The sequence below is a fragment of the Nonomuraea sp. NPDC050643 genome (genome assembly GCF_040654715.1).
GTDB lineage: Bacteria > Actinomycetota > Actinomycetes > Streptosporangiales > Streptosporangiaceae > Nonomuraea.
Genome location: NZ_JBFAIM010000036.1, coordinates 1 through 56,187, shown reverse-complemented (window position 1 = coordinate 56,187; position 56,187 = coordinate 1). Strand labels below are relative to the sequence as shown.

Annotated in this window: 52 protein-coding genes (1 of these 52 only partly in view); 21 read left to right on the top strand and 31 right to left on the bottom strand. The window is 71.8% G+C overall.

Translation table 11 applies throughout. The features are described 5' to 3' along the window. Window positions 1-659, top strand: partial view of a response regulator transcription factor gene (locus AB0I15_RS37700; RefSeq protein WP_358106633.1) — the 3' portion only. The gene continues 34 nt to the left of window position 1, outside the view; 659 of the gene's 693 nt are visible here — the last part of the coding sequence; its start codon lies off the left edge, out of view; it ends in the stop codon at window positions 657-659. 50 nt (window positions 660-709) lie between these two features. Here the strand turns inward: AB0I15_RS37700 and AB0I15_RS37695 are convergent, their stop codons facing one another. From AB0I15_RS37695 to AB0I15_RS37685, 3 genes are all read right to left on the bottom strand, one after another. Next, on the bottom strand, window positions 710-1,642 hold the full coding sequence (locus tag AB0I15_RS37695; RefSeq protein WP_358106630.1) for a phosphotransferase: 933 nt from the start codon (window positions 1,640-1,642) through the stop codon (window positions 710-712). 573 nt (window positions 1,643-2,215) lie between these two features. Continuing rightward, on the bottom strand, window positions 2,216-3,094 hold the full coding sequence (map, locus tag AB0I15_RS37690; RefSeq protein ID WP_358106627.1) for a type I methionyl aminopeptidase: 879 nt from the start codon (window positions 3,092-3,094) through the stop codon (window positions 2,216-2,218). A gap of 120 nt (window positions 3,095-3,214) precedes the next feature. After that, complete coding sequence (locus tag AB0I15_RS37685; RefSeq protein ID WP_358106624.1) at window positions 3,215-3,832, bottom strand: TetR/AcrR family transcriptional regulator; 618 nt, start codon at window positions 3,830-3,832, stop codon at window positions 3,215-3,217. 121 nt (window positions 3,833-3,953) lie between these two features. Here AB0I15_RS37685 and AB0I15_RS37680 point away from each other — a divergent pair, with 121 nt between their 5' ends. Continuing rightward, window positions 3,954-4,889 carry an SDR family oxidoreductase gene (locus tag AB0I15_RS37680; protein WP_358106621.1) on the top strand — a complete coding sequence of 312 codons (936 nt, stop codon included), beginning with the start codon at window positions 3,954-3,956 and terminating at the stop codon, window positions 4,887-4,889. A 7-nt stretch (window positions 4,890-4,896) separates the two neighbouring features. Here the strand turns inward: AB0I15_RS37680 and AB0I15_RS37675 are convergent, their stop codons facing one another. The 3 genes from AB0I15_RS37675 to AB0I15_RS37665 all read right to left on the bottom strand — a co-directional run bounded on the left by AB0I15_RS37675 (window position 4,897) and on the right by AB0I15_RS37665 (window position 8,895). Beyond that, window positions 4,897-7,368, bottom strand: coding sequence for an excinuclease ABC subunit UvrA (locus AB0I15_RS37675; protein ID WP_358106618.1), 2,472 nt, complete (start codon window positions 7,366-7,368; stop codon window positions 4,897-4,899). Window positions 7,369-7,527: 159 nt separating this feature from the next. Beyond that, entirely contained in the window at window positions 7,528-8,058 is a 531-nt protein-coding gene (locus tag AB0I15_RS37670; protein WP_358106615.1) for a pyridoxamine 5'-phosphate oxidase family protein, read from the bottom strand. A gap of 159 nt (window positions 8,059-8,217) precedes the next feature. Beyond that, window positions 8,218-8,895, bottom strand: coding sequence for a TetR/AcrR family transcriptional regulator (locus AB0I15_RS37665; protein ID WP_358106612.1), 678 nt, complete (start codon window positions 8,893-8,895; stop codon window positions 8,218-8,220). A gap of 168 nt (window positions 8,896-9,063) precedes the next feature. Between AB0I15_RS37665 and AB0I15_RS37660 the strand changes: the two genes are divergently transcribed. From AB0I15_RS37660 to AB0I15_RS37650, 3 genes are all read left to right on the top strand, one after another. Further along, complete coding sequence (locus tag AB0I15_RS37660) at window positions 9,064-9,804, top strand: hypothetical protein (protein ID WP_358106609.1); 741 nt, start codon at window positions 9,064-9,066, stop codon at window positions 9,802-9,804. A gap of 138 nt (window positions 9,805-9,942) precedes the next feature. Continuing rightward, window positions 9,943-10,782, top strand: a complete 840-nt coding sequence (locus tag AB0I15_RS37655; protein WP_358106606.1) for a peptidoglycan-binding protein — start codon at window positions 9,943-9,945, stop codon at window positions 10,780-10,782. 44 nt (window positions 10,783-10,826) lie between these two features. After that, entirely contained in the window at window positions 10,827-11,717 is an 891-nt protein-coding gene (locus AB0I15_RS37650) for a peptidase inhibitor family I36 protein (RefSeq protein WP_358106603.1), read from the top strand. Window positions 11,718-11,778: 61 nt separating this feature from the next. Here the strand turns inward: AB0I15_RS37650 and AB0I15_RS37645 are convergent, their stop codons facing one another. The 3 genes from AB0I15_RS37645 to AB0I15_RS37635 form a co-directional block, all read right to left on the bottom strand. Next, window positions 11,779-12,480 carry a thermonuclease family protein gene (locus AB0I15_RS37645; RefSeq protein WP_358106600.1) on the bottom strand — a complete coding sequence of 234 codons (702 nt, stop codon included), beginning with the start codon at window positions 12,478-12,480 and terminating at the stop codon, window positions 11,779-11,781. A gap of 202 nt (window positions 12,481-12,682) precedes the next feature. Continuing rightward, window positions 12,683-13,165, bottom strand: coding sequence for a hypothetical protein (locus AB0I15_RS37640; RefSeq protein WP_358106598.1), 483 nt, complete (start codon window positions 13,163-13,165; stop codon window positions 12,683-12,685). Next, window positions 13,162-13,653, bottom strand: a complete 492-nt coding sequence (locus AB0I15_RS37635; RefSeq protein ID WP_358106595.1) for an RNA polymerase sigma factor — start codon at window positions 13,651-13,653, stop codon at window positions 13,162-13,164. The genes AB0I15_RS37640 and AB0I15_RS37635 overlap by 4 nt, the downstream gene beginning before the upstream one ends. 81 nt (window positions 13,654-13,734) lie before the next feature. Between AB0I15_RS37635 and AB0I15_RS37630 the strand changes: the two genes are divergently transcribed. Beyond that, entirely contained in the window at window positions 13,735-14,865 is a 1,131-nt protein-coding gene (locus tag AB0I15_RS37630; protein WP_358106592.1) for an FAD-dependent oxidoreductase, read from the top strand. A 92-nt stretch (window positions 14,866-14,957) separates the two neighbouring features. Further along, window positions 14,958-16,211 (top strand): cytochrome P450, encoded by a 1,254-nt coding sequence (locus AB0I15_RS37625; protein ID WP_358106590.1) that lies wholly within the window; start codon window positions 14,958-14,960, stop codon window positions 16,209-16,211. A 114-nt stretch (window positions 16,212-16,325) separates the two neighbouring features. Here AB0I15_RS37625 and AB0I15_RS37620 read toward each other — a convergent pair whose 3' ends face one another. Together AB0I15_RS37620 and AB0I15_RS37615 are read right to left on the bottom strand one after the other, a co-directional pair. Further along, the gene (locus tag AB0I15_RS37620) at window positions 16,326-17,009 is read right to left on the bottom strand and encodes a VOC family protein (RefSeq protein WP_358106815.1); all 684 of its coding nucleotides are present in this window, start codon (window positions 17,007-17,009) and stop codon (window positions 16,326-16,328) included. Between the two features lie 60 nt (window positions 17,010-17,069). Further along, window positions 17,070-19,052 carry a hypothetical protein gene (locus AB0I15_RS37615; protein WP_358106587.1) on the bottom strand — a complete coding sequence of 661 codons (1,983 nt, stop codon included), beginning with the start codon at window positions 19,050-19,052 and terminating at the stop codon, window positions 17,070-17,072. A gap of 640 nt (window positions 19,053-19,692) precedes the next feature. Between AB0I15_RS37615 and AB0I15_RS37610 the strand changes: the two genes are divergently transcribed. Continuing rightward, a complete protein-coding gene (locus tag AB0I15_RS37610) occupies window positions 19,693-20,589 on the top strand; it encodes a hypothetical protein (protein WP_358106584.1) in 897 nt (298 codons plus the stop codon). A 178-nt stretch (window positions 20,590-20,767) separates the two neighbouring features. On the opposite strand, the gene AB0I15_RS37605 is transcribed toward AB0I15_RS37610, so the two are convergent. Beyond that, window positions 20,768-21,391 carry a TetR/AcrR family transcriptional regulator gene (locus tag AB0I15_RS37605; protein WP_358106581.1) on the bottom strand — a complete coding sequence of 208 codons (624 nt, stop codon included), beginning with the start codon at window positions 21,389-21,391 and terminating at the stop codon, window positions 20,768-20,770. Between the two features lie 70 nt (window positions 21,392-21,461). Between AB0I15_RS37605 and AB0I15_RS37600 the strand changes: the two genes are divergently transcribed. Beyond that, window positions 21,462-22,019, top strand: a complete 558-nt coding sequence (locus AB0I15_RS37600) for a hypothetical protein (RefSeq protein ID WP_358106578.1) — start codon at window positions 21,462-21,464, stop codon at window positions 22,017-22,019. Between the two features lie 120 nt (window positions 22,020-22,139). On the opposite strand, the gene AB0I15_RS37595 is transcribed toward AB0I15_RS37600, so the two are convergent. Further along, window positions 22,140-22,457 carry a hypothetical protein gene (locus AB0I15_RS37595; RefSeq protein ID WP_358106575.1) on the bottom strand — a complete coding sequence of 106 codons (318 nt, stop codon included), beginning with the start codon at window positions 22,455-22,457 and terminating at the stop codon, window positions 22,140-22,142. Window positions 22,458-22,696: 239 nt separating this feature from the next. After that, window positions 22,697-23,197: a hypothetical protein gene (locus tag AB0I15_RS37590; RefSeq protein ID WP_358106572.1), complete on the bottom strand. Its 501-nt coding sequence runs from the start codon at window positions 23,195-23,197 to the stop codon at window positions 22,697-22,699. A gap of 83 nt (window positions 23,198-23,280) precedes the next feature. Between AB0I15_RS37590 and AB0I15_RS37585 the strand changes: the two genes are divergently transcribed. After that, window positions 23,281-23,583 carry a hypothetical protein gene (locus AB0I15_RS37585; RefSeq protein ID WP_358106569.1) on the top strand — a complete coding sequence of 101 codons (303 nt, stop codon included), beginning with the start codon at window positions 23,281-23,283 and terminating at the stop codon, window positions 23,581-23,583. A 43-nt stretch (window positions 23,584-23,626) separates the two neighbouring features. On the opposite strand, the gene AB0I15_RS37580 is transcribed toward AB0I15_RS37585, so the two are convergent. Beyond that, window positions 23,627-24,727 (bottom strand): hypothetical protein, encoded by a 1,101-nt coding sequence (locus AB0I15_RS37580; protein ID WP_358106565.1) that lies wholly within the window; start codon window positions 24,725-24,727, stop codon window positions 23,627-23,629. Window positions 24,728-24,982: 255 nt separating this feature from the next. Between AB0I15_RS37580 and AB0I15_RS37575 the strand changes: the two genes are divergently transcribed. The 3 genes from AB0I15_RS37575 (at window position 24,983) to AB0I15_RS37565 (ending at window position 27,258) form a co-directional block, all read left to right on the top strand. Further along, window positions 24,983-25,576 (top strand): TetR/AcrR family transcriptional regulator, encoded by a 594-nt coding sequence (locus AB0I15_RS37575; RefSeq protein WP_358106562.1) that lies wholly within the window; start codon window positions 24,983-24,985, stop codon window positions 25,574-25,576. Between the two features lie 23 nt (window positions 25,577-25,599). After that, window positions 25,600-26,214 carry an NUDIX domain-containing protein gene (locus AB0I15_RS37570; RefSeq protein ID WP_358106559.1) on the top strand — a complete coding sequence of 205 codons (615 nt, stop codon included), beginning with the start codon at window positions 25,600-25,602 and terminating at the stop codon, window positions 26,212-26,214. Window positions 26,215-26,283: 69 nt separating this feature from the next. Further along, entirely contained in the window at window positions 26,284-27,258 is a 975-nt protein-coding gene (locus AB0I15_RS37565; protein WP_358106556.1) for a pyridoxal-phosphate dependent enzyme, read from the top strand. On the opposite strand, the gene AB0I15_RS37560 is transcribed toward AB0I15_RS37565, so the two are convergent. Further along, window positions 27,203-28,231 (bottom strand): helix-turn-helix domain-containing protein, encoded by a 1,029-nt coding sequence (locus tag AB0I15_RS37560; RefSeq protein WP_358106553.1) that lies wholly within the window; start codon window positions 28,229-28,231, stop codon window positions 27,203-27,205. The genes AB0I15_RS37565 and AB0I15_RS37560 overlap by 56 nt on opposite strands. A 28-nt stretch (window positions 28,232-28,259) precedes the next feature. After that, on the bottom strand, window positions 28,260-29,714 hold the full coding sequence (locus AB0I15_RS37555; protein ID WP_358106551.1) for an MFS transporter: 1,455 nt from the start codon (window positions 29,712-29,714) through the stop codon (window positions 28,260-28,262). A gap of 223 nt (window positions 29,715-29,937) precedes the next feature. On the opposite strand from AB0I15_RS37555, the gene AB0I15_RS37550 reads away from it, so the two are divergent. After that, window positions 29,938-31,191: an alpha/beta hydrolase fold domain-containing protein gene (locus tag AB0I15_RS37550; RefSeq protein ID WP_358106549.1), complete on the top strand. Its 1,254-nt coding sequence runs from the start codon at window positions 29,938-29,940 to the stop codon at window positions 31,189-31,191. 6 nt (window positions 31,192-31,197) lie between these two features. Here the strand turns inward: AB0I15_RS37550 and AB0I15_RS37545 are convergent, their stop codons facing one another. Continuing rightward, the gene (locus AB0I15_RS37545) at window positions 31,198-32,394 is read right to left on the bottom strand and encodes an SGNH/GDSL hydrolase family protein (protein WP_358106547.1); all 1,197 of its coding nucleotides are present in this window, start codon (window positions 32,392-32,394) and stop codon (window positions 31,198-31,200) included. A gap of 207 nt (window positions 32,395-32,601) precedes the next feature. Between AB0I15_RS37545 and AB0I15_RS37540 the strand changes: the two genes are divergently transcribed. Beyond that, a complete protein-coding gene (locus AB0I15_RS37540; RefSeq protein WP_358106545.1) occupies window positions 32,602-35,895 on the top strand; it encodes a BTAD domain-containing putative transcriptional regulator in 3,294 nt (1,097 codons plus the stop codon). A 118-nt stretch (window positions 35,896-36,013) separates the two neighbouring features. Here AB0I15_RS37540 and AB0I15_RS37535 read toward each other — a convergent pair whose 3' ends face one another. The 6 genes from AB0I15_RS37535 to AB0I15_RS37510 form a co-directional block, all read right to left on the bottom strand. Beyond that, window positions 36,014-36,433, bottom strand: a complete 420-nt coding sequence (locus AB0I15_RS37535; protein ID WP_358106542.1) for a hypothetical protein — start codon at window positions 36,431-36,433, stop codon at window positions 36,014-36,016. Window positions 36,434-36,574: 141 nt separating this feature from the next. Then, window positions 36,575-36,901: a hypothetical protein gene (locus AB0I15_RS37530; RefSeq protein WP_358106539.1), complete on the bottom strand. Its 327-nt coding sequence runs from the start codon at window positions 36,899-36,901 to the stop codon at window positions 36,575-36,577. Window positions 36,902-37,025: 124 nt separating this feature from the next. Next, a complete protein-coding gene (locus tag AB0I15_RS37525; RefSeq protein ID WP_358106536.1) occupies window positions 37,026-37,178 on the bottom strand; it encodes a hypothetical protein in 153 nt (50 codons plus the stop codon). 83 nt (window positions 37,179-37,261) lie between these two features. Next, on the bottom strand, window positions 37,262-37,468 hold the full coding sequence (locus tag AB0I15_RS37520) for a hypothetical protein (RefSeq protein ID WP_358106533.1): 207 nt from the start codon (window positions 37,466-37,468) through the stop codon (window positions 37,262-37,264). 44 nt (window positions 37,469-37,512) lie between these two features. After that, window positions 37,513-38,985, bottom strand: coding sequence for an MFS transporter (locus tag AB0I15_RS37515; protein ID WP_358106530.1), 1,473 nt, complete (start codon window positions 38,983-38,985; stop codon window positions 37,513-37,515). Beyond that, window positions 38,978-39,139 (bottom strand): hypothetical protein, encoded by a 162-nt coding sequence (locus tag AB0I15_RS37510; protein WP_358106527.1) that lies wholly within the window; start codon window positions 39,137-39,139, stop codon window positions 38,978-38,980. Before AB0I15_RS37510 ends, AB0I15_RS37515 begins: the two co-directional genes overlap by 8 nt. 50 nt (window positions 39,140-39,189) lie before the next feature. On the opposite strand from AB0I15_RS37510, the gene AB0I15_RS37505 reads away from it, so the two are divergent. After that, window positions 39,190-39,804 carry a TetR/AcrR family transcriptional regulator gene (locus AB0I15_RS37505; protein WP_358106524.1) on the top strand — a complete coding sequence of 205 codons (615 nt, stop codon included), beginning with the start codon at window positions 39,190-39,192 and terminating at the stop codon, window positions 39,802-39,804. Between the two features lie 50 nt (window positions 39,805-39,854). Here AB0I15_RS37505 and AB0I15_RS37500 read toward each other — a convergent pair whose 3' ends face one another. The 4 genes from AB0I15_RS37500 to AB0I15_RS37485 form a co-directional block, all read right to left on the bottom strand. Then, window positions 39,855-41,261 carry a chorismate pyruvate-lyase family protein gene (locus AB0I15_RS37500; protein ID WP_358106521.1) on the bottom strand — a complete coding sequence of 469 codons (1,407 nt, stop codon included), beginning with the start codon at window positions 41,259-41,261 and terminating at the stop codon, window positions 39,855-39,857. A gap of 163 nt (window positions 41,262-41,424) precedes the next feature. Continuing rightward, on the bottom strand, window positions 41,425-43,341 hold the full coding sequence (locus AB0I15_RS37495) for an ABC transporter ATP-binding protein (RefSeq protein WP_358106518.1): 1,917 nt from the start codon (window positions 43,339-43,341) through the stop codon (window positions 41,425-41,427). Then, on the bottom strand, window positions 43,341-44,456 hold the full coding sequence (locus AB0I15_RS37490; RefSeq protein ID WP_358106811.1) for a lanthionine synthetase LanC family protein: 1,116 nt from the start codon (window positions 44,454-44,456) through the stop codon (window positions 43,341-43,343). The genes AB0I15_RS37495 and AB0I15_RS37490 overlap by 1 nt, the downstream gene beginning before the upstream one ends. Before the next feature lie 32 nt (window positions 44,457-44,488). Beyond that, complete coding sequence (locus tag AB0I15_RS37485; RefSeq protein ID WP_358106515.1) at window positions 44,489-44,707, bottom strand: hypothetical protein; 219 nt, start codon at window positions 44,705-44,707, stop codon at window positions 44,489-44,491. A gap of 198 nt (window positions 44,708-44,905) precedes the next feature. Here AB0I15_RS37485 and AB0I15_RS37480 point away from each other — a divergent pair, with 198 nt between their 5' ends. From AB0I15_RS37480 to AB0I15_RS37470, 3 genes are read left to right on the top strand one after another with little or no spacing between them, the layout of a single operon-like run. Further along, on the top strand, window positions 44,906-47,875 hold the full coding sequence (locus AB0I15_RS37480; RefSeq protein WP_358106512.1) for a lantibiotic dehydratase: 2,970 nt from the start codon (window positions 44,906-44,908) through the stop codon (window positions 47,873-47,875). Continuing rightward, complete coding sequence (locus tag AB0I15_RS37475) at window positions 47,872-49,203, top strand: lanthionine synthetase C family protein (protein ID WP_358106509.1); 1,332 nt, start codon at window positions 47,872-47,874, stop codon at window positions 49,201-49,203. The genes AB0I15_RS37480 and AB0I15_RS37475 overlap by 4 nt, the downstream gene beginning before the upstream one ends. Window positions 49,204-49,216: 13 nt before the next feature. Then, window positions 49,217-50,365, top strand: a complete 1,149-nt coding sequence (locus AB0I15_RS37470) for a cupin domain-containing protein (protein ID WP_358106506.1) — start codon at window positions 49,217-49,219, stop codon at window positions 50,363-50,365. Between the two features lie 13 nt (window positions 50,366-50,378). Here AB0I15_RS37470 and AB0I15_RS37465 read toward each other — a convergent pair whose 3' ends face one another. After that, entirely contained in the window at window positions 50,379-51,197 is an 819-nt protein-coding gene (locus AB0I15_RS37465; protein WP_358106503.1) for an enoyl-CoA hydratase-related protein, read from the bottom strand. A gap of 66 nt (window positions 51,198-51,263) precedes the next feature. After that, complete coding sequence (locus AB0I15_RS37460) at window positions 51,264-52,397, bottom strand: NAD(P)/FAD-dependent oxidoreductase (protein WP_358106500.1); 1,134 nt, start codon at window positions 52,395-52,397, stop codon at window positions 51,264-51,266. A 100-nt stretch (window positions 52,398-52,497) separates the two neighbouring features. On the opposite strand from AB0I15_RS37460, the gene AB0I15_RS37455 reads away from it, so the two are divergent. Beyond that, entirely contained in the window at window positions 52,498-53,166 is a 669-nt protein-coding gene (locus AB0I15_RS37455; RefSeq protein WP_358106497.1) for a TetR/AcrR family transcriptional regulator, read from the top strand. Window positions 53,167-53,200: 34 nt separating this feature from the next. Then, window positions 53,201-54,424 carry an ROK family transcriptional regulator gene (locus AB0I15_RS37450; protein ID WP_358106808.1) on the top strand — a complete coding sequence of 408 codons (1,224 nt, stop codon included), beginning with the start codon at window positions 53,201-53,203 and terminating at the stop codon, window positions 54,422-54,424. 83 nt (window positions 54,425-54,507) lie between these two features. Here AB0I15_RS37450 and AB0I15_RS37445 read toward each other — a convergent pair whose 3' ends face one another. After that, window positions 54,508-55,839, bottom strand: a complete 1,332-nt coding sequence (locus AB0I15_RS37445; RefSeq protein WP_358106494.1) for a hypothetical protein — start codon at window positions 55,837-55,839, stop codon at window positions 54,508-54,510. Between the last annotated feature and the right edge of the window lie 348 nt (window positions 55,840-56,187).

The following is a 56,187-nucleotide window of genomic DNA, read 5'->3' as shown; positions in this document are numbered from 1 at the left end:
ACCAGGCACTGGTACGCACGGGATTCCGCATGATCCTCACCGCCAACGGCATCGACGTGGTGGCCGAGGCCGCCGACGGGGACGACGCCGTCGCCGCGGTCCGCCGCACCAGGCCCGACGTCGTGCTCATGGACGTCCGGATGCCGCGGATGGACGGCCTCGAAGCCACCCGGCGGATCCTCGCGGGCGGCGCCGAGGGCACCCGCGTGCTGATCCTGACCACCTACGACCTCGACCACTACGTGTACGCCGCGCTCGCCGCGGGAGCGAGCGGGTTCCTGCTCAAGGACGTCTCACCCGAGCACCTGGTGGCCGCGGTACGCCTGGTGCGCTCCGGCGACGCCCTGCTCGCGCCCACCATCACCCGCCGCCTGGTCGAGCGTTTCGCCCGCCGCGACGACGCCAGGCCCACCCTCCACCGCGATCTGCAGCAGCTGACGCCCCGGGAGCTGGACGTGCTGCGCCTGCTCGCCACCGGCCTGAGCAACGCCGAACTCGCCGACCGGCTGACCCTCAGCGTGGCCACGGTGAAGACCCACGTCGCGGGCATCCTGTCCAAGCTCGGCCTGCGCGACCGCGTCCAGGCCGTGGTGGTCGCCTACGAGAGCGGCCTGATCTCTCCTGGCGGCGCCGGCTCACCGCGACCGGCCGACGGCTGAGGGCGCTGCCGTTGCCGGTCGTTGAACAGGCTCGGTCAGGAATTCGGCGATCACGTTGTCGACGGCGCGCCATCGGTCAATTCCTCGTACAGCCCGGCCAGCGCGGTGTGGTCGTCGTCGGTGCCGGTGTGCGGAGCGGCGAACCAGCGCGCGTATTCGGCGATCTCGGACAGCCGCCAGTCCAGCGCGAACAGCTCGACCATCGCGGGATCGGGGGCCAAGCGGTCGCCTGCCGCGGCGAGCAGGTCGGCGTAGTCCCGTTCGGGTGGTGCCAGAGCCAGCGACTCCCAATCGACCAGCCTCAGCCCGTGGGCGGTCACGACCTGGTTGTCGCTGTGCGGCTCGCCGTGTGTCGGCACCCAGGAGTCCCGGCGGGAGAACGCCGTTTCCGCCAGGTCCAGGTAGCGGCCCGTCCAGCGGTTGATCGCATCGTCGTGTGCGGCAAGGGCGAGCCGTGCCTGCTCGGCCAGCGGGCCGCTCGTCCAGGGCCGGGCGGTGCGAGCTCGCACCTCATCGGCGAACTCGGGGCCGACCCGCGGAGTCCAGGCCCGCAGGCCGTCGGGTGGGGCGGCGCGATGCAGCGCGGCGAGCGCGCGAACGACCTCGAGGGCGTGCCGGGGCTCGCGGGTCTCCGCCTCGGTCGGGCTCCGGCCCTCCAGCCACGGCGTCACGCTGAGCGCACCGGCCCCGACGTCGACGGTGAACCGCCCGGACCGCGCGGGCAACGGCGCACAGACCACGTCCAGCCCCGAGGTGGCCAGTGCGGCGGCTCCCGCGTAGGCGGCCTCCAGGGTGGTCGCGGTGTGCCGGGGCTCCAACCGGTCCAACGTCACGAACAGCGTGGTGCTCGGGCCGGTCACACGCCAGTGGTACGCGCCGAACCCCCACGGCAGGTAGCCGATCTCGGCGATCTCGGGCAGCCAGTGCGCGGCGACGGCATGCGCGATCGCCTCGTCACTGATGAAGGAAGGACGGGAGAACACAAGATCCGATTCTGGGAAGCACGCGGACGCATACGCAAAGGGTTTTCACGGCACGGTCGGCCCCAGGAGCGGCCGCCTGTACGAACATGAGGAATTCGTGGCCGGACGAAGGCGGCACCGCGGCCCGGTCGGTGGGAAGCATGACCATCGGACACGCTCCACAGCCGGCACACTCCCGGAAAGTCAGAGATCATCACAGGGCTGGAGACTCCTGAGACGGCGGCGGTCGCCGAAACGACCCGGCACATCCAGGAGACGACCAGCCCCTTCATCTACCACCACTCCCGGCGGGTCTTCTTCTTCGGCCTGGTTCACGCCCGCAAGCTCGAGTGAACCCGGACCCGGAGTTGCTCTACGTGGCGGCCCTGTTCCACGACAGCGGCCTCCTGCGTCCCTTCTCCGACGTCGAGCAGCGCTTCGAGGCCGGGCATCCCCGCCCGGATGGCCCCGGAGATCGCGACCCTGCACCTCGGCGTCCTGACCGACGTGCACGACGACGGTCGAGCGTATCGTCGGCTCGCCCTGGCCGACCTGACCGGACGGCATCGACGGCTGGGTGGCCGACTGGGCGCGCTAGTGGTCGTCGGCGCCGTTCGATCGGGCCGGCATCGGCCGGCCGGGGCGGCTCAGGTGTCCTTTGCGGATGGCCGGCCGGGCGGCATCGGGCCGCGTCGCCGGGTTCTCCGGTTCGCGCCGGGTGAGCACCAAGGGGGCGTCCTCGGTGATGGCCACCGTGTGTTCGGAGTGAGCCGTGCACGAGCCGTCCGCCGACCGGATGGTCCAGCCGTCGGCGTCGTAGATGATCCGGTCGGTCGTACGGGCGAACCAGGGTTCGAGCGCGAGGGTCAGGCCCGGCCGGAGCGTCAGGCCGCGCCCTGCCCGGCCCCTGTTGGAAACGTGGGGCGCCTCGTGCATGGTGCGGCCGATGCCGTGGCCGCCGAACTCGTCGTTGACCGGATAGCCGTAGTCGCGGGCCACCGCCCAGATCGCCGCGGAGATGTCACCCAGGCGGTTGCCCGGACGCGCCACCTCGATCGCCGCCTCCAAGGCCTCCTCGGTGGCGCGGATGATCCGCAGGTCCTCCTCGGCGGCGGTGCCGACGACGACCGTGCGCGCCGAGTCGGCCACCCAGCCGTCGATGCCGACCGCCAGGTCCGCGCTGAGCACGTCACCGTCGCGCAGCGTGTAGTCGTGCGGCAGGCCGTGCAGGACGGCGTCGTTGACCGACAGGCAGATGACGTTGCGGAACGGGCCCCTGCCGAAGGACGGCGAGTAGTCCCAGTAGCACGACTCCGCCCCGCGTTGTTCGATCATGCCGCGCACGTGGCGCTCCAAGTCCAGGAGGTTGACGCCGACGTCGGCGAGCCGGCCGACCTCGGAGAGCACCTCGGCGACGAAACGCCCGGCCACGTGCATGCGCTGGATCTCCGCAGGCGTCTTCAGCTCGATCACGATTACCTCACGTGCCTGTAGTGTTGGTATTTCTATACCGGAACTCTAGCGCGTACCGGTATAGAAATACCAACCAGGGGAGGGCTCGCGCGGGCCCGCGAGCCGAGGCCGGCAGATGTGTCACCGTCGCGCGGCCGGCGGCCCGGCCCGATCGTGCGCTCCTGGCGGCGGCGTCCGGTGTTCGAGGGTGGCGAGGAAGCTCTCGGCCGCGTCCTGGACCCGGTCTCGGTCGCCGGTGGCGAGCAGGTCGAGCAGCAGCCCGCGGATCGTCGCGATCACCAGCGTGGCCGTACGCGTCGCCGTCGCCGGGTCGGTTTCTGGCCCCTGCGCGTCGCGTAGGGCGTTCATCCAGTCGGCCACGACCCGCTCGAGGAACTCCGCGAACTGCTCCGGCGCCTGGAGGGCGCGTCCATAGACCGCGAAGAACAGCCTGAACTCCGCCGCCCGCTCCGGGGCCGAGGTTCGCGTCCAGGCCGCACGCGCCGCCGCCGCCAGGTCGGGCCGCTCGCCGACCATGTCGCCGGTGGCCGCGAACATGCGCTCCCGCAGGCGCCCCAGGATGGCCACGAGCATCTGCTCCTTGGTGCCGAAGTGATGCACCAGCGTCATGGTCGAAACCCCGAGGGCGGCGGCGACGGGCCGCCACGACAGGTCGGAGAACCCGTGCTCGACCGTGTAGTCGACCACCGCGTCGAGCAACTCGGCCCGCCGCTGATGGTCGACGGGGCGCCCCGCCATCACTGCCTCCAGGTGTCCGTCTCGGCTTGACATTTACCGTACGACTGTACAAAGAATACATCACTGCCCGCCCGCCGCGGATCCGCCCGGCAGGCGCCCATCTCCATCCTGGGGGTCACCTATGCGCGTTTTCGTCACCGGAGCGTCCGGCTGGATCGGCCGCGGCCTCGTCCCCGAGCTGACCGCCGCCGGCCACACGGTCACCGGGCTCGCCCGCTCCGACGCCGCGGCCCGAGCCCTGCGGGAGGCGGGAGCCGAGGCCCGCCCGGGCTCGCTCGACGACCTCGACACCCTGCGCGACGCCGCCACCTCCTCCGACGGCGTCATCCACCTGGCGTTCAAGCACGACATCGCCTTCGCCGGCGACTACGCCGGAGCCAGCGCCGCCGATCGGGCCGCGATCGAGACCTTCGGCGAGGCCCTCGCCGGCACCGGCAAGCCGCTCGTCATCGCCTCGGGCATACTCGGCGTGCTCGGCCTCCCGCCCGGAGCCGTCGCCACCGAACGCGACGGGCTGTCCGCCGGCACCGGAGAGCACCCGGCCCCGATCGGCGGGGTCAACGCGCGGATCGCCAACGCCCACCGCGCGCTCGCGCTCGCCGGTCACGGGATCCGCTCCTCGATCGTGCGGCTCCCACCGGCCACGCACGGCGACGGCGACAACGGATTCACCGCGACCGCGATCGGCTTCGCCCGCGACAAAGGCGCCGCCGCGTACGTCGGCGACGGCGGCAACCGCTGGCCGGCGGTCCACCGCGACGACGCCGCCCGCCTGTTCCGCCTCGCGCTGGAGTCCGCGCCGGCCGGGTCCGTCCTGCACGCGGTCGGCGACGAGGGCGTGCCGATCCGCGAGGTCGCCGAGGTCTTCGCCGCCCACCTCGACGTTCCCGCCATCTCCGTCACCCCCGACCAGGCCGGAGAGTACGTCGGCCGGCTCGGCCACTTCGGGGGATTCGACGGCCCCGCCTCGGCCCAGGTCACGCGCGGCCTGCTCGGCTGGCAGCCAACCCGTCCGGGACTGATCGCCGACCTCAAGGAGGGCCACTACTTCGCCTGACCGCCCTTCAAGACGAGACGGCCGACCCTTCCCGCACCTCCAGGAGCGGCAGGCCCGCCGCGTACCGCCGGAAGAACTCGGCGGTGGGGGTGTCCGCCGTCGCGACGGCCTCCGGGGTGCCCTCCGCGACCACCGCGCCCCCGTCCGGGCCGGCTCCGGGCCCCAGGTCGATCACCCAGTCCGCGGACGCGGCGACGGGGATGTCATGTTCGGCCACGACGACGGTGTTGCCCGAGTCGAGCAGTACATCGAGCGCGTCCACCACCCGCTGGACGTCGGACGGATGCAGGCCCGAGACCGGCTCGTCGAGGACGACGAGGCCGGCCTTGCGGCCCGCGGCACCACGCTGGATCGCGGACGCCAGCTTCAGCCGCTGCGCCTCACCGCCGGACAACTCGGTGGCGCTCTGGCCGAGCTGGAGATAGCCCAGCCCGACCTGGTTCAAGGCTCCCAGGGTCTCCGCGAGTTGCCGGGGTCCGGAGAACCGCTCCACGGCCTCGGCGACGGTCAGCCCCAGCACCTGATCGATGGCCAACCCCTGATACCTGACCTCCAAGGCCTCCGGCCGGTAACGCCGGCCCTCGCAGGCGTCGCAGACCACCCACACATCCGGCAGAAAGTGCATGTCCACGAGCTTGCGGCCGTAGCCGGTGCAGGTTTCGCAGCGGCCGCCGCCCGCGGTGTTGAAGCTGAACCAGGAGGCATTGACCCCGAGCCCGCGCGCCGCGCCGGTCTCGGCGAACAGCTTGCGGACGATATCGAATGCCTTGCTGTACGTGGCCGGGTTGGATCGCGGCGTCCGCCCGAGCGGTTCCTGGTCGACGACGGCGACCCAGTCGAACCCCTCGAGCCCGGTCACCCGCCGGACCGTGTCGGTCGCCGTGCCGTTCAGGGCGGCCTCCACGCTCGCCGCCAGCGCCCCGAGCAGGCTGCTCTTGCCGCTGCCGCTCACCCCCGTCAGGCAGGTGAGCCGACCGGCGGGGAAACGTACCAGGTCCGCGGCCACGTTGTGCGCACGCAGGCCGTGCAATTCCACCCAGCCCGTGTCGTCCCCGGCCGGACGGCGGGCCCGGCGCAGCCGGGGCCCCGCACCGGCCAGATAGCGGCCGGTCAGCGACGCCGGGTGGGCGGCCGCGTCGGCGGGAGGCCCCGACACGAGGACCTCACCGCCGAGGCGGCCCGCGCCGGGCCCCATGTCGATCACCCAGTCGGCCCGGGCGATCAGCTCGGGGTCGTGCTCGACGAGGAGCACCGTATTGCCGGCCGCGCGCAGCTCCAGGGCGATGTCGAGCAGTTGCGCCTTGTCCGCCGGGTGCAGCCCGGTCCCGGGTTCGTCCAGGACGAAGATGATCCCGCTCAGCTCGGTGCCGAGCTGAGCGGCGAGCCGGGTCCGCTGCAACTCACCGCCGGACAGCGTCGCCGCGCTCCGGGACAACTGGAGATGGGCCAGGCCCAGCCGGTCGAGAATGCCGAGCCTGCGGCCCAGGTCCTGCAGCAGCGGCTCACCCACCTCGCGCTCCCGGGCGTCCAGGTCGTCCCCCACACGCCTCGCCCAGTTGCGCACCTCCCGCACCTCCACCTCGAGCAGGTCCGGGTAGGTCAGCCCGCCGAGCCGCACGGAACGGGCCACCTGGTCGAATCCGCTGCCGCCGCAGGTGCCGCAGGGCTGCTTGCGCATGTACGGCAGGTAGCGCTGCTTGGCGCTGGAGGTCTGGGCGTTCACGAACACCCGCTCCACCTCGGCGAGCGCGCCCCGCAGCGGCTGGCTCGAGGTGTAGGTCACCTGGGCCGTCTCGTTCTTGTTCGTCATGGCGACGGTCGCCTCGATCTTCTCCTCACCCGTGCCGTACAGCACGCAGCGGCGGAACTCCTCGGGCAGCGACAGCCACGGCCGCCCGAGGTCCACGCCCCGCTTCTCGGCGAGCGCCGGTACGAACGCGTGCTCCCCCGACCGCCACTTCGCGTACCAGGGGGAGGCCCCCGCGAAGAGCGGAAGCTCCGGATGGGTGATGACCAGGTCCTCCTGCGCCTGCCAGCGCCCGCCCACCCCGTGGCAGTCCGCGCAGCTCCCTTCCGGCGTGTTGCGGTCGAAATGAGCGGTCGTCAGATAGCCGTCCCCGCTGACCGCCGCCGGCTCCGCGCCGATCCCCGGAAGGCGCGAGTACAGCAGCCCCAGATGCCCGTCGATGCCGGTGATCGTCGCGACCGTGGAGCGGGGGTTGCGGTTCAGGCGGCGCTGGTCGACCGCGAGCGTCGCGCCGAGCCCCAGGATGCGGTCCACCTTCGGCCGATTGCGCTGGGTGATGTACTGCCGGACGAACGGCGAAAGCCCCTCCAGATAGCGGAGCTGGGCCTCGTTGTGCAGGGTGTCGATGGCCAGCGAGGTCTTGCCGCTGCCGCTCACCCCGGTGAAGGCGACGACCCGCCCCTTGGGGATGCTCACGGACACGTCCCGCAGATTGTTGGTACGAGCCCCCACCACGTCAATGGTCTCGCGACCCATGCCGGCGACGTCTCGTACGCATGCAGTCAACCTTCGTCCACCCTCTCGCAACGCAGCAGAACATGGGCGGCCCCTCCACCCATGCCGAACGAACCGACCCCTCATCGGCCCCTCCCGATGGGGCCGTGCCACCGATCAGGACCGGGACGCGGAGATGAGCTTCGCGATGTCGGGGGAGTAGACGGTCATCCACTGCGGATGCAGCCGGTAGTAGACCACGTCGTCGTCCCAGTCGAGGTGGTCGTCACCGTAGAAGCCCTTGAGGTAGGCGAGCAGGTCCGGCCAGTCCGCGGCCGGCTCGCCGTCCTGGGGGTTGAGGATCTCCGCCCTGCCGTGCGTGAACACGCCCAGGTCCTCACCGCGCATGTGCGCGGCGCTGACGGCGGATCGGACGGCGAGATGGCGGGCCTTGGCGGCGCCGCGCGCCGTGCCGAAGTGCCACTTTCCGTGCAGGAAGTGCCCGTCCACGCCGCTGATCCGTGGCTCGCCCTTCGCCGTCACGGTGGACAGGGCGAGGGTGCACATGCCGGTGAGGACCTGGGTGAGCTGCGCAGCGGTCAGGGTGCGCTCGGTGTTGATGATCGAGCGGAGGTGCGAGGTGGAGGCGGAGAGGGAGGCGTCAAGAAGGGCCTGCAGCTCTTTGAGCTCCACTGGTGTTTCCTGCATGGAGGTCCTTGTCTGTTCGTGAAGTCGGCGTCCGTCATCGACGCCGACCGGTGAAGACATACTCGCCCCCAAACCCGACACCCTTTGTCATATTTCCACGCCGTCTTGCGACCCGCCGCACACTGCGACGACGGCTTCGCCTGCCCCGCCAGGTGGTGATCAGTGTTCCGACGACGCGACGGAGGACCCGTCCCGGAGCGGGTGAAGATGTCTCAGGGCGTGTGTCATCCGGTCGACGATGAGCGCCTCGCCGTCGACCGACCCCGGCGCGAGGTGGCTGTTGATCTCGAGGGAGACCAGGCCGTGCAGGGTGCCGAACAGGCCCAGCAGCCGGTGCTGGTCGTCGGTGGGCAGAGTGGCGAATCGCACCAGCCGGTCGCCGCACCCCTCCGCCTCCCCGACCGCGAGCAGGAACGGCCGGTAGACCGCCTGTTCGGCGGTGAAGGTGGGACCGTCCGGCGGCGCCGAATAGCCGGGCAACTGGTCGGTCCAGATCAGGTTGAATCGGCGGGGGTAGGCGACGGCCCAGGCCCGGTATGCCCGGACGCAGGCGAGGAGCCGGTCGACGGGCTCGGCGCCCTCGCCGTCGTCGAAAGCCTGGCCCACGGCGCCCGCGAGATCACGGAAGCTCTCCGTGATCAGCGCGGTGAACAGGTCGTCGAGGCTGGCGAAGTACGTGTAGAGCGAGGCCGGGTTCATGCCCACCTCGCGGGCGACACCCCGCCACGACACGTTGCCCGGGCCGCCTTCGTCGAGCTGGCGGCAGGCGACGGCGATGATCTCGGCGACGAGTTCCCGTCGCTGCCGGTCCCGTCGGGACTCCGTGGACGCGCACACATCGTCCAGGCTATCCCAACAACCTTGATTACCCGAACGGCCTTGACCTTCCAAACAGTGTTTGATTACCGTTCTCCGTACAGTGTTTGGATTTCCAATGGCGATTGGCTGGCCTCGGTTCCGTCCCGCCTGCCGGCCGCCGCCCCGCACGACCCATGGACACAGGAGATGCCCACGATGCTCGCCGCCCCGCCCCTCACGGTTCCGTCGCCCCGACGTACGCAAGGCCTGATCACGATCATCGTGAGCCTGCTCATCTTCGTTCCGCTGCTCGTCCTCGGCGTGGCCATCGGCTGGCCCGGGTCGCTCGGGGATCCGGCGGACGTCGCGTTACCCCGGCTCCTCGACCACGAATTCGCCACCAGGCTGGGCTACCTCGCCTACCTGGCCTACAGCGTCGCGTTCTTCCCCGTTGCGGTGGGCATCTCGGCATGGCGCCGTGAGGGGCCCGCCACTGTCTCGCTCGCACTCGGGATCGCGATCGGCGCCGCCGCGGTGTCCGCCCTCGCCCGAACCATCGGCATCACGCGATGGCTGTCCGCCGCGTTCCCGCTCGCCGAGCAGTGGCAGGAGACCACCTCCGCAACCGCGCGCGAGGCGCTCGCCATCCAGTTCGGCACCCTCAACGACTTCGCCGGCGCCATCGGCGAGACGCTCGGGGTCAGCATCTTCGCCGCCGTCTGGCTGGGCGCGACGATCGCCCGGCCGGGACTTCCCCGATGGGCGCGCATCACCGGCGCACTGGTGCTCGTGCCGCTCGCGGCGCCGGCGGTCGAACTCGCCGGCGTCGACGCGGGAGCCTTGGTGTCGCTGTCCAGCGCCGCGATCACGATCTGGCTGCTCGCCGCCGGGGTCGCGATGATGCGCGACCGGCCCGCCGGCCGCTCCCGTCCCCAGCGCGGCGACTGACCCGCACGCAACCTCCAGAAGCCGGCGGACAGGTGGCTGTCACCCTGCCGCCAGTGATGCGACCGCCATCCGGCGTGATTACTTAGCGCGAGTGATCGCTGACAGAGGGCGACGCATCGACGCTGGAGGATCATGCTCGTGGCTGAACGCGCCACTCTTGCGGTGACCGTCGCGACCGTGGCCGCGATGACGGTCATCGCGCCCGGCTCGGCCGCGGCCTCGGCCGAGGTCGCGGCGCTTCCCAGCGTGAACATGGAAGCCACGGTCAAGGCGGCCCAGATCGACCCGCGGCGGCCCGATGACACGCTGACCCCGGGCGCGCAGGCCGGCGTGCTCCTCGTCGAGCAGGCGCTGCGCGACCGGCGCCTGCTCGACGCGAAGTGGGTGGACGGGTACTTCGGCACCACGACGGTCGCCGCCTACGCGAAGTTCCAGGAGTCGCTCGGCTACACCGGTCTCGCCGCCGGCGGCCTGCCGGGCGAGGCGTCGCTGGCCAGGCTCGGAGCCGGCCGCTTCACCCTCACCCACAGGATCGGCCCGGGCAGGCGGGTGCCGGACGGCGGTTTCGTGCTCAACACCCGTACGCGCGGCATGCTGGCCGAGGCCGAGCGGCTGCTCGGCCGGGAACTCGTGCTCGAGCAGGGGTCGTACAACCCCGGCGGCGACCCCACGTCCAAGGGCACCCACGACGGCGGCGGCGTCGTGGACATCTCGGTGAAGCAGATGAGCGCCGCCACCCGCACCGCGACCGTCCGCACGCTGCGTCAGGTCGGCTTCGCGGCATGGGTGCGCAGCCCCGATCAAGGCAAGTGGCGGTGGCACATCCACGCCGCCGCCATCAGCGACACCGACCTGTCGCGCCCGGCTCAGCACCAGATCGGTGACTACTACCTCGGTCTGAACGGGCTCGCCGACCGCGGTCCTGACGACGGCCCGAAGGTCACCATCCGCACCTGGGAGGAGTACCAGCGCCGCTGACCCCCGTCGTCCGACCCCAGGCCCGGCAAGCACAAGGAGAAACCATGCGAACGTTCGGCAGGACCCTCACCACCGCGACCGCCACGATGGCGCTCGGCGGGACGATCCTCGCCGCACCGCCCGTCGCGGCCGCCGGCCGCGACGGCGTGTGCGACAGCGGCGAATTCTGCTACTACTTCAACAGCGGCAACCAAGGATCCGTCTCGGACTTCACCGGATCCGTCGCCGACTACGGCACCCGGCAGCCGTCCTGTTACGACTTCAAGGGACCCGGCAACGGCAAAGGCCAATGCGTCAAGAACGCCGCCGCCTCCGCCTGGAACCGCACCAACGTCACCGTCCGCGTCTACTACAACAGCAACCACGGCGGCGACTACCAGGACTTCCCGCCGGGCGCCAAGGGCAACCTCAACTCCACGCTCAAGAACCAGAACGCCTCACACGCGTTCAACCCGTCGGCGCCGACATCGCGCGCGGACATGTCGTACGCGCTGTATCAGGCCAGAGGCCGGCTCGTCGTCGGCTTCGACGGCTACAAGCGCATCTCCGGCCGGCACGAGGGCATCGACTTCGCCCGCGGCCTGCGCGCGGAGGTGCACGCTCTGGTGAGCGGCATCGTGACCAACGTCCGGCCCGGCGCGACCGGCGGTCGCGGGCTTTCCACGATCGCCATCTACAACGCCGCGCTGGACAAGACGGTGATCTATCTGCACACCGCTCCGTCGCCCTCCTTGCGCCCGGGCCGGCAGGTCAGCCGCGGCCAGGTCATCGGCGTCGAATCGTGGCGCGGGGTGTCGTCCAGCTCGAACGCCCACACCCACGTCGAGATGCGCCTCGGCAAGAAGACGCTCGCGGCCAAGAGCGTCAACGACCCAAGGCTGGAGAACCCGAACCCGACCTCGTTCTGGAACTCCCAGGGCTACAACATCCGATAGCGCACCGCGGTCGCCATCGTGGCCAGAACGTCAGGGTGCCGCCGGCACCGGCACCGGGTCGTCATCGCTCGCAGACGATCCCGTCGCCGTCACGGTCTTGATACCACGCGTACTCAGGGTCCACGTCGCGTCGGTAGGGGCCGTATCCGGCGGCGTTGGCCTCGGCGCAGGTCTTGTAGCGTGGATCGTTCCCGGACGGCGGGTTGTTCGGCGTCGAGCTGGAGGTCGGAGTCGGGGTCGGGTTCGGTGTGCTGCCGCCTCCGTCGCACTTGCCGGACCAGATGCGCAACCTGTCGGCTTTGGCCTTGGCCTGCTCGGCGCGCATGGTCTTGATGTAGCGGTCGTTGGGCTTGTACAGGACGGCCTTGCCGTAGCCGTACCGGACGAGGTTGCGGTTGACGTGCACGCCTTTGGCGTTGAACACGTAGAAGAGCCAGCGCCCGTACGGGTCTTTGGGGTCCTTGTCGGGAAGCAGGTAGACGACCTTTCCGACGGGCAGAAGCGCCGCCGTACGGGCGGTCGCGGTCGTGAACCAGCACTGGCCGCGCTCGGGGGTGTCGACCTCGAGCAGCCGGACGCGGATTTTCCTGCCGCCGCGCATCACGTCGATCGTGTCGCCGTCCACGATCTTCACCAGGCGTGCCGAGACCGCCCCCTTCGGCACGCCCGACGGCGCCGCGGCTTCGGCCGGCGCGGCAACGGTGATCGGCAGGACGGCCACGACGGCGGCGACAGCGCCGATGGTACGGGGACGTAAGCGCATAAGTGACTCCAGAGACGAATGATTCGCACGAGAGAGGACGCGCGTCCGTAGTGTCCGGAGTACAGCGAGTAAGAGACGTGCTGCGGCCTTGGTCACGAAGCCGCCGACGCCGGAAGCGGATGCCCGCCATGCCCGGCCTCAGCGGACCTACCTCCGCAACCTGCCAGGCCGGCTCCTGCCGACCGTCGTCGTGCCCTGGAACTCAGTGCTCATCGTGGGTGGCGAGCTTTTCGATGGTGTGGAGTTCGCGGTCGATTTTCGCGAGGGCGGCGCGATCGGCCTGCGATTCGTGCGGGCCGGGCGCCGGGGTCCGCGTGCGCTGGTGTTCGAGATGTGCCACCAGGGTCTCGTCGCCCACGCGGCGGGCGGCGAAGGCGATGACGATGGTGTCGGATTGCATGACGCACCAGCCCGGCCGGAGCCTGGCGTCCATCGCGTGCTCGCGGCCGGCGGTGTCGTGCACCGACAAGCGCACGAACTCGCCGCGCCGCTCGATGACGCGCACCTGGGCCACACCGGGTTCGTAGCGGGGGGTGGCGTTCTCCAGGTCCGCGATGACCTGCCACACCGCCTCGAAGGGTGCGGCGATGCGGCGCTGCCCGACGACGGCGCCGGGCAGGGCCGCCGCCAGGATGGCCAGGCGGTCGATCGGGTCGATGCCGGGGCGTGCCACGGGGTCGTTCACGATTCCCGCACCTTCCGGAACGTGGCCCTGGCTCGATGCAGCCGGGATTTCACGGTTCCCGCCGGGATGCCCAGCGTGGTGGCGATCTCCTGTTCGCTGAGGCCCTCCCGGGTCCGCAAGACCAGCACGACGCGCTGCGAGACCGGCAGGCGCGCCAGCGCATCGTCGATGTCCACCAGCCCTTCCGGGGACGAGGCGTGGCGGTCCAGGAGCGTTTCCTCCGCGGCGACCTCGCCGTCATGCCGGTGGGCGAGCCGGACCGCCGTCCGGACGGTGACCGACCGTGCCCAGGTGATGATCGCCTCAGGGGCGCGCAGCGACGGCAGGCCCTGGAAGATCGCCAGCAGAGCCTCCTGTGTCGCGTCGTCGGCCGCCGCCGGGGCGATGCGTGCGCACAGTCGGCGAACGTACGGCGCCAGCTCGTCCAACAGCCGGTCCAACGCGAGCGCGTCACCCTGCTGAGCAGCGGCGACGATCTCGGGATCCACGCCGGGAAGATTAGCAGGAACCTTTCACGGGTTCCCCGCCACCTTCCCGTCAGGAGGACACCGCACAGAGAGGCCAGTCTTGTGACACCAGACCTGCACATCGTCGGCGCCGGCCTGACCGGGCTCACCGCCGCCATCGAGGCGGCCGAACGCGGCCGGCGGGTGACCGTCTCCGAGGCACATTCCCGGCCAGGCGGGCGAGCACGTACGCCGGCGGCCCCCTTCCGGGCCAACCTCGGGACCCACGCGATCTACGTGGACGGCGCATGGTGGGCGTGGCTGGAGCGCCGCGGCCTCACCCCGCCCGTCGTGGAGGCGCCGCGCCTCGCCGCCCTCGTCCGTACCGGGGGCCGGCTCGGCCCGTGGCCGGACGAACTCGGCCGGGCCATCGCCGCGCTGCCCGCCGAAGCGCCGACCGACGAATCGTTGCGCGCATGGCTCCTGCGGCACGTCGACGCCAAGACGGCCGAGGCGATCATCGCAGTCGTCTTCATCTTCACCTTCGACCACGACCCCGGACGGCTGTCGGCCGCGTTCGCCCACCAGCGTCTTCGCCGCGCGCTCGCCGGTGGCGTCCGGTACGTGGTCGGCGGGTGGTCCACCCTGGTCGATCTGCTCGCCGAGCGAGCCACCGGCCTCGGCGCGCGGATACGCACCCAGACCCGGATACCCGCCCTGCCCGACGGCCCGACGATCCTGGCCACCAGCCTGGCCACAGCCCGTCAGTTGACCGGCGACGGCTCACTCACCTGGCCCAGTGCCCGCACGGCGACCGTCGACCTGGGCCTGCGGGCCGATGGCGGCCCCGGCTGGTTCCGGGTGCTCGACCTCGACGACCGGATCTACGCCGCCCGCTACAGCCTCGCCGACCCCACTCTGGCCCCGCCCGGGCACGAACTCATCCAGATTTCGGCGGCATGCGCCCCGGGCGAGCGAAAAGCCGACGTCGAACGCCGTGTGCGGCATCTGCTCGACCAGGCCTGGCCCGGGTGGCGCACCGCGGTGCAGTGGTATCGCAGCGCCATTCGTACGCACTGCACCGGAGCCATCGACCTGCCCGGCACCACCTGGCACGACCGCCCGGCCATCAGCCGCGGCGGCACTCTCATGGTGGCCACGGACCAGTCCGCCGCTCCCGGACTGCTCGCCGAAGTCGGAATCGCCGCCGCGCAACTCGCCGTCCAGGAGCGATCAAGGCCCGCTCGCGTTTAAGGTGCGCTTGCGTATCTTATCGCGGTGATCTACGGTGGCGCACTATTAGATACGGATGCGTACCTTCGCCCCCGAGAAACAGGACGTGCACGATGACCGACAGCAGCGTGACCGAGAAGTCCGCGAGCGTGAGCACCGCGGGGATGCGGCGGATCCTGCCCGCGGAGATGGTGGAGCGGGGACGCAACCCGTTCGATCCGCCGCCGGGCCTGCGGGGACAGGGCGCGGTCCGGCCGCTGGATCTGCTCAATGGCGCTCGGGCGTGGCTGGTGACGGGGTTCGAGGAGGCCCGTACGGTGCTGTCGGACGCACGCTTCAGCGCCGACAAGATGCGCCACCGGGACGCGACGTCGCCGCAACCGCACAAGGCGGCCGAAGCGGAAGCGGCGGAACGGACGGACGGGATCTTCGTCTTCATGGACCCGCCGGAGCACACCCGGCTGCGGCGGTCGCTGACGGGTCAGTTCACGGTGCGGCGGATGCGGGAGCTGGAGTCGCGGGTGACGGAGATCGCGGTCGAGCACATCGAGGCGATGCAGGCGGCGGGCACGGAGGCCGATCTGGTGCCGGCGTTCGCGCAGCCGCTGCCGTCGCTGGTCATCTGCGAGTTGCTGGGCGTGGACTACGCCGACCGCGCGGAGTTCCAGGAGTGTACGGCCGTCGGGCTGAACGCGAGCTCTACCCCGCGGGAGCAGGCCATGGCACGGGCCGAGCTGCACGCGTTCATGCGGCGGCTGGTGGCCGCGAAGCGCTCGAACCCCGCCGACGACCTGCTGTCCGGCCTCATCCACGACACCGACCCGCCCCTGACGGACGCGCAACTGGTCGATGTCGCCCTCCTGCTGCTCACCGCGGGCCATGAGACCACGGCGAACATGCTGGGCCTGGGCACGTTCGCGCTGCTGGAGCACCCGGACCAGCTCGCGGCGCTGCGCGCCGATCCGGGCCTGATCGACAACGCGGTGGAGGAACTGCTGCGGTTCCTGTCGATCCTCCAGCTCGGGGTCAGCCGGGTCGCCACCGAGCCGTTGACGCTGGGCGGCGTGGACCTCCCCGCCGGCGGCACCGTCGTGATCGCCACGCCGGAGGTCAACCGGGACCCGCGGCACTGGGACGACCCCGACGCGCTCGACGTGCGCCGTCCGCGGACTCCGCACCTGGCCTTCGGGCATGGGGTTCACCAGTGCCTGGGGCAGCAACTGGCCCGGATCGAGCTGCGGATCGGGCTGGGCGAGCTGATCTTCCGCCTGCCGGGGCTGCGCCTGGCGGTGCCGGCCGAGCAGGTCCCGGTACGCGATGAGATGCTCATCTTCGGCGTGCGTTCGCTGCCGGTCACCTGGTCGTGAAACGGCCCACCCCGCGCGACCGATCTCCTGCAGCAAGGCAGGAGGCTTGCCTCACCTGCCAGGTGCGACGCGCCGACCGATACGGGATCACGTCCGATCACCCAAACTGAGACTTCAGGCCCGGCCGAGGACGCAGAACTCGTTGCCCTCCGGGTCGGCGAGGACGATCCACGAGACGTCGCCCTGGCCGACATCGGCGGGCGTCGCGCCGAGGGCCCGCAGCCGGGCCACCTCCGCCGCTTGATCGTCACCGCGGTACGGCAGCACGTCGAGATGGACGCGGTTCCACACGGTCTTCGGATCGGGCGTTCGGAGGAACTCCAGATACGGCCCGACGCCCTTGGCGGAGCGCAGCCTCGCGTGGTCGTCGGACACCTCGTGCACGGTCCAGTCGATCGCCTCGCCCCAGAACCGGGCCATGGCCCGCGGATCGGCGCAGTCGACGACCACCGCGGCGATCGGCCCGGTGTCGCGGTAGGTCTCCCGAGGCTCCAGGACGCAGAACACGTTGCCCTCCGGGTTGGCCAGAACCGTCCACGGGACGTCGCCCTGGCCCACATCGGCGGGCGTCGCGCCGAGCTCCTTCAGGCGCGCGACCAACTCCGCCTGGTGGGCCGCAGAGGTGGTGGCGAGATCGATGTGTACGCGGTATTTCACCGTTTCGGGGTCCGGGACGGTGACGACATCGATGCAAACGGCCACGGGGTCGGGCCAGACGAAGCCCACGGGTTCAACGTTGGTCACACCGGGGCCCTCGCTGGAAACGCCCCAGCCGAGCGCCTCCGCCCAGAACCAGATCCAGGGCCGGCGCCGTCATCTGGGCCGCTGAGGGCGTCCGGGCGAACGGTTCTGGCCTGGTCATTGGCGGGAGAGTGCGCGAGTGAGGCCTGCCACGATGGTCGTCGCGAGGATCCACCCCGCAGTGATCATCGCGGCGGCGAGCCACTGGGACAAGCCGCGCGGGCCGAAGGCGGTCTCCTGCCCGAAGCTGATGATCGGGAGGAGCAGGTCCAGGGTGTAGAGGAAGGCGTTGAAGGGGGGCGCCTCGCCTGGCTTGAAGGCCGGTGGCTGGTCGACGGTGAAAGCGACCGTGCCTATGAGGAGAAGGGCCGCGAGCCAGAGCGTGGCACGGAAGGGGCGGTAGCCGTACCCGACGGTCCAGTCCTGCAGATGGCCCCACAGCCGCGCGCCGAGCCGTTGCCCCGTGCGGCGGCGGCGCTGTTTGGCCAGCAGCACGTCCCGCGCGGCCTCATCGTGACCATGCCTGCGGTAGACGGTGGCCAACTGCTCATACGGTTGGGGCTGGTAGGCCTCCTTGGCCAGCCAGTCAAGTCGCTCCTGGACAGGCAGGGGAAGCTCCAGGCCGTCGTAGGTGAAGCCGTTCAGCAGCAGGTGCGCAGGCCACCGGCCGGGCACGTCATCGAGTACGCCGACTCGGGTGTGGCGAAGGTCGACGGCGCGGAGCAGTACGGTCTCTGGCCCGATCTTCAGCGCGGCCGCTTCGACGCCTCGGAGGTGAAGGTCACCGTCGATGGTGGTCTCCTCGAAGCACAGTGTGGCGGCGATCCGGGTATTCCTGATCGAGAGGGTTCCCTCGGCCGCGAAGCCTTCGCAGCAGTCGATGCCGCCGCCCGTGACCACCTCCCACAGGGCCAGACACCGTCCCCCGGGATTGCTGAGAGCGGCACCGTGAAACTCCAGGCTGCCCTCGATCTTGGCGTCGATGAGCACGATCTCCCCATCGGCGCTGAAGCCTTCGCTGCAGCTGAGCCTGCCGGTGACCCCCAGCCGCCGCAGTGAGAGCGCCGTCGCACCCGGGTTGGACAGCTTCCCGCCGTCGACGTTGAGCGATCCGCGGACCTGCGTCGAGTCCAGGAAGACCTCCCCGGCCGCCACGAAGCCCGGTGTGGCTCGCAGTCCGCTGCCGATCTCCATCAGCGGCGCGTTCAGCGCGCGTCCTCCCGGATTGACGAGACTCGCCTGAGCGAAAGACAGCGAACCGGCCACGTGGGCGCCGCGCAACAGTACTTCGCCCTCGGCGGCGAAGCCCTCATTGATGAGCAGCCGGCCCTCGACGGTGAGCCGTTCCGCGTTCAGGGCGATGCCGCCGGGGTTGGACAGCCGGGCTCCGGTGAACGCGCACCGGCGTCCCACCCGGGCGTCCTGCACGCTGAGCTCGCCGTAGGAGCGGAAGCCGTGACCGCACGACAACCCGCCGTCGATGACGATCCCCTCGGCGGTGAGGCTGAGGCCGCCTGGCCGCCCGGCCCGCGTGCCATCGAGGCTCATCGTCCCGCCGATCCTGGCTCCCGCGACGCGCATCTCACCGTCGATGACGGCGTTCGCGCACAGCAGATCACGGTCGACGGTCAGGCCGTCGGCATGTACGGCCAGAGCCGCGTGGATCTCCGTGCCGCTGAGATTCATCGTCCCGGACACGTGGGCTCCACCGAGCTGAACCGGGCCGTCCATCACGCAGCCTTCCAGGCGCAGGCCCCCGCCGATCACGGCATCCGCGGCCCGCAGCCCGGGTAACCGGGAAGCCGCGAGGTCGACCAGGCCGGTGCGGGCTCCGGTGAAGACCGGCGCTTCCTCGAAGTCGCAGTCGGTCAAGATCAGAGGGTGTGGTGCGTCGGCGTACGACAGGTCCAACCGGCCGGTGATCCGGGCTCCGGACAGGTGCATGCCAGGCGTCTGCCCCGCAAGGGGCTCCCGGGCGCCGAGCAGCATCCTGACGATGACCGCGGCCCGAACGGGGGCGCCGGCAAGATTGACGGGACGCGCTGCGGGAAACGCCTCCCAGAGGGCGAGTTCCGGCTCGAACAGATCCTCGATGACCACAGGGCACTCCCGGAACGTCGCACACGTCGGTAAGGAGATGTTCCAAGGTCATCACCGGCTTCGCAACCGTCGTGTCCTGCTCGTCGTGGGTCGTCCGCGAACAGGTTCGGGCGCGGCCCCTGTTCTTGATCGGCCGGCGTGCACGACCGGCGATGATCTGAGTAGTTCAACAGAGTTCGCGTACTCTGCCGGGCGGCTCGTTCGGGACGGATGCTGCTGCCATGACGCGTGACCTGATGGGGGTGGCTCTCGCGGCCGTTCCCGCGGGACTTGTCGGGGTCTCGCTGTTCGCACCCACGGTTGCCCTCGGAACCTCCCTCACGAGGTCTTGGTGTGCTCCGGCTTGGGACGGGTTCTCCTGCGCGCTCGCCGTCACCGCACTGACCATGGCGGGCTCGGCGCGATCGGGGCGGTCGTGGACGGCGCCGTCCTGCGGGCGCTCGGGGTGCGCGGATGGTGCGGCAGGCCCACTGGAGTCTGCGGGCGGCGGTGCTCGTCGCCGTACTCGTGGTGGTGCCGCCGATGGCCATCGGCTGTGGGGCGGGCGGCGTACGGGCTGGCCGGGTGCGGTCAATGACCTTGTCGCGCAGGGAGCGTGAGCGCACAGTCGAGGCAACGATCAGCCCGCTCTGGAGGACGCATGACAGAACGACGTGCGCCAAATCCGCGCGCCAGAACCACGGTCCGGCGGCTGCTGTCCGCCGGCCTCGCGCTGCTCGCCGCCGCCTTCCTCGTCGCGCCGCCCGCGGCCGCCCTGGCCCCGCCGACGCCGAGGGACTTCGTGTCCAATCTCGACCTGGAGTGTTTCCGCACCACCGAGTACCAGCCGCCGTCCACCCGGCTGACGTTGCGCCACCTCAACCCGGTGCTCGTCGACCAGCCGCCCGTGCAGGTCGTGCTCGGCCCGCGCGGCCAACTGTGCGTCCCGGTGGCCAAGAACGGCGTCATCCCACCGCCCGGCGTGCTCGACTACATCCGTTTCGTGGACCTGTCGTGCTACCGGGTGTCCGGGCCGCTGAGCGGGAAGAGCCTGGCGCTGCGCCACCTCAACCCGGTCCTGCAGAACCTGCCGGGCCTCAACGTCACGTTGCTCGCGCCCGTGCAACTCTGTGTGCCGGTCGCCAAGAACGGGGTGATCCCCGGCCCGGACGTCCTGCGCGTCATCTCGCACATCGACCTGCTGTGCTACGCGCACCAGCCGAACCCGGCCGTGGGCCTGCCGCTGACCCTCACCCAGCTCAACCCGGTGCTGACCAGCCAGATCCCCACCAGGTCCATCCGGGTCACCGCCGCCCGCCAGCTCTGCGTGCCGGTGCAGAAGTCCAGTGACGAGATCCCGCCGGACGTGCTCGACCTCGTGCGCTGGATCGACCTGTTGAAGTTCGACACCGACGGCATCGCCATCTCCCCGGTATCGCTGAACCTGAGGCACCTCAACCCGGTGCTGGCGAACCTGCCGGGCGAGGAGCTCAGGATCATCAGCCCCTCACAGCTGGCCGTCCCCGTGGCCAAGAACGGCGTGATACCGCCCGGCTGACGATCAGTAGCAGCCGGGCGGCGCGTCAGGCCGGACGCCGCCGCGATCCGGCCGGAGCGTGCCCAGCGTGATCGAGACGCCGGGCACGCTCCGCTTCCCGAGCCGCCATCCGGGGGTCGCCGTCCGGCCCTGACGACGCCGCCATGAGGCTGGGCTTTCTCACCGGGCGGGCTTGCGATCAGCTTCGGGTCGAGGCGCCGGTGCCGATGACGGCCTGGCTGCTGCGAAGGAACGAGGCGGCGACGGTCGCCGGTTCGTCGAGGTATCCGGCGACCATGGCGCCGTCGCGGATCAGCATCAGGTCGTCGGCGACCTCGGCGGGACTCGTGATGCCGAGCGGGGCGATGAGCTGTTCGAACGTCGTCTTGTTCCAGCGGCGATGCGCGTCGACCGCCTTGCGGATCGGGCTGCCGGGGTCGGGGTATTCGGCGGCGGCGTTGATGAAGGGACAGCCGCGGAACCCCGGCGCGCAGGCAATGGTCCCGATCGCCTCGGAGATCACCCGCAGGGTGGCATCGACGTCGCCGTTGCCGTGCTTGATCGCCGCACCGATGCCGTCGCGCTCCAGCGCGGCGCGGTGTTCGAGGTAGGCGACGACGAGGTCATCCTTGGTCTTGAAATGTCGGTAGAACGTCACCTTCGTCGTGCCGGCGAGGTCGATGACCTTGTCGACGCTCACCGCGCGCAGCCCGTGGGCGTAGAACAGCTCGGCCGCCGCCTCAAGGAGACGCTCGCGCATGGGGCTGTTCATGCTCGAGATCATACGCGTTCCTCCTCCTTGCCCCTTGCGCCCGACCTCCATACGGGGCTAACGTCTGCGCGGTAGAGTGACTAGTCATTCTACCTAAGCCCTCTACCGAGAAGAGAAGAGAATGACCACCACCACTGACACGAACGCCGGCCGCACGGCCACGGCGTTGCGGAACCTCTACGTGGTGCGATTCGGATTCGCCCTCGTCTGGGCGGCCCTACTGGTCCTGATCGGGCCGGCATCCGGCCCGGTGAGCGTGGCGCTACTCGTGATCTACCCGTTGTTCGACGTCGCCGCGGCCATCATCGATCTGCGCTCCTCGAAGACCGCGCGCCCCGCCGCGGCCCTGTACGTCAACCTGGCCCTCAGCCTGCTCGCCGCCATCGGCCTGGCCGTCACGGGCGCCTCGGGCGCGCCCGCGGTGCTGCGCGTCTGGGGCGCCTGGGCGATCACCGCCGGAATCGTGCAACTCATCGTGGCCATCGGCCGCCGCAGGCTCGGCGGCCAATGGGCGATGATCCTCAGCGGCGGGATCTCCACCATCGCCGGGACGGGGTTCATCCTTCAGGCCGGTACGCCGGCCGCATCGCTGACAAGCCTCGCCGGGTACGCGACCGTCGGCGGCATCTTCTTCCTCGTCTCCGCCCTGCGTCTGCACCGCACCGCGAAGAGCACCTGAACCGCGTACCGCCACCGGAGGTGCGTGAGCCGTCCGCACGGGTTCCTCGGTGGCGACGACGACCCGTGCGTGCCGGGTCGGCCGGAGCCGCCGCCACCGTCGACGTGGCCCACTGGTCAGTCAGCGTGGGCGGCTGAGGGCGGCCTCGGCCAGATCCGTCCAGGTCTCGGCCGAGGAATGGGGCACGACCACCCAGTCCTTCATCTCCCTGCCCTGCCCCGAGGGGTCGAACAGAGACGCCCCGGCCAACTGGAGCGCGGCCGCGTGCTCAGGGGTATCCCTGACCAGCCGGAACACCATCGCGCCATCGCGCTGCAGGCTCGCGAACACCTTCCCCGCCTGATCTTTGAGCGCGGGGCTCCCCATCATCCTGGAGATCCGTACACCCAGATCGGCCAGCTCGGCACCGACCTGGTTGAAATCCTCTTCCGCGCTCATCGTCAGTCGGTCCCGAACTCCATGGCGGCGTGGCCGAGCAGCCCGTCGTGATCGGGGCTCTTCCCGCGTGCCGCGATCGCCTCGGCCCCGTCTTCCGGCAGCACGGCGATCAGGCTAGTGGTCCCGGCGGCACCGATCAAGGCCGGAAGCGGGGCCCGCCATCGCCCACTCCCACCGACCGAGGACCTGCGTCACCGAGCCGCCGCCGGAGCCGGCGTCCAGGAGCCGGATGCGGGGCGCTACCCGTCGGAACCTTCCTTCTTCCACGCGCCGCACTTGTAGCCGGCCACGCCGTACCTGAAGACGCAGATGCGGACCGAGTTGCTCCTGTTGGGCAGCGACAAGGTTTGGACCGTGTACTTCTTCGTTCCGGGATCCCGGCGGACCTTGAAGGGGCCGCACTTTCGGCCCTTCTTACTCTCCAGGTAGACGCGAATTCGCTTGTCGCGAGTCACGACTTTGGCGTACGAGTAGTCCGAGGGCTGCCATTGCCGGAAGCCGACGGTGGTGGACTTGTAGGTGAAGCTGTAGGGCGGATTCACTTTCCTGTAGAGCAGGATGGCGGGACTGACGCATCCGCCTGCCTGTACGCGCTTCGCCACCGCCCCCGGTGGTGCGACCCCGACACCGGACGACCGGACGGTCACGGCAGTGGCGGCGGTGGCGGTCCCGGGCGCGAGCATGGGCAGGCCCCCGATGAGCAGCCCGAGCGCGGCGAGTCGCTTCCCCTGTCGTTGCATGAACGGTTCCCCTTTGACCACGAGACGATTTCTTCACGTGAGGTGCAGTGACAGTTCACCGGACAGGGAAGCGTCGTGTCAGCGTGGTTCGTCTGGGAGGAAAACACCGAGGTCACAGCCGTGCCCGGCTGGCGAGCCTGCGCGGCGAGGTGGACCGCCCGCCGGCCGTGTTCGCGCAGGCCCTGCCGCTGCTGTTCGCCGCGCACGACCGGGCCCGCCGCTTCGGCATGGGCTCCGCCCTCCAGTCGCTGCGCGACGCCCTCGCCCATCGGCGGCCGCTGCACGAGGACCATCTCGCACCGATCGCCCTGCTGGCCGACCCCCGGGCCGCCGGCATGATCACGCCGGAACGCGGCCACGAACTCCTGGCCACGCGACGAGGCTGAACGCAGGCCGGTGCGCCACCGTCATCACCGGCCCAAGGCCCGGCTACTCGAAGGCGGTGTGGAGCTGGGTCATGGTGTGCTCGACGCGGCTCTTGTCGCCGACGACCACGTAGGTCTCGTAGTCGACCTTGTCTCCCTTGTCGACGGCTCCACGGGGGCTGGTGACCTGGATGGTGTTCTCGCCGAAGTGGCCGTTGTAGTCCATCGGCGGGCGGGTCATCGTGTAGTAGTAGGCCTTGTCGCCGAGCACCTCAGGCTTGACGTACATGCCGAGGCAGTAACGCCCGTCGTCCGTGCAACGGACCATGGGGTCCTTGCTCGTGTGGGAGTCCACGGGCTTCGGGGACAGGCGGCCGGTGGCGGGGCTGTAGGAGAAGACCTTCGTGAAATCCGGCTGCAGGTAGGCGACGAAGACTCCGCTGAAGTGGTCGTGTCGTTCGTCGTCGGAGGTGATCGTGGCGGCGGCGCGGAAGACGTTCTCCAGCCTGGGCGCGTCGTGATCGGGGGCGAGCTCGATCTCGGTCTGCAGCCAGTACGGCGACAGGCCCATGGTGAACGGGACGCGCTTGGCCTGGTGGTCGGCGCTGCGGCAGTCGCCCCAGCCCGGCTTGGTGTCCTCGAGGGTCACGAACATCGCGGGCCGCCCCGCCGTACGGATGGAGCCGCCGGACCTGGCCATGGTGTAGAGCGCGCTCGTGCTGGGGCCGTGGTAGGGAGGCGGCTGGCCCACGTCGTCCAGGCGGGTGCCGGCCTGCGTGGGGTTGTAGCACTCGGTCGCCGCCTCACCCTTCTGCCAGGCGTGGAAGGCGTACTGGAAGGCGGCGCCGTGGCCACCGCTGGAGATGAATTCCTTGTTGTTCACCCTGACCGACGCGATCGCGCCGGCCAGCGCCGTCGACGTCGTGACCGCCAGCTTGTTGCGCTCGTCGACCAGGACGGATGCCGTGACGTCCTGGAACGTCCGGTCGTAGTTCTTCTTGGAGGCGCATGCGGACTTGTACGTGAGCACGAAGTCGTCGTAGCTCGGGCTGCTCCGTGGCGGCGCCACGCACGAGCCCTGCGAAGCTGCCGCCGCCACCGGAGTGACCACCGCCGCCATGACCATGGCCGCGGCCAGTACGGCACCCTGTCGGATGGATCTCATGATCGGATCGAACCAGCATCCGGCGATGCGGCGGAATCTGTTCGAGAAACACGTAAATGTTGGGGCAGCCAACAGAATTTCGCCGGTCCTGGCCGTCGCCGCGTGGAGTGGTCGCGCGACGATCAGGAGCGCGCTGATCTCCGGCATCACCACAGCGGTGGCACCGCGGATGGCAGCACCCTCTATCGTCGCTAGATGCTGTAGCGACGATAGGTCTATCGCGGACATGATGTCTAGCATTGCTATGATGCTGCCATGTCCGCCATCTCCAACCGCCGCGAACGTGAACGCGCCCAGCGCCATCAGCTGATCATCACGGCCGCCCGCGAACTGGCCGAGGCCGAAGGGTGGGAGGCGGTGACAACGCGGAGGCTGGCCGAGCGCGTCGAATACAGCCAGCCCGTGCTCTACAGCCACTTCAACGGCAAGGACGCCATCCTGCGCGCCGTCGCCATCGAAGGCTTCGGCGAACTCGCGGCCCGCCTGCGCCGCGCCCGGCTGGCCGCCCCCGAGCCGCCCCAGGCGCTGCACGCCGTCTGCCGCTCCTACCTGGAGTTCGCGACCGAGCAGCCCGCCCTCTATCAGGCCATGTTCGTCCTGCCGACCGATGTGAAGTTCGCCCACGCCGAGACGCCGCCCCCACTGCGCGCCGCTTTCGACGAGTTCGTGAGCTGCTTCCGCGCGGACAACCCGCGACGCGAACTGTTCGCCGAAGTCACCTGGAGCGCGCTGCACGGCATAGCCGCCCTGTCGGAAAGCGGCCGCATCCCTCCGAACGGCCAGTCGGAGCGGCTCGACCTCCTCGTCGGTCAGATCGCCGGCGAACCAAGCGGACCGGCCACGCCGTGAGGGGCGCGGAGACTCCTGACCCCATGAGGACCATGGTCGCCAGTGGCGAGGTGGACGGTCCGGACCAGCCTTTTCGCCGTCGGCTGATCGAGTTGCTGGAGGGTGTCGAGCCCTGGGATGAGCAGGAGCGTACGCACCTCGCCACGGCAGCGGAGTGGATCGCGAGCGGAGCTCAGCTCTATCGGGTGCTGAAGCCCGATGTTCCGATGACGCATCTGGTCTGCTACTTCGTGGTCCTCGATGAGGCTCGCGAGGAGGTCCTGCTCGTGAGCCACCGCAAGGCCGGCTTGTGGCTTCCTGGCGGTGGTCACGTCGAGCCGATGGAGGATCCCTGGGATGCCGTCGTGCGCGAGTGCGCCGAGGAGTTGCGCGTCCCGGCCGTCCCGTCGCGGGTCTCCGGCAGGAAACCGTTCTTCTTGACCGTCACCCGAACACGCGGGCAGGGACAGCACACGGACGTGTCGCTGTGGTACGTCCTGCGATCAACGGCCAGTGACGTCACCTCCTTCGACGAGGGTGAGTTCGAAGCCATCAAGTGGCTATCGGTGCGGCACGTCCTCGCCGAGCCCGCGGACACCCTCGACCCCCACATGCACCGCTTCACCGGCAAGCTCATGGCCGCCATGGCCCGCGCGTAGGCGCGGCGCGCGCCCAAGGCCGGCACGAGGCGATCCCGTCCGGTCGCGGTTGTGATAAAACCAGGGGCCATGGATCCGGTGGTGCTCAACACGCGCTTTCGCCTTGACCGAATCCGCGCGGCCCGCCAGGCGATCGACCCGCAATTCCTGGACACACCCCTGTACCAGTGCGACGCGCTGGGGCGCCGGCTCGGCTGCACGGTGAGCATCAAGCTGGAGACGGCGAACCCGGTCCGCAGCTTCAAGGGCCGGGGCACCGAACTCGTCACGAGCCTGCTGGCCGACCAGGGCCGGACGGCCGTGGTGTGCGCCAGCGCCGGCAATCTCGGCCAGGCGCTCGGCTGGTCGGGCCGCCGCCGTGGCCTCGAGGTCACGGTCGTGGCATCGCGCTCGGCGCCCACGGCCAAGCTCGATCGCATCCGCGCGCTGGGCGCGGAGCTGGAGCTGGTCGAAGGCGACTTCGAAACGGCCCGCGAGCGGGCGACGGGCATCGCGCAACGGCGCGACATCCGGCTGCTCGAGGACAGCCTGGACATCGAGACCTGCGAGGGCGCGGCGACCATCGGCCTGGAGCTGGCGAGCGGGGCGTCCTCGTTCGACACGGTCCTGATCGCCTTGGGCGGCGGCGCCATGGCCACCGGCGTGGGCCACGTCCTGAAGACCCTGCTGCCGGCGGTCGAGGTGATCTGCGTGCAGCCCCATGGCGCGCCCGCGATGACCCGCTCGTGGCGCGAGCGCCGCGTCATCACCACCGACTCCACCGACACCATCGCCGACGGCGTCGCCGGCCGCCACCCCATCCCCGTGGTCCTGGACGACCTCCTCGAGGTGGCCGACGACGCCGTCCTGGTCCGCGAGGAGTCGATCATCGCGGGTATGCGGATGCTCCTGGAACACGCGGGGCTCGTCGTCGAACCCTCGGCGGCCCTCGGTGTCGCCGCCGTACTGGAAGACCGGGACCGGTTCGCCGGACGCCACGTGGCCACCATCATCTGCGGCGGCAACGTGGACATGGACGCCTATCACCGCTGGGTCCGCAGGTAAGGTCGCCTGACGCGCACTGCCGGCGGAACTCGTGCGGTGAAAGGCCGTAGGCGCGGCGGAACGCCTGGCTGAAATGCGCGGCGCTGGCGAACCCCCAGCGGGCCGCGATCGCGTTGATGGGGCGGGCGGCCAGGCGGGGGTCGGCGAGGTCATGCCGGCAGCGCTCCAGGCGGCGTTCGCGGACCCAGCCGCCGACGGTGTGCCCGTCCTGCTGGAACAGCTTGTGCAGGTAGCGCAGGGAGATGTGGTGCGCTGCGGCGATCGCGCCCGGGGTCAGGTGCGCGTCACCCAGGTGGTCGCGGATGAAGGCGTGGATCTGGGCCATCAGGGCGCGCCGCCTGGTGTGGGACGGCACCGCGCGCAGGGTGTCCAGCGCGTCGGCGAGCCCCGTGGTGAGCACGTCGAGCGTGAGGGTGGACAGCCGGGCGGTGTCGGACGGGCTGAGTTCGGGCAGGTGCCGGGCGAGCTGCCGCAGGAACTGGGACGACAGCGCACCGATGCCCCGGGTGCCCGGGATGGGAACGGCGTTCAGGCGCCGCAGGTCCCGCTCGGGCAGCGGCAGCAACGAGCGCGGGAAGCGCAGCAGCAGCACCTGGCTTGCCAGGGTGTCCGAGGCGAACGCGCCGCCATGGGGGTAGGAGGGGTCGTACAGCACCAGATCCCCGGCTTCCACCTGCGCCTGCCGGTCGTCCTGCCGTGTCGTGCCGCCACCGCGCGTGATGCAGGCGAGCATGAACAGGCCCGGGTCGGCCTGGCGGATGAGCCTGGGTGTGCGGTCGAAGGAGTGCGGGATCGCGGTCATCAGCGCCGCCTGCACGGGGCCGAACTCGCTGATCTCGATCTGCGCCCTGAAACGGCCCTCCAACGCCGGGTCGCAGCGTAGATCGTAGGGCACCCAGATCTTCGAGTTCATCTCGCGCCAGAAGGCGAACCGCTCTCCCGCCGGAACCTCGGCGGTGCTGACCACGTCCACAACCCACACATGACAGCACACGGCGGCTTCAGATCGGCGTCACCCCTGCCACCGCGCCCGCGTCGTCCAGGGCGCCGACCTCCGGCCGGGGCACGCCGAACCAGACGATGAGGCCGCCGAGGACGAACAGGCCCCCGCAGATCAGCATGCCGGCATCGAACCCGCGGTCGAGGGCCGCCGGATCGTTCGCGGCGTCCTGCGGTAGCCCCGCCAGCAGCGGCAGGGCGGCGACGACGATCAGACCGGCGGCCCGGGCGACCCCGTTGCCGACCGCGCTGGCGGTGCCGGCGCGAGCGTCGGGGACGGCGGCGAGCACGGTGGCGGTGATGGGTGGTGTGATCAGCGGGATGCCGAGCCCGACGAGGCCGACCACGGGGAGCACGTCGGTCAGGTAGGTGGCATCTGAGCCGATCCGGGTGGCCAGGAGGAGCGCGAGCCCGCAGATGAGAGCGCCCGCGGCGAGAGGTACGCGGGGGCCGGTCCGCGCGGTGAGAGCCCCGCTCCGGGCCGACAGGACCAGCGTCAGCAGGGTGAGGGGGAGCAGCGCCAGCCCGGCTTCGAGCGTGGTGTATCCGGCGGTGACCTGCAGTTGGATCGGCAGCAGGAAGAACAGCCCGGCGAGCCCGCCGTACAGGAAGAAGCTTGCGAGGTTGGCGACGCTGAACGGGCGGGAGGCGAAGAGTCCGAGCGGGAGCATGGGTGCCCGGCTACGCCGTTCGATCCGTACGAAGACCAGCGAGGCCACCAGCCCGAGAAGGGCGGCCACCGTCGCCGCGCCGGGGTCGGCGGGGGCCTGGATCAGCGCGTAGGTCATCGCGCCGAGGCCTAGCGCCGCCAGTACGGCCCCGGCCACATCGAACCGGCCGGAAAGCTCCCGGTGACGGCTCTCGGGCACATGGGCGACGAGCGGTACGGCGAGCATCACGGCGACCGGTACGTTGATCAAGAACACCCATCGCCACCCCGCCGCATCCACGAGCGCCCCGCCGAGCAGTGGCCCCGCCGCGCCGGCCATCCCGCTCATGCCCGACCACCAGCCGATCGCCCGCGCCCGATCATCAGGGTGGAACGACGATTGGATGAGGGCGAGCGAACCCGGCACGACCAGGGCGCCACCGACGCCCTGCAAGGCGCGGCCGGCGACCAACCACTCCAGGGTCGGTGCCATGCCGCACAGCAAGGACGCGACCGCGAACCACACCAGCCCCACCAGGTACACCCGCCGGCGACCGAAACGGTCGCCCAGGCCGCCACCCAGCAAGATCAGCGCGGACAGGGTGAGCGTGAACGCATTGACGGTCCACTGCAGACCGGCCAGCGACGCGTCGAGGTTGCGCTCGAGCGCCGGCAACGCCACGTTGACCACGGTCGCCTCGAGCAGCACCAGCCCGGAGCCGGCGGCCGTGACGACCAGCACCCACCGCCCGGCCCGTTCGCCCAGCCGAACCGGTGCCACGCCGCCGGAGGCCGGTGAAGTCGTCACGCTGACCGGCCTTCGAACATTCGGCCGTCCGGCGCCATGCTCGCCTCCGCCGGCGCTGTGGTCATCGCCGTGGCGGTGGCCCATTCCGTGGTGGCGGCCCATTCCGTGTCCGGGGGCATCGGTGTCATGAAGAAGACGTTCGCAGCAGCACGGTGCCGAAGGGAAAGGCCGACCGTGCATGACGGTCGTGCACGATTCGAATGACCACGTCATACTCGTGGGCATGAACAGGCGCCAGGAGCGGCCGGTCGAGAAGGTGACACCGCTGCCTCAGGCGCCGGACGCCATCGAGTTGCGTCACCTGCGAGCGTTCGTCGCCGTCGCCGAGGAGCTCAACTTCGGGCGCGCCGCGTCCCGGCTCTACCTTTCCCAGCCCGCGCTGAGCCGGCAGATCCGCACGTTGGAGCGGCTCATCGGCTGCGATCTGCTACGGCGCTCGACCCATCGGGTCGAGATCACGCTTGCCGGTGAAGCGCTCCTCGAGCGGGCCCGCGGCGTGCTGAGTGACCTGGACGACGCCGTGGCCGCGACCCGGTCGGTCGGCGGGGAGATCGCCGGCCGGATCGCGCGGCTCTGGGAGCCCGTGGCCGATCTGACCACCGGTGACGCCGATCTGCAGGAGCTGCGTGCCGCCAATGAGGAGATGCACGCGCACTTCTCGCCGCCGCCAGAGGTCAAGGTGCGGCCGTTCAACGCCGGCGGAACACCGTCGCTGGTGCTCACGCCCGGATCCGACCGCCCGCCGACCCTGCTCTACCTGCATGGCGGCGGCTACGTGCTCGGCTCGGCGTTCGGTTACCGGCCGCTGGCCGGTGCCCTCGCCGTGGCCGCGGAGGCGGGCGTCCTGCTCCCGGAGTATCGGCTGGCGCCCGAGCATCCGTTCCCGGCCGCACTCGAGGATGCGTTGCGCGCCTATCTGTCGATGCTCGACTCCGGCCTGTCGCCCCAGCAGGTGATCGTGGCCGGTGACTCCGTGGGCGCCGGGCTCGCGCTCTCCCTCCTGATCAAGCTCAAGCAGCAGGAGCTGCCGCAACCGAGCGGCGCGGTGCTGCTCTGCCCAGGGGTCGATCCGACCTACGCCCCCGTGCCGGACGCAGCGGCCGAACCGCAGCCGGTCCTGCCGTTCGAGCAACTGCGCCGCTTCGCCGCTTACTACCTTGCGGGACATCCGGTGGACGACCCGGTCGTCAGCCCGCTGACGGCCGATCTCACCGGCCTGCCACCGATGCTCGTCCAGGCCGCCACGAACGACCCTCTCCGCCGCGACGCCCTCCGGCTCACCGACCATGCCCGGAGCCATGGCGTGGACGTCAAGCTCGAGCTCTACCCGGCCGACACCCACGTTTTCCATCTGTTCTGGTCATTCCTCCCCGAAGCCGCGGAGGCACTTCGCCAGGCCGGCACTTTCGTTCGCGCCACAGCACACGTGGCCGACTTCGGCCGGCGTACGCTAGCCGATCCTCCACCGGCAGGCTGATCCCGCTCAGCGGAACAGCGACAGGTCTATGGAGTCGGCCAGGGCCCGGTAGCCCGCGTCGTTGCCGTGCAGATGGTCGCCGCAGTGGAAATCCTCCCTGATCCGGCTGGGGCGGTCCGGGTCGCGCCAGACGGCGTCGAAGTCCAGCACGGCGTCGAAGCCGCCGCCGGTGCGGATCCATGCGTTGACCGCCCGGCGTGCGCTCTCGGCCTCCGGTGTGTAGATCTCCGCGCCCTCGAAAGGCGCGATCGTGGTGGCATAGACCTGTACGCCGTGGTCGCGCGCCCGGGCGATGAGCCGGCGGTAGCCCGCGATGACGTCGTCCGTCGTCACCGGCGCGCCGGGGAACATCTTCAGGAAATCGGCCAGAGGACCGTCGTCGCGTGGGGCGAAGGAGATGCCGAGGTCGTTGCCGCCGACGGAGAGCACCACGTAGCCGAGGCCGGGCGTCGCCAGCACGTCACGGTCGAAGCGGGTCAGGACGGCGGCGCCGATGCCGTCGTTGAGCAGCCGGTTGCCGCTGATGCCCTGGTTGGAGACGTAGCGGGCGGCCACGTCCCGCCCGGCGAGACGCTCGGCCAGCAACTCCGGCCAGCTGTGGTTGGTGTCCGGGGTCGAGCCGGCGCCGTCGGTGCGGGAGTCGCCCACCGTGACGATGGCCTTGGCCGGGGCGTCGGGGAGCAGTTCGACGGCGGAGATCAGGGCCCGCACCGGCAGGATCCCCGCGTTCTCCGGCAGGGTGGGGGTGGCGACGGCGTCGCCCGGGATCGTCCAGCCGGTCTCCAGGGCGGGGTCGTGGCAGGTGCAGGTCTCCACGCGCCCCGGCAGGTAGAAGCTGATGGACAGCCTGGCGAGGGCGGGCAGGGGCAGGTCGACCGGGTCGCTGAGGATCGGCGCGCCCGCCGGGACGGTGACGGCCGACGCGCCGGAGAAGGTCAGGACGCGCTCGCTGCCCGGCCGCACCCCGCCGCCGGGCGCCGCGAGGCCCACCTGGGCCGCGCCGATGGTGAAGGGCGCGGTCCCGAACTCGTTGGTGAAGCGGATGCGCACCCGGCGACCGCCGCCGCTGATGCGTACCACCTGGCGCAGGGTCACGTCGGCGAGGGGCGGGTGGTCGTCGAGCGAGCCGAGCCCGTCGTGGGCCGCCTGGGGCGAGGCGCCCCAGCTCCGGACCCAGCTTCCGGCGTCGTTCGTCTCGGTCATCTGTTGCCTCCGTTCGTTCGTGGTGGTGGTGCGGCATGCGAAGACTGGGGCGGGCCGCTGACATATGGCGAACACGGGGCGAACACGGGGCAAGCAGGGGGCGGGCAGGGGCGGGCAGGGGCGGGCAGGGCTCTGACACGGCTTTGACACGGCTCTGAGGCGGGCCCTGATTTGGGGTCTTGCGGGGGAGCGCGCGAGGATCGGGGCATGGACGGGGGTGCACGGCTTCGCATCACGCTGCTCGGCGCGTTTCAGGTGTCTCGCGGTGACGCCGTCCTGCCCGTCGCGGGCGCGCGGTTGCGGGGCCTGCTCGTCCGGCTGGCCCTCGCCGGTGGCCGCGCGGTCGAGCCGGGCGCGCTGGTCGACGCGATCTGGGCCGAGGAGCCGCCGTCCGGCCCCGCCCCGGCCCTGCAGACCCTCGTCTCCCGGCTGCGCCGCGTCCTCACCCCGGCCGACGCGGCCGGTGTCGCGGCCGGTGTCGCGGTCGTGAAGGTCGCGGGCGGCTACCGGCTGGCGGTGGACACGGCCGACGTGGACGCCCTGCGCTTCGAGCGGCTCGCCGCCGCCGGTCGGGAGAGGCTGCGGGCAGGGGATCCGGAGGCCGCGGGCGCCGCGCTCGCCGAGGCCATGGCGTTGTGGGACGAGCGGCCTGGCGCCGAACCCGCGGTCATCGCCGCGGTCGCGCCCACGGTCGCGACACGGTTGGCGCAGGTGTCGATCGAGGCGGTCGCCGACCTCGCCGAGGCCGAGCTGTCGCTGGGCCGGGCCGCGGTGGCCGCCGCCCGGCTGTCCGGGTTGCTGGCCGAGCAGACGGTCCACGAGCGGGCGGCCGCGCTGCTGATGGACGCGCTCGCCGCTCAGGGGCGGCAGGGCGAGGCGCTGGCGGTCTACGAGCGCGTACGCCAGAGCCTGGCCGACGTCCTCGGCGCCGACCCGGGCACCGCTCTGCGGGAACGCCACCTGCGCCTGCTGCGCCCCGGCCGGCCCATCCCGGCGCCGGACACCCCGGCCGGAGCCGCTCCGCCAACCGAATCCGGCCGGCTCCGGCCGGCCAACCTGCCCGCGCCGCTGACCAGCTTCATCGGCCGCGACGACGACCTCACCCGCATCGGCGCCCAGCTCGCGACCGGACGCCTGGTCACCGTCCTCGGCCCCGGCGGCGCCGGGAAGACCCGGCTCGCGCTGGAGGCCGCCCACCGCCACCGCCACGAATACCGCGACGGGGCCTGGCTCATCGACCTCGCCTCCGTCACCGAACCAGCGGAGATCGCCACGGCCGTCCTCGCCGGGATCGGGCTGCGGGGCGGCGCGACGCTCGACGCCCGCAAGCGAGCCGAGGGTGACGAGCTGGACGTCCTCGTCGGCGCGTTCGGCGGCAGGGAGAGCCTGCTGCTGGTCGACAACTGCGAGCACCTGATCGACGCCGTGGCTCACCTGGTCGCGGCGCTGCTGCCCCGCTGCCCCGGGCTGCGCGTGCTCGCCACCAGCCGCGAACCCCTCGCGGTCGACGGCGAGACGCTCGTGCCGCTGACCCCGCTCCCGCTGCCCGGCCCGGACGACGGCGTTGAACAGGCCCGAAGGGCGGCCTCGGTGCGCCTGTTCACCGAGCGGGCCGCCGCCGTGCGACCCGGTTTCGACGTCGACGAGACCACGCTGCCCGACATCGTGCGGGTGGTGCGCGGCCTGGACGGCCTGCCGCTGGCCCTCGAGCTGGCCGCCGCCCGGTTGCGGACGCTGTCGCTGCCCGACCTGGCCGACGGGCTGTCCGACCGGTTCCGGCTGCTCACCACCGGCAGCCGTACCGCACCACCCCGGCACCGCACCCTGCGCGCGGTCATCGCCTGGAGCTGGGAACTGCTGGGCGAGCACGAACGCACCGTCGCCGAACGGATCTCCCTCCTGCCCGGCGGCGTCACACCCGCCTCGGCCACCGCCGTCTGCGCCGGCACCACCGTGCCCGCCGCCGACGTCCCCGAACTGCTCGCCGCCCTCGTCGACCGGTCACTGCTGCAGCTCACGCCCGGCAACGGCCGCTACCGCATGCTCGAAACCATCCGCGAGTACGGCGCCGGCCGCCTGACCGGCACCGGCGACCTCCGCACGGCCCGCGACCTGGCCGCCGCCCACTTCACGGAGCTGATGGCCCGCCACGACTCTCGGCTGCGCGGATCCGGCCAGCTCACCGCCATGAAGATCATCGGCGCCGAGTACGACAACACGCTCGCCGCCCTGCGCCACCTGTGCGCCACCCACGACCCCGCCGGCGCGATCACCCTCGCCCTGACCCTGACCTGGTACTGGCAGATGTTCGGCCGCCACTCCGACGCCGCCCACTGGCTGGGCGCGGCCCTGGCGGTGCCCGGCGGCGGGCCGACGCCCGAGCGCGACTGCGTCCGAGCCGCCTACCTGCTCAACCGGGCGGACATCCTGTCGGGGATCACCACCGGGCAAGCCGCGGACGACCGGGCGGAGATGCGTGAGCTGGCCGACCGGCTGCTCGCGCATCCCGAGCTGCCGGGCCACCACCGCGTGTTCGGCCCGATCCTCGTCTTCCTCCAGGAGGAGGAGGCCGCGCTCGGGATCTTCCAGCGCCTGGCCGACGGCGACGACGTGTGGCTGTCCGGGCTGGCCCACCTGTTCCAGGCCGAGATCGTCGAGAACGCGGGCGCCCTCGACCGGATGCGTGTCCACGTCGAGGCGGCCCTGACCTGCTTCCGGCGGGCCGGTGACCGTTGGGGCCAGGCCGCCACACTGCCGATGCGGGCCCGGCTGCGGCGCTACGACGACCTCGACGGCGCGCTGGCCGACCTGCGCGAGGCCGCGACGCTGGCGGACGAGTTCGGCTCGCTCAGCCTCGGCGACCGGCTCTACAGCGACCTGCGCTGGATCGACGTGCACCTGCGGCGCGGCGACACCGGCCGGGCGATGGCGATGATCGACTCCGCGCGGGAGCGGGCGCTGCACGCGTCCTCGGCGGAGATGCTGATCCTGGTCGACGCGCGGGAGGCCGATGTGCGGGTGCGGCTCGGTGACCTGGACCGGGCGGGCGACCTGCTGGACGACGCCGAACGGGGGCTGCTCGGCGACACCGCGTTTCCCGCGGGCCACGCACGGACGCTGGTCGGCAACGCACGGGCCGCGCTCTGCCTGGCGCTGGGCGACCTGCCGGGCGCCGCCAAGGCGCTGGAGGAGGCGTACGCGGCCGCGCTGGCCACCCGGGAGCTGCCGATCCTGTCGCTGGTGGTGGTGAACGTGGCCGCGCTCGCCGACACGCGCGGGCGGCGGCACGAGTCGGCCGTGCTGCTCGGGGCCGCCGCCCGGCTGCGGGGCGCGCACGACCACACCGATCCGCAAGTCCGCGCGCTCACCCGCCGGGGGCAGGCCGCGCTGGGCGGGGAAGGGTTCGCCGCGGCGTACGCGAAGGGCTGGGAGCTGGACGCGGAGACGGCCGTGACCGCGGCCGACCCGGCCTCGGGGACGTACGGCACCGCCGAGAGCTAGCGAGGAGGCGATCGCCGCTACCGTCGACGCGACGATCGCCAATGCCCGCGAGGTCCGGGACACGGTGCCGATGCTCATGAACCGTGGTCAGACCGGTCGACGGTTCAAGGACGGCTGACTAGCAGAGCGGCTCAAGCACGCAGCCGAAGTCGCCGTCGACCCGGTTGGTGTTGGCGGTTCCGTTCGTGCCCGAGGGCGTCGTGTAGTAGGCCTTGGCGTAGATCTCATCCCGAGCCCCGATGTCCTCGTTGAGGTGGTCGGCGACGATGTGACTCGATGAGCCCCAGATCTTGATGAGGAAGTCGTCCGGGTTGGGCCATGCGTCGTCGCCGTACAGGTCGAAGGCGGTGACGGTGCCCTGGCTGCAGCCGACCGTCACGATGGCGAAGGCGCCGCCGTCCGTTTCCGTGATGGTCAGGACGCAGCCGGCCGCGGTGGCCGCTTGCGCCGAGGAGGCGGGCGCGAGCATCGCCAGCCCAAGGATCGAGACGGCGGCCGCGGAGCCGAATCGGCGGCCCCATTTTCCTGGTCGAGCCATAGGGTCTCCCTGTTGAGTCAGTGGTGGGACTTCAACCAGCAGGGCGTTCCATACCGTTCCATCCCGGTCCACCGACCGTCAGGTATGACCACACAGTCCTCAACCCCTCATGCCGGGCGTCGCGGCGATGTAGCCGCCCGCCTACACGAGGGCCAACGGCAGGAACCCCAGCTCGTCGGCCAGGCCGTGCAGGTGCGCCGTCTCCGCGTCGGCCGGGCCGATCAGACCGGCCGGCAGCGCGACCGCCTCCGACGGGGACAGCACGGCAAGCGAGATCTGGCTGCCGATCGCGTCCCAGCCGGTCGCCCGCCGGGAAGTGATCAACACGTGCCCTCGGTCCAGCCGCGTCAGATACGGGTCCAGGTCGTGGGGGTCCTCGACGTTGTCGAACACCAGCAGCCAACGCTCGCGCCCGGCCAGCCAGGCCAACGCGTACGCGAGGGCGTTCTGGTCGGCCGGCGGCGCCATCGACGCCGGCTCGCCTTGACCATGGTGGGCGGTTGCGGCGGCCAAGGCCCGTCCGAGATCGGCCGGCCCGGTCCTGACCTGCCCGGGCTTCTCCGCGGTGATCCACCAGATCAGCTCGTGGTCGTCACGGTGCGCGTAGGCGTACCGCCATGTCGTCGGGCAGCCCCGGCGTATCGCCGAGAAACCCGGCCGGCCCCAGCGCCAGCAGCCCCGCCGCGACCATCGGCAGCGCCCGCCTGCCCCGGCCCGCCGTCCGAAGGGCACGCCATAACCGCACGCTTTAAGCGTGCCCTGAGCAAGCCGCCCTGGCACCTGCCCGGAGGGACCTCTGGGTCATGGACGGTTGAGGGCCCGGGCGGTTCAGGTAGAAGGGATCTCAGGCCGGATGCCCACCACACCCTGCTTCAGGCTGAATCGGCGGCTGACCGGGCGCCGCGGGCCCCACTCGCCCGCGATGCGCAGCGGTAGCCGAGCCCGAGGCCGTCCCCGCTCCGGCAGCCGTTGGCAGTCGGTGGTCGACTCGCCGGCGAACACCACGGTGCTGCCCGGCCGGAGGGTGATCGTCATGTGCGCTCCTGGAATAGGTTCGGGGAAAGGAGGATTCTCCAGAGTCAGGCGGTTTGGGGGACGGTGTCGTCCCTCCGGTCGCCGGTGGCGTGCCGGCTGCGAGCGATTCCCCAGCCGACGAGGGCCGCCGCGACGGTGGTGAGGGTGAGGCCCGCGATGGTGACGGCCTGGTGGAACTCGCCGGTCTGCAGCGGGCTCCAGTGGGAGGTGGCGATGTCGCCGGTGAACAGGACGGCCAGGATGGTGCCGGTGACGGCGATGCCGGTGCCCGCGGTGACCTCGCCGGCGGTGTCGACGAGCGCGGTGCCGATGGTGGTCCGGTTCGCGGGCAGGCCGCGGACCACGTTGAGCCCGGCGACGACGCCGACCACGCGCATCCCGGCCGCCACGAGGACGAGCGCGGTCGCGACCCACGGGTAGCCGAACCGGCCGAGCAGGCCGTAGACGGCGAGGCCGGACACGACCGCCGCGGCGCTGATCCATGCCGCCCGGTCCAGGCCGACACGCCGCACGAACGGGCCGACGAACGCGCTGCCGGCGATGAGGACGACGACCTGCGGCAGCATCCCGACGGCGGCCAGTGCGGGCGTCCAGCCCCAGTCGAGCTGCAACTGCAATGTCACCAGGTAGCCGAGCCCGGCGGTCGCCAGCCCGGTGGCGGCCTTGTAGGCCAGGCCGCTGGAGACCAGGGGGAGGGCGAGAAGCTTCAGGTCGAGCAGCGGATGGCGGGCCAGGCGCTCGCGCACGACGAAGCAGGTCGCCGTCACGGCGGCCGCGGCGGTGGCCGCCCAGGGCTTCCAGGAGCCGGCGCCCTCGTCCACGAACAGCGTCGGCGCGAGGAGCGCGAGCACGATCATCGCCGTGCCCAGCAGCATCCCGGGGACGTCGAGGGGATCGCGATGGAGGCCGGACGGGTCGTCGGCGGCGATGCCGGACCGTACGCCGAGGAACGCGAGCACGGCGATCGGCGCGTTCACCAGCAGCAGGACCTGCCAGGGCGCGATCGCCAGCACCAGGCCGCCCGCCGTCGGGCCGATCGCGAGCCCGACCAGGCCGACGGTCGAGATGAGGGTCAGCGCGCGCACGCGCGGGCCGTCCTCGTCGAACAGCCGGAACGCCAGCGCCATCGATCCCGGGGTCGTCATCGCCGCGGCGACCCCCATCGTCGCCCGGACGGCGATCAGTTGCCCGGCGGTGGTGACCACGGCGGTCGCCAGGCTCGCCACGCCGAGCAGGACCAGCCCGATCAGCATGATCCGCCGCCGGCCGAACCGGTCGGCGACCGCGCCGAACGCCGGCATCAACCCGCCGAACACGACCGCGTAGGCGCCCGTCACCCACTGCAACGCGGTCGTGGAGGCGTGCAGCTCGCGTCCGATCACGGGCAGCGCGACGTTCAGGATCGAGTTGTCCAGCATCTCGAAGAGGAACACCGCCGACAGCCCCGCCAACGCGACCCACGCCTCCCGCAACGACCGGGGAGTGCGCCCTGGCGGGCCCGCGGCCGTCTCATGCATGGAGGGCCGCCTGCACGCCGTGATCCCGGAGCGGACCCTGATCGGCGCGGGCGCGGCCCGACGCAGGGTGATCCGGCACAGGGCGATCCGGCCGCTCGCGCGGCCCGCCGCGGCCTGCTCCGGCGACAATGATGATGGTCTGTTCGAAGGACATGCCACTAGGTTATGTGACTAAATTAAGTGACACAAGAAAGTGGGGCCGGGATGCCCAGGACCGGAGCGCGAGGCGGACCGCTGACGCGCGCGAAGATCTCAGAGGTCGCGACCCGGCTGTTCCTCGAACGCGGCTTCGACACGGTCACGGTCACCGAGGTCGCGCGAGAGGCCGGGGTCTCGGCCGTGACGGTCTTCAAGCACTTCCCGCGCAAGGAGGACCTCCTCCTGGACCGCGAGGTCGACGCCGTCGGGCTCCTGCGCTCGGCGGTACGCGACCGCGCCCCCGGCACCGGAGCGCTCCAGTCCCTGCGCGACACGGCGTTCGCTCTCCTCGAGCAGCGGCACGCCCTGTCCGGCCTCAAGGACGGGTCCGTCCCCTTCTTCCGGACCGTCGCCGCCTCACCAGCGCTGGTCGCCCGCGCCAGAGAGATCGCCTCCGACCTCCAGCAGACCCTCGCCGGCGAGCTCGAACACGACCCCGCCTTCGACGGCGACGCCCCGCTGCTCGCCGCCTTCTTCGTCGCCGGCTACACCACCGTGCTGGTGGAGACCGCCCGGCTGCTGATCGCCGGAGAACCGGCCGACGGCATCGCAGCCGACCACCGCGCCCGCCTGGAGCGCCTGTTCGACGCCCTCAGCGGCGGATTCGCGCCCCGGCCGTGAGGAGGGGCCGCCGGCCGGGGCGGCCGCCATCGCGCTGAACCGGCATCAGGTCAGGGGACCGGTGCCCGTTCCGCCGTCCGGCCCCATGCCTGGACGAGCAGGGCCTCACGGACGACGGTGTCGGGGTGGGTGAGATGTTCGCGCAGGGCATGGGTGAGGGCCTGGAGGGCGTCAGGAGGGGTGCCGTTGGCGGTGATGCGGTGCGCGAAGAGTTCGGCGAAGTGCAGCAGGAGGGTCTGGTAGCGGTCACCGGGACGCCAGTAGAAGGCGTGCGCGGCCATGTGGACCCGCGCGACCCCGGCCTCCCGGAACAGGGTGGGCAGGCGCGCGCCGATGTGGACGTCGCCGCCGAACACCTCGGCGATCACGGTCTTGAGCCGGTCCCACGCGGGGTGCGGAGGGTCGCACTGCCATGACGCCCAGTCGAACTCCTGGGCGGCGATCCAGCCGCCCGGCCGGGTCACCGCGGCCATCTCGCGCAGCAGGTCGCCCGGCTGGGTGTTGTTGATCAGCAGCAGGCGGCAGTGGGTGAGGTCGAAGAGGCCATCGCCCAGAGCGGGGGAGGGCAGCGCGCCGTGGATCAGGGAGACGTTCGCCAGCCGCCCGGCGGTGACCGACTCGCGCGCCCACGCGATCATGCGCTCGTCGGTGTCGAGGCCGGTCACCTGACCGCCTGGGCGCACCGCGGCGGACAGAAGGTCCATGATGCCCAGCGGCCCGCAGCCGACGTCCAGCGCACGCGCCCCATCCGGGAGCGGCAGCCGGTCGAGCAGGGCCCGGGCCGCCGGGCGGAGCAGGTCGCACTGGGCCAGCAGCCGTTGTCTCTCGGTGTCGGAGGAGCCGAGGCGGTAGTCAGGGGCGGACGGGGAGGTCGGCCGGGAGCGGTCGGCGCGCTCCCGGGTACGGCGGTGCGGTGCCGCGACGGCCTGCCCGGCCGGGCGGGAGCGTGGCGCGTCGTGAATCTGCGCGGGCACGCGGGCGGGGTCGAACAGCTCCCGGATGAACATCAGCGGCTGCCGGCCGCGCCAGATGAGGTAGGTCCTGACAACCGCGGGGGTCGGGCCGGGCGCGCTGGGCCAGTCGGCCAGCCCGCAGGCGAGCAACTGCCTGCGGTGATCGATCTGGTGCAGGGCCAGCGCGATACCGATGGCGCGCGAGGGGTCGGCGATGATCTGGTCGGTCGGGGCGTCGATGGCGGGCGCGGCGACGACGTGGTTCAGCGCCACGGGCCGGGCCTGGTCGTCCAGCAGCGCCGAGTACCGGCTCACCACGGAGGCGTCGGCGGGAAGGCCGAGGAGTTCGGCGGGGCCTTGGAGCGTCGCGTGCAGTGCCGGGGCGACCGTCTGGCGCAGCACCCGGATCGACAGGGGCCCGGCCGTGGCGGCCTCCAGCAGCCGGGTGGTCGATCCGTCGCTGCTCACCAGCATCCTGGTCAGCGGCGAGTGGAACGACGCCACGTCGACCGGGCGGATCGGAGCGTCGAACGCGTCTGATAGGCCGGGATCAAGACCCGGCAGCGTGATTGAGCCTGACTCATGACCGATGGCACTTGCAACCATGCGATAACTTTAAGCGATGGAATGACTACAAAGAGTCATCGGTCGGCGTGGGCCACCGGATTCAGGTGCCGGCGGGCATGTACTGGGCGGCCTGAAGGCGGTACATGCTCGCGTACGGCCCGTCGGCCCGCATGAGCTCCTCGTGCCGCCCGTGCTCGACGATTCTGCCGCCCGCGAAGACGTAGACGCGGTCGGCCCGCGCCACCGACGCGAGCCGGTGCGTGACCAGGATGACCGTGCGGCCGCGGGTGGCGAGCCCGGCCACCTGGTCGAAGATCTCGATCTCCGCCTCGGGGTCGAGCGCCGAGGTGGGCTCGTCGAAGACCAGGACCGGTGCGTCCCTGAACCAGGCCCGCCCCAGGCCGATGCGCTGCCACTGCCCGCCGGACAGCTCCGTCCCGCCCATGAACTCGCGGGCCAGCAGCGTCTCCCACCCGTCGGGCAGACCGGCGACCACGGAGTCGGCCCCGCTGGCCACGGCGGCTCGCCACAGCCGGTCGCGGTCGCCGCCGGCCGGGTGGCCGAGCGTCAGGTTGACGCGAGCGGTGGCGGGCCAGCGGGCGAAGTCCTGGGCGACCAGGGCGACCCTGTCGAAGACGCATCGCCGGCGCAGCCGCTCGATCGGCACGCCGCCCCAGGTGACCCGCCCCGACGTCGGCAGGTAGAGCCCGGCCAGGAGCTTGGCCATCGTGCTCTTGCCCGAGCCGTTGGCGCCGACGAACGCCACGATCTCGCCCGGCCGGATGACGACGTCGGCGTGGGCGAGCGCCGGGCGGCTCTGGCCGGGATAGACGAAGGTCAGGTCATCGGCGCGGATCTCGACGGGATGATCGGGCAGCGGCACCGGCCCGCCGCTCATCTGGTGGCGGGCGGCCTCGTCGCAGGCGCGCTCCCATTCCAGGACGTACAGGCCCTGCTCGTAGACCTGGTTGATGGACATCACCAGGCTGATCAGGCCGGCCTTGGCGGTGCGGATGGCGATGACCGCCGCGCCCGCGACGGCGAGCGGGATCGTCCCGGCCATCAGCAGCAGGCCGAGCGTGACGTAGGTGAGGACGCCCGCCGCGCCCGAGACGGCGTCGCCGGCCAGCGCCAGCCGCGCCTCGTCGCGGCCCAGCCGGGCTTGTTCGGCCTCCGCCACGGCCGAGAGCCGGTCGTAGTGGCCGAGCAGGAAGTCATCGGCGGCGTGCGCGCGTACCTCCGCGGCGACGTCGCGTCCGGTGAGCAGGCCGCTGAGCACCTCGAGCTGGCGGCTGAGCTCCATGTTCCGCTGGGCGGAGACGAACCGGGCGCGGGCCGACCGTACGGCGCTCCACCCTTTCGGCAGCACCGTGACCAGCAGCAGCGGCAGGAGCAGCGGGTGCAGCACGCCGAGCACGGTGCCCACCGCGATCAGCGTGGACAGGCCGGCCAGCAACTGCGCCGCCTGGGCGATCACCAGGCGGGCCGCCCGCGTACCCTGCCGGGCGGCTTCGAGGAGGTTGTGAAAGCCAGGGGACTCCAGCGCCGCCAGTTCGGCGCCGGCGGCCAGCCTGAGCAGCCGCGTGTAGGCGAGACGCTCGATCGTGGGGCCGAGCCGGCTGACCGCCGCCTTCCCGGCGGCCCGCGCGAGGCTGCCGGCCGCCGCCGCGCCCGCCACCACGAGCAGGGCGGGCACGGTGGTCATGAGCCGCTCCGCCGACGGCCCGCCGGTCATGAGCGGCACCAGGACGCGGTACGTGGCCATGAGCGTGACCACCGTCGCGACCCCCGACAACAGCTCCGCGACCAGCACGACCAGCAGATCCCTGGGCGCCGCCTGCCGGGCCAGGCGCACGGTGACGGCCACCAGGCCGGGCAGTTCGCGCGCCATGGACAGGAATCCGGTGCGCACCCCGGCGCCCTCGTGCTTGAGGCGGCCCATGGAGGCGCGGATGCCGCTGCCGAAGAGCGGATCGCGTACCTCCGACGGGGCGTGACCCGTACGATGACGCCCCATCAGGCCGCCAGGAACAGCGACATCGCCGGCACGTCCCCCGTGACGGCCAGCAGCGCCAGCGCGATCCCGGCGGCCCCGGTGAGCAGCCCGGCGTCGGCCACCTCGAACCCCAGCGCCCGCCGGCCGTCATAAGCCTCACAAAGGCGGTCGAACAGGCCCTCGGCGGCGGTGGCGAAGTCGTCACCGTGCGGCGCGACGCCTCCCGGCGTCGAGGCCGGTCCGGACGCGAAGGCCGCGGTCATCAGCAGGAGGCCGGCGAGCCCGTGGCACACCCCGAGCGAGTCCAGGCCCCACGCCCGAGGGGCCGCCAGGAGCCGTGCCATCGCCTCGTCGGCGGCCTGCCGGTAGCGGGGCTCGTCCAGCGCCTCCCCGGCCAGCCGCAGCGCCCGCGCGACTCCCGGCACCCCGTAACACCAGGAGGCACGCCGCGGCGACGGATGCCACCGCCGCTCGTCGACGCCCGCCGGCCACACCGTCCCCCACTCGTCGTGCCGGGCGACGTCGAGCAGCCAGTCGGCGAGCGCCCTGATGCCGTCCGCGCGAACCGTCCCCTGGGACGCCAGCAGCGCGAGCACGGCCAGCGACCCGGCGGCTCCGTGCGAGAGCCCGCAGTCCGTGTACCTCTCGCCGACCGCCCATCCGGCGGGAACCCGGTGCGCGGGCATCGGGGACGCCGGTCGGGCGCCCGCCGTCAGAGCGTCGGCCAGGTCGTCCCGCTTGCGCGCCGGCGGTCGCATCAGCAGGTAGAGGGCCGCCCCCGACGTGCCGGAGACGAGGTCGTGGTCGGGCACGGCGCTCACCGCCGCGTCAACCCGGCCGAGCAGGCCGCCATAATGATCGGTGCCTCCGCGCAACGCCGCGGCGGCCGCCCCCATTCCGGCGATTCCCCCGTCGAATAGACCCGCTCGCGACGTCGCCCCCGCCCGCAGCGCCAGGGTGAGAAAACGATGGCCGAGGGCATGCCAGCCGGCGCCGGGATCTCTTCTGTCAAGAGCGGCGTAAAGTGGTACGAGTCCCAATTCTCCATATGCCAGCACACCCGGCCGCCGTTTATCCGGGTCAATCACGACGAAATTCTCCGGATCAGCGAGGCGAGCCGCCACCTCCCGCGCCATGGCCAGGGCGGCGGCTCGCCGGGGTGCGCTGGTCAGATGCACATGCCCGGGGCCTTGGCCCCGTAGGTGGGCGAACACGTCCCGCAGTCCCGAGTGCCGCTGCAGGTGCCGCTCCACGACACCTGGGTGCCGCACGTGGTGTCGCTGCCGCTGCAGGCGTAGATCGGCGGGACCGCGTCCGTCTCGACGAGTAGCTCGATGTCGAGGTCGAAGACATCCTCGGCAAAGTCGACCTGGGCCACTGGACTCACGTTGTCTTCCCTTCCGTTCAATTGCCCGGCTCCGGGCTGATCGGAAAGCGACGCTACCGGTTCGCGCGCACCGGGACGACTTCGATTATAGAAAATTCGAAGCATCGAATCGCCACCGATACGGCTGTTAGGCTCTCGCATTCAGCACGGCGGTCACTGTATTCGTCATGCTCCATTCACGCGTTGAGAAGGCAGGATATGGCTGAACTCGTCGCCGCCGACGTCGCGTTGCTGCGCATGAGCGCCCTCCCGGCCGAGCGCGCGGGACAGACCCGCGACGACGGCGGGGATCCCGCCGGGCACCTGCGCTCGCTCACCGCCGACCCTCTCGTCAGAGAGGCGATCGCCGTGTCGAGCCCGTCGCTGGCGCGCACCCTGGACCTGCTGCACGAGGGGCGTCCCGTCGAGCCGAAGCGGCTGCGGCGGGCCGCCCTCGCAGTCACCCGCTACGTGCTGCGCATGGCCACCCGCCCGACCCCGTTCGGCCTCATGGCGGGCGTGGCGGAGGTGCGTTTCGACGACACCGGCAAGGTACGGCTGGGCGAGGCCCACCGCAAGATCGTCCGCCCCGACGTCGCGTGGCTCCTGGACATCGTGCGTGAGCACGAACGGCGCCCCGAGGTGCTGCGCGGGCTGCGCGTCGTGCTCAACGGCATGTGCTTCGCCCGCGGCGACCGGCTGGCCCTGCCGCATCTGCCGCGCGACGGCGACAGCGGCGTCCGCGAGCTGTCGGTACGCGTGACGCCGCTGGTCCGCGCGGTCATGGAGCACGCCCGCCGGCCGGTGGCCTTCACCGCGCTCGTCGATCACCTGCTGGCCGCCTTCCCGCAGGGGACGAGGGAGAAGGCGGAGGGCGCGCTGGCGAACCTGGTCGAGCGCGCGGTCCTGCTGACCGACCTCGTCCCCCCGGAAGACGTTCAGGACCAGATCGCCCACGTCACCGAACGGCTCCCGCCACGGGAGACGGCCGCGCTCACGACCGCCGCCGAAGCGCTGCGCGCCTATGCCGCGGCACCGGCCGGCGCGGGATCACACGCCTGGCGGGCCGCCGTGACGGCCGCCGACGAGGCCCGGCCCGGACATCACGCGCCGCACGTCGACCTGCGCCTGGACGCCGACGTACGGCTTCCGCGCGAGGTCACCGCGGAACTCGAGCGGATGGGCCGCACCCTGGTCCGCATCACCCCGCCCGGCCAGGGCACCGAGCACCTGCGCGCCTACCACGACGAGTTCCTCGACAAGTACGGCACCGGCCGCCTCGTGCCCCTGAAGGAACTGCTCGATCCGGAGCTGGGCCTGGGCGGACCGGCCGGCTACCGCGGCTCCGAACGCCCCGAGCGCGACCCGGAGCAGGACGGCTACCGCACCCGCGTGCTCGGCGAGCTGGCCCAGGGCGCGCTGCTCGACGGCGCCCGCGAGGTGGAGCTCGACGACGCCACCGTGGGCCGGCTGGCCGACCGGGACGACGGCCGCCTGCCGGAGGTCCTGGAGCTGGGCGCCCACCTGATGGCCGACTCGATGGAGGCACTCAACGGCGGCGACTTCCGGCTGGTGCTGGCCAACATGCCGCTCTCGCGCCGGGCCGGCGCCATGACGGGGCGTTTCACGTACTTTCTGGATGAGTTGCGCGAGCAGACGGCGGGCATGTGGCGCGCGAGCGGCGGCGCCGTGCCGGCGCAGGTGACGTTCCAGCCGGCCTGGACGAGGATCATGAACGTGGCCCGCGTGCCCACCCTCCTGGAGCGCACGCTGCCGATCGGCAGGTTCGCCGACCCGGGGGACGAGTCGGTGCTCTCCCTGGACGACCTGACGGTCGGCGCGACCGGCGATCGGCTGTTCCTGTGGTCGGAGCGGCTGGGGGCGGAGGTCGTGCCCGCCACTCCGCACATGCTCGTCGTCCCGCGCGTGGCCCTCGACGCCGTCCGGTTCGTCTACGAGCTGGGCGAGGCCCGGCACCGGGTGTGCCAGGGATGGGACTGGGGGCAGGCGGGCAAGGTGCTGCACTACCTGCCGCGCGTCCGCCACGGCCGCTCCATCCTGGCCTCGGCCATCTGGCGGCCCGCCGCGGAGCTCAACGACCGCGCCGCCCCCGACGGCGAGTGGGATCGGCGCTTCGACGCCTGGCGGCAGCGGTGGCAGGTGCCTTCCGAGGTCTACCTGACCAACGGCGACAACCGCGTCGGGCTCGACCTCGACGCCCCCGTGCACCGTGCGGTCCTGCGTCACGAGCTGGCCCGCCGGCCCAGCACGCTCCTGGTGGAGGCCCCGGGCGGTGACGGTTTCGGCGCGGGCTGGCTCGGCGGCCATGCGAACGAGCTGACCGCGACCCTGCGCTCGACCGCTCCCGAACCGCCCGTCCGCACGACGGCCCGGCTCACGCCGCCCGCTCCCCGTCACCATCCCGGCGGGCCCTGGCTGTACGCCAAGCTCTACGCCTCCGCCGACCGGCACACCGACCTGATCAGGCAGCGGCTCCCGGTCCTTCGCGCGGCGCTGCCCGAGGGCGTGGACCGCTGGTTCTTCATCCGCTACTTCGACCCGGGCGCGCACCTGCGCCTGCGCTTCCACGGGGACCCCGGGCTGCTCGGCCGCGAGGTGCTCCCGCTGGTGCACGACTGGGCCGCCGACCTGTGCCGCGCCGGGCTCGCCCGCTCGCTCGTCCTGGACACCTACGAGCCCGAGGTCGAACGGTACGGCGGCGCGGAGGCCCTGGAAGCGGCCGAACGGGCGTTCGCCGCCGACAGCGACGCCGTGCTGGCCCAGTTGCGCCTGCAGCCCGCCATGACGCCGGAGCTGCTGGCCGCCGCCAACTACGCCGACCTGGCGCGGGCCTTTCACGGAGCGGGCTGGCAGGACTGGGTGCTGGCCGCGTACCCCGTGGACGAGCACCACCGCGCGTTCCAGAGCGTGCGCCGCGCCGCGGTGGACACGATCGCCGGGCGCGAACTCGATCCCCGGCTGGCGGAGATCTGGGAGACGCGCAGCCGGCCCGTCGCCGCGTACGGCGAGCTGATCCGCTCGCTGCACCGCAGGACGACCCTGCCGGCCCTCCTGCACATGCACCACAACCGGCTGATCGGCGCGTCCAGGCTGTCCGAGGGCGCCTCCTACGCCATCGCCCGCGGCGCGCTGCAGGCTCTGCGCGACCGCGCGAGGCACCAGCGGTGACGGGCACGCGGGAGCGCGCGGCGCGGATCACCGAGGAGGTGGCGCGCCGCCTGGCCGATCCCGACGAGGTGGCGAAGGTCGCCTCGGCCGGCACCGACCGGCTGCCGGACGGCAGGCAGCCACTGATCTGGCATGCGATGTCGCTCAACGAGGGATTTCTCGGGATCGCGCTGCTCCACGCCGAGCTGGGACGGCGCGAGCACGCGCACGCGTTCCTGGCCGCCGCGGCCGGGACGAGGCCGGGCCGGCACGCGCTGAGCGACGGGCTGCCGGCGCTGCTGTTCGCCACCCGGGCGGCCGTCGTCAAGCCGGGCGACTACGCCGGCCTGCTCGGCCGGGCCGAGGGCGCCGTCCGTGAGATCGCGCGCCAACGGGCCGCGACGCAGACGGCCGACCTCGCCCGCCTGCGGCCGGCCGGTGGGGGAGTGGCGTTCAGCTCCTACGACGTCGTCGAAGGGCTGAGCGGGCTGGGCCGCCTGGTGCTGGCGTACGGCGACACCGAGCCGTTGTCGTACCTCATCGCGCTGACCGAGCCCATGGAGATGGCGGGCGTCGGCGTGCCCGGCTGGCTGGTCTCGCACGCCCCGATCCGAGGGGGCCCGGACGGTGAGGGGCACTTCAACCTGGGGCTGGCGCACGGCATCCCCGGGCCGCTGGCGCTGCTGGCCATCGCCCACCGGCAGGGCGTGCGCCTGCCGGGGCAGGAGGAGGCCATCGAGCGGGTGGTGTCCTGGCTGCTCGACTGGACGGACGGCCGCTCGTGGCCGCCGACGGTGCCGCTGCACCACGAGCTCGCCCGCACTGCGAGCCAGATCGCGGGCCAGGTCGCGGGCCATGTCGCGGGTCATGTCGCGGGTCATGCCGCCGGATCCGCGCCGCCGATGCGCCCGGCCTGGTGTTACGGCGCGGCCGGGGTCGCCAGAGCGCTGTTTCTCGCGGGAACGGCACTCGACCGGCCCGTCTGGCGGCAGGCGGCCATCCGCGCGCTGCACGAGACGCTCGCGCTTACGTGGGACACCTGGGGGATGGTCGACGCCGGGCTGTGCCACGGCTGGGCCGGGATGCTCCACGCCACCTACACCGTCGGCCGGGACAGCGGCGACGCGACGCTGCTGTCCGCGGCCGACGGGCTGGCCGGCCGGATCGTGGCCGCGTACGCCGACGACGCGCCCTTCGGCTTCCGGTACTCGGCCACCGGCGGCGCCGAGGTGGCCCCCGACCGCGTGGGGCTCCTGGAGGGCGCGGCGGGCATCGCGCTGGCGCTCCACCACTACAGCACCGGCGAGCCGCCCGTCACCGGGTGGGACGCCGCTCTCCTGATGAACTGACGAAAGGACACCTATGACCGGGCTGGCGGCCCTCGTGGGGGACGTGGACGCGTTCTTCGAGCGGTATCTCGGCAGAAAGGCGCTCCACCGGCGCGGCGTGGCCCGCGAGGTCGCCTCCCTGGAGGACATCGACCGCGTCATCACCGGCAGCGGGCTGCGCGCCCCCGGACTGCGCGTGGTGAAGGACGGCACGGTGCTGCCGAAGGAGCGGTACGTGTCGCCGTCCACGTACGGCTACGCCGGGCTCGACGACGTCGTGGATCCCGGCAAGGTGGCGGCACTCTTCCGCGACGGCGCCACGATCGTCCTCGGCACGGCCGACGTCATGCTGCCCCGGCTGCACGAGCTCTGCAAGACGATCGAGATGGAGCTCGGCCACCCGGTGGACGCCAACGCCTATGTAGCGCCGCCCGGCGCGCAGGCGTTCCAGGTGCACTGCGACGCCCAGGACATCCTCGTCGTCCAGGTGCACGGCGACAAGCGGTGGACGCTCTTCGACCACCTCGAACCCGACCCCGCCGGCGGCAGGATGCTGCCCGGCCTCGACGCCGCCGCCACCGAGTACACCTTGCGCGAGGGCGACGTGCTCTACGTCCCGCGCGGCATGCCGCACCTGGTCCGCACGGAGACCTCCGCCTCCATCCACGTCAGTATCAGCGTCAACACGCTCACGTGGGCCGACCTGCTGACGGCGCTGACGTCGCAGCTCCTGCGCTCGGGCGCCTACGCCCGTCCGCTGCCGATGGGCAAGGACGTCGCCCAGCAGGTCGAGCCCCAGCTCAAGCAGTACGTGGACGAGCTCGCGGCAGCCCTGGCCGACCCCGGCCCCGACCGGCTGCACCGGGCGATCCACGGCAGGACCGCCTGCACCGAGGGCCACCGTGCCGGCCTGCTCGCCGAGGCCCTGCTCGGCACGCCGCCCGAGCCGGGACAGCGGATCGCGCTGCGCCCCGGCACCTGGCCGTTGATCACCGGCGAGGGCGCGAGGGCCCGCATCGAGGCGGCCGGCCGCACGTTCGGCGTAACCGCCGGAGTGGCGGGGGCGTGCCGCCGCCTGCGGGACGGCGCGCTGCCCGTCAGCGAACTGTCGCCCGACCCGGCCGAGGCGGTGCGGATCGCCGAGCGGCTGGTCGAGCTCGGCCTGTGCACCACGTCCCCGTGACGCGCGGCAGGCGTCAGTCGCTCCATTTCGGTCGGCGTTTGCTCAGGAACGCGGACATGCCTTCACGAGCCGCGGCCGATTGCGAGGACTCGGCCATGATCTTGGTGGCGAGTCGGTAGGCGTCGGCCTCGGGCAGGGACAGCTGCTGGTGCAGGGTGCGCTTGCCGAGGGCCTTCGACGCGCGGCTGCCGCGGGTGGCCCGGCTGAGCAGGTCATCGACGGCGGCGTCAAGCTCGTCGGCGGGCACCACCCGGTTGACCAGGCCCCACTCGAGCGCCTGCGCGGCGGAGATGGTGTCACCGGTGTAGGCCAGCTCGGCGGCGCGCTTGCGGCCGACATTGCGGGCGATGGCGACCATGGGGGTGTGGCAGAACCAGCCGCCCTTCCCCCCGGGTGCCGCGAAGCCGGCGGTGTCGGCGGCGACGGCGAGATCACAGGTGGCGACCAGTTGGCAGCCCGCCGCGGTGGCCAGGGCGTGGACCCGGGCGATGACCGGTTGCGGGACGGACTCGATCAGTTCGATGAGGTGCAGGCAGGTGTCCAGCAGGGTGCGTACCGCTTCGGTGTCGGCTTCGGCGACGTCGGCGAAGTCATGACCGGCGCTGAAGACCGGACCTGCCCCGGCCAGGATGATTCCCGAGGCGTCGCTGTCGCCGGTGGCTTCGAACGCGGTGATCAGATCACGCAGATGAGCCAGCGACAGGGCGTTACGTCGCTGCGGCCGGTTCATCGTGATCGTCACGAAGTCGGCATCGCGGTCGACCAGTACGTGATCGAGGTTCATGGGTGAGCTCCAGATGCTTGCGCGGGCCGGGTGACCGGCGTCGGCCACGAGCAGATTGTTCCCTCAAGCGCGACGGCCAAGAGCATGGGTTTCGACGTCGCGCAGCACTGTGGGTCACGAAGCCTGCTCGGCTCCGGTCATCAGGGCGAGCATGCTCTGGGGCGCGTCGTCACCGATCATGATCGTGTACATGTCGTCGTCGTCCGCCGCCACGGCGGCGGCGCGGGTGAACATGCTCTGTTCGTGCTCGGTGAGCGCGGCCTCCACGTCGTCAGGGTGCGCGGCGAGGGCCTGGCCGAGCGTGGCGCCGTCCTGCATGGCCAGGTTGGCGCCTTCGCCGTTCGGCGGCCGGAGGTGGGCGGCGTCGCCGAGCAGCGTCACCCCCGGCACACGGTCCCAGCGGTGCCCGGCCGGCAGCGTGAACAGGCGGCGCAGGACCGGCGGGGTGTCGCTGCCGGTGATCAGGGCGGTGAGTTCGGGGGCCCAGCCGTCGTACTCCTCGACGACCCGCGCGGTCACGGTCGCGGCATCGGTGAGGTCGAGGCCGGCGAGCCAGTCCTGGGGCTTCCTCAACTGCGCGTAGACGTGCAGGGTCCCGCCGCCCTCCCGATGGGCCAGGAGTCCCCTGCCCGGCGCGAGCGCGAAGAGTGATCCGGCGCCGACCGCTTTCGCGGCGGCGGAATGACGGGTGTCGCCATCGAACAGGAACGTCTCCACGACAGAGATGCCGACATAGGCCGGGATGGCGCCGGACAGCACCGGGCGCACCCGCGACCATGCGCCGTCGGCGCCGACGAGCAGGCTCGCGACAACGGTGGTGCCGTCGGCGAAGCCGACCTCATGACGGCTCTCGCCGAGGGCCCGCACGCCGGTGATCTTGTGTCCCCACCGGACGGTGCCGGGGGGAAGCGCGTCGAGCAGCAACTGCCGCAGCGCGCCGCGCGGCACCTCCGGGCGCTGGCCGGTGCCGTCGTCGGGGCGGTCGAGCAGCACGGTCCCCGTCCGGTCCAGGATCCGGTAGGACTCCCGGCCGGGCAGGACGAGCCTGCGGAACCCCTCGATCAGGCCGGCCGCCTCCAGTGCCGGCCGGCCGTTCCAGGGGTGGATGTCGAGCAGCCCGCCCTGACGGCGCGCGTCCGGGGAGGGCTCCGCCTCATAGACCGTGGCCGGGATGCCGTGCACGTGCAGCACGCGGGCCAGCACCAGACCGCCCAGACCTGCTCCGATGATCGTGACCGGTGTCGTCATGGTCTTCCTCCCCAAGCTCGCCGGATCCTCGTTGGATCGTTGCTCCAACACGCTAGCAGGACTTTGGATCGGCGATCCATCCGTGCCACACTGAGGGACCATGGCGAAGGGATCTCCGCGGAACCCGCGGCGTACGGACGGGCTGTCCAGGGAGCTGATCGTCCAGGCCGCGACCGACCTTCTCGACGGCGGCGGCGAGAGCGCGCTGACGCTGCGTGCGCTCACCGCTCGCCTGAGCACCGGCTACGGAGCGATCTACCACCACGTCGCGGACAAGAGCGACCTGCTCGCGGCGGCCACCGACGACATCATCGGCCGCGTGCTGGCCGACGTGGTCATCGACACGGACCCGCGGGAAGCCCTGCGCGGCGTCGCGCTGGGCCTGTTCGACGCGATCGACGCACACCCCTGGGTCGGCGCCGAGCTCTCCCGGCAACCGTGGCGGCCCGCGCTGCTGGACTTCTACGAGAGCATCGGCAGGCTGCTGGACGCACTCGCCGTCCCCGAGCGAGCGCGCTTCGACGCGGCCGGCGCCCTCGTGAACTACGTCCTCGGCGTCGCCGTGCAGAACGCCGCGAACACCCGGCGCCGCGCCGGCACCGACCGAGGGGCCTTCCTCGACACCGTCGCCGAGCAATGGGCGCAGGTGGACCCCGGCCAGTACCCGTTCGTGCACGAGGCGGCGACGCGGCTGCGCGAGCACGACGACCGCGAACAGTTCCTCGCCGGCGTCGACATCTTCCTGGCCGGTATCGCAACCCTGCGTTAGACGACCACAGGCGACCGCCACCCTCAGGTCTAGGCTGGCGTGGGTGACGGGATCGGCGGCGGGCGCGCGGACGCAGGAGCAGATGCGGCAGCGGAACCTGAGTGAGGTGCTGCGGCGCGTCCACAAGGACGGGGCGGTGTCACGGGCCGCGCTCAGCCGCCGGATGGGCCTCAACCGCAGCACCATCATGGACCTGACCGCCGAACTCACCGCCGCCGGGCTCGTCCGCGAAGGTGTCCCCGCCGGGCGGGGCCGCGCTGGGCGGCCGTCCATCGTCGTCATGCCCGAGCAGGAGAGGCTGTACGGGCTCGCCTTCGACGTCGCCGTGGACCGGCTGCTCGCGGCCCGTGTCGGGCTCGGCGGCCGGGTCCTCGACCGCCGCGAGGCCGTGCGCACCCGCGCCGGGGTCGACCTGGAGGACGTCGTCGGCGTCCTCGCCTCCTTCGGCCGCGACCTGGTCGCCGGGGCCGGTCCAGGCGCGTTGTGCGTGGGTGTCGGCGCGTCCTACTGCGGGTTGATCAGGCGCGCCGACGGCACGGTCCGCTACGGACCGCACCTCGGCTGGGTGGACCAGGCGTTCGGCGCGGAGCTCGCCGCCGGGCTCGGCCTCGGGCTCCCCGTCGAGGTGGGCAACGAGGCGCACCTGGGTGCGATCGCCGAGCACGTACGCGGCGCGGGATGCGACGTCGACAACCTCATCTACCTGCACGGGGACGTCGGCGTCGGCGGCGGGATCATCGTCGCCGGCAGGCTCCTGGACGGCGACGGAGGCTACGGCTGCGAACTCGGGCACATGCTGGTCAACCCGTTCGACGGGCGGCCCTGCCTGTGCGGGTCGCGCGGCTGCCTGGAGGCCGAGGTGGGGGAGGAGGCGCTGCTCGACTACGCGGGACGGTCCGGCGAACTGGTCGGCCGCGACGGCATCCGCGCCGTCGTCGCCCTCGCCGGGACCGGCGACGCCCGCGCTCGGGACGCCCTCGACCGCGTCGGCGACTGGCTCGGCGTCGGCGTCGTCAATCTCATCAACCTGTTCAACCCGGCGCTCGTGGTCTTCGGCGGGATGCTCCGCGATGTCTACCCGGGCGCCGCGCCACGCGTCCGCGCCCGGATCGACGCGCATGTCCTGCCGGTGTCGCGCGAGCGTGTCCGCCTGGCCGTGACGGCCCTTGGTGACGACACCACGCTCGCCGGGGCCGCCGAACTCGCCTTCGCCAACCTCCTGGACAACCCCCTCAACACCCTGGCCGCCCTGCGCTGACAGGACGTGGACGGCCCCGACTCGGCGTCAGCCGTGCCGCGGGCCGCTGGAGCCGCGCCACCCGCGTCAGGTGGCCGGCGCGGTCAGGACAATCCGGACACGAAGGTCGCGGCGGTCCGGATGAGGGACTTCCGGAGGGCGGCTTCGTCGAGGTCCGGCTCCTGATAGCCGGGGGCGTCGCGGACGCCGCCGCCGGTGTTCGAGCCGTCGTAGCTGAGCTGGATGAGGTGGCCCCCGGCCAGGACGTGGACCTGGTCGGTTACGGCGAAGGCCCGGTCCCCGATGCCGGTGAGGCGCTTGACGGGCGCGTCCTTGGCATAGCGTTCGGTCTTGGCGTCGAACTCGGTCCGGAGAGCCCGGCGCTCGCGGTGCCCGACGTCGTCGACGTGGATGCGCAGCTCGCCGCAGCGGGGGACGGTGTCGCCGATCTGGAGCAATCCGCGGCCGCAGTAGCCGCCTGTCTGCACGACCACCTCGTCCGTCGAGCTGACGCGGTCGCGGATTTTCCAGGTGCAGAAGGTGTCGTCGGCGTCGCCGCTGCTGCCCACTTCCGTGACGGAGGGGAAGAAGGCCGAGCTGACGTCGGCGGCGGAGATGGTCCCGCACAGGCCGCTGTCCTCGGGGGCGACGGTGCCGGGGTCCTTGGCCATTTCCGCGGTGAAGACCTCGGCGACCTGGTCCGTGCCGCGGCGGAGTTCGGCTGCGGTGGGCAGTTCGCCGTCGAGCTCCTCGCCTCGGTATCGGATCGTGATCAGCCAGGGCCCCTGCCGGATGACCATGTGGGTGTAGCGAGAGCGGGACCGGCGGGTTTTGCCGTCTCTGGTACCCGTCAGGCTGAACGCGGCGTCACCATGATCGGCTGCGGCGGGAGGGGTGTACACCCAGCCGAGGCCGTCCGGTTCCACGGCCAGTTTCGCGGCGTCCGCCTTGCTCTTCTCGAACGACTGCTTGGCGTGGTCAGTCGCGGTCTGGGTGACCGTGCCGTAGGCCTGGACGGTGACGGTCAGCGCGTGCGGGGCGCCGACGTACCACTCGCACTCCCCCCAGATCTCGGTGGCGGTCGCGACATTGTTGCGCCAGCCGATCTCGTCGCTGAGCATGTCGTCGGAGAGCAAGGACGACTGGAGCGTTTTGGGGACGGCCGCGCAGACCTGGGGCCCGGTGATGGGCCGCAGCCGGTCGGGGACGACGGCGGCGGGGGCCGGGCTGACGGTCGCCGCGGTGGGGGTGGGGGCCGCCGCCGGGGGAGTGGCGGTGCAGGCGGCCAGTGTGGTCGCGAGCAGGAGAGTGAGAAGAGGTCGCAGCAACTCGCAGGGCCGTTCGGCCGGTACGCGCCGAACGCCTTCTCGCCCCCGGTGGTGCGTGTAGGCCTTGTACGTTTCGCGGCGGATCCGCAGGGTGTCATCCTTGCTCATGCCGGCGGGCGCCACCGTCACGATGGTGGCCGCCTTCTGCGGAGCTCTGGCATTTCGCTGTCCCAGCGTCGGAGTTGGAAGATCCAAACGGTGGCGATGGTAGTGAGGGGCGGTTTATCCGAGGTATGTCGCCGCCGGCCACGAAGCTCGGGAATGTGTGTGCAGGCGGCGTCCGGTTCGTCGTCGCCGCGACGGAGTTCGGTCGTCTCGTTACAATGCCGACTCCGGTGAGGGTGGGGAGGGCCGCGCATGGCGCTGGAGATCAGATTTCTCGGTCCGTGGCAGGTCCTGGCCGGTGGCGAGCCGGTCCGGCTGGCCGGGCAGCGGCGTATCGGTGTGCTGGCCAGG

Bases quoted from the DNA above. Each gene is read 5' to 3' on its own strand.
- AB0I15_RS37495 (WP_358106518.1), bottom strand. From the start codon at position 43,341: ATGGGGCGTCATCGTACGGGTCACGCCCCGTCGGAGGTACGCGATCCG.
- AB0I15_RS37535 (WP_358106542.1), bottom strand. From the start codon at position 36,433: ATGGCTCGACCAGGAAAATGGGGCCGCCGATTCGGCTCCGCGGCCGCC.
- AB0I15_RS37545 (WP_358106547.1), bottom strand. From the start codon at position 32,394: ATGACCGAGACGAACGACGCCGGAAGCTGGGTCCGGAGCTGGGGCGCC.
- AB0I15_RS37600 (WP_358106578.1), top strand. From the start codon at position 21,462: ATGACCACCACCACTGACACGAACGCCGGCCGCACGGCCACGGCGTTG.
- AB0I15_RS37685 (WP_358106624.1), bottom strand. From the start codon at position 3,832: ATGGCGGGGCGCCCCGTCGACCATCAGCGGCGGGCCGAGTTGCTCGAC.
- AB0I15_RS37610 (WP_358106584.1), top strand. From the start codon at position 19,693: ATGACAGAACGACGTGCGCCAAATCCGCGCGCCAGAACCACGGTCCGG.
- AB0I15_RS37660 (WP_358106609.1), top strand. From the start codon at position 9,064: ATGCCCACGATGCTCGCCGCCCCGCCCCTCACGGTTCCGTCGCCCCGA.
- AB0I15_RS37540 (WP_358106545.1), top strand. From the start codon at position 32,602: ATGGACGGGGGTGCACGGCTTCGCATCACGCTGCTCGGCGCGTTTCAG.
- AB0I15_RS37490 (WP_358106811.1), bottom strand. From the start codon at position 44,456: ATGGCGCGGGAGGTGGCGGCTCGCCTCGCTGATCCGGAGAATTTCGTC.
- AB0I15_RS37515 (WP_358106530.1), bottom strand. From the start codon at position 38,985: ATGCATGAGACGGCCGCGGGCCCGCCAGGGCGCACTCCCCGGTCGTTG.
- AB0I15_RS37565 (WP_358106556.1), top strand. From the start codon at position 26,284: ATGGATCCGGTGGTGCTCAACACGCGCTTTCGCCTTGACCGAATCCGC.
- AB0I15_RS37650 (WP_358106603.1), top strand. From the start codon at position 10,827: ATGCGAACGTTCGGCAGGACCCTCACCACCGCGACCGCCACGATGGCG.
- AB0I15_RS37505 (WP_358106524.1), top strand. From the start codon at position 39,190: ATGCCCAGGACCGGAGCGCGAGGCGGACCGCTGACGCGCGCGAAGATC.
- AB0I15_RS37645 (WP_358106600.1), bottom strand. From the start codon at position 12,480: ATGCGCTTACGTCCCCGTACCATCGGCGCTGTCGCCGCCGTCGTGGCC.
- AB0I15_RS37445 (WP_358106494.1), bottom strand. From the start codon at position 55,839: ATGAGCAAGGATGACACCCTGCGGATCCGCCGCGAAACGTACAAGGCC.
- AB0I15_RS37580 (WP_358106565.1), bottom strand. From the start codon at position 24,727: ATGAGATCCATCCGACAGGGTGCCGTACTGGCCGCGGCCATGGTCATG.
- AB0I15_RS37480 (WP_358106512.1), top strand. From the start codon at position 44,906: ATGGCTGAACTCGTCGCCGCCGACGTCGCGTTGCTGCGCATGAGCGCC.
- AB0I15_RS37460 (WP_358106500.1), bottom strand. From the start codon at position 52,397: ATGACGACACCGGTCACGATCATCGGAGCAGGTCTGGGCGGTCTGGTG.
- AB0I15_RS37510 (WP_358106527.1), bottom strand. From the start codon at position 39,139: ATGTCCTTCGAACAGACCATCATCATTGTCGCCGGAGCAGGCCGCGGC.
- AB0I15_RS37570 (WP_358106559.1), top strand. From the start codon at position 25,600: ATGAGGACCATGGTCGCCAGTGGCGAGGTGGACGGTCCGGACCAGCCT.
- AB0I15_RS37605 (WP_358106581.1), bottom strand. From the start codon at position 21,391: ATGGAGGTCGGGCGCAAGGGGCAAGGAGGAGGAACGCGTATGATCTCG.
- AB0I15_RS37590 (WP_358106572.1), bottom strand. From the start codon at position 23,197: ATGCAACGACAGGGGAAGCGACTCGCCGCGCTCGGGCTGCTCATCGGG.
- AB0I15_RS37670 (WP_358106615.1), bottom strand. From the start codon at position 8,058: ATGCAGGAAACACCAGTGGAGCTCAAAGAGCTGCAGGCCCTTCTTGAC.
- AB0I15_RS37595 (WP_358106575.1), bottom strand. From the start codon at position 22,457: ATGAGCGCGGAAGAGGATTTCAACCAGGTCGGTGCCGAGCTGGCCGAT.
- AB0I15_RS37550 (WP_358106549.1), top strand. From the start codon at position 29,938: ATGAACAGGCGCCAGGAGCGGCCGGTCGAGAAGGTGACACCGCTGCCT.
- AB0I15_RS37575 (WP_358106562.1), top strand. From the start codon at position 24,983: ATGTCCGCCATCTCCAACCGCCGCGAACGTGAACGCGCCCAGCGCCAT.
- AB0I15_RS37520 (WP_358106533.1), bottom strand. From the start codon at position 37,468: ATGACGATCACCCTCCGGCCGGGCAGCACCGTGGTGTTCGCCGGCGAG.
- AB0I15_RS37470 (WP_358106506.1), top strand. From the start codon at position 49,217: ATGACCGGGCTGGCGGCCCTCGTGGGGGACGTGGACGCGTTCTTCGAG.
- AB0I15_RS37455 (WP_358106497.1), top strand. From the start codon at position 52,498: ATGGCGAAGGGATCTCCGCGGAACCCGCGGCGTACGGACGGGCTGTCC.
- AB0I15_RS37530 (WP_358106539.1), bottom strand. From the start codon at position 36,901: ATGGCGCCGCCGGCCGACCAGAACGCCCTCGCGTACGCGTTGGCCTGG.
- AB0I15_RS37680 (WP_358106621.1), top strand. From the start codon at position 3,954: ATGCGCGTTTTCGTCACCGGAGCGTCCGGCTGGATCGGCCGCGGCCTC.
- AB0I15_RS37625 (WP_358106590.1), top strand. From the start codon at position 14,958: ATGACCGACAGCAGCGTGACCGAGAAGTCCGCGAGCGTGAGCACCGCG.